At 71.3% G+C, this 57671-nt stretch carries 48 protein-coding genes and 1 tRNA gene (1 of these 49 running past the window's edge); 20 read left to right on the top strand and 29 right to left on the bottom strand.

The features are described 5' to 3' along the window. From thrC to AC1DUE_RS13685, 5 genes are all read right to left on the bottom strand, one after another. Positions 1-944: the 5' portion of a threonine synthase gene (gene thrC / locus AC1DUE_RS13705; protein ID WP_477039986.1), read on the bottom strand. The gene continues 127 nt to the left of window position 1, outside the view; only the first 944 of its 1071 coding nucleotides appear in the window; its start codon is at positions 942-944; its stop codon lies off the left edge, out of view. Then, a complete protein-coding gene (locus AC1DUE_RS13700; RefSeq protein WP_477039985.1) occupies positions 944-2251 on the bottom strand; it encodes a homoserine dehydrogenase in 1308 nt (435 codons plus the stop codon). Before AC1DUE_RS13700 ends, thrC begins: the two co-directional genes overlap by 1 nt. 111 nt (positions 2252-2362) lie before the next feature. Further along, the gene (lysA, locus tag AC1DUE_RS13695) at positions 2363-3706 is read right to left on the bottom strand and encodes a diaminopimelate decarboxylase (protein WP_477039984.1); all 1344 of its coding nucleotides are present in this window, start codon (positions 3704-3706) and stop codon (positions 2363-2365) included. Then, positions 3703-5382, bottom strand: coding sequence for an arginine--tRNA ligase (argS, locus tag AC1DUE_RS13690; protein WP_477039983.1), 1680 nt, complete (start codon positions 5380-5382; stop codon positions 3703-3705). The genes lysA and argS overlap by 4 nt, the downstream gene beginning before the upstream one ends. Positions 5383-5413: 31 nt before the next feature. Then, the gene (locus AC1DUE_RS13685) at positions 5414-6706 is read right to left on the bottom strand and encodes an MFS transporter (protein ID WP_477039982.1); all 1293 of its coding nucleotides are present in this window, start codon (positions 6704-6706) and stop codon (positions 5414-5416) included. A 93-nt stretch (positions 6707-6799) separates the two neighbouring features. Here AC1DUE_RS13685 and AC1DUE_RS13680 point away from each other — a divergent pair, with 93 nt between their 5' ends. From AC1DUE_RS13680 to AC1DUE_RS13670, 3 genes are all read left to right on the top strand, one after another. Continuing rightward, complete coding sequence (locus tag AC1DUE_RS13680) at positions 6800-7456, top strand: FadR/GntR family transcriptional regulator (RefSeq protein WP_477039981.1); 657 nt, start codon at positions 6800-6802, stop codon at positions 7454-7456. Positions 7457-7532: 76 nt separating this feature from the next. Then, a tRNA-Arg gene (locus tag AC1DUE_RS13675) sits at positions 7533-7608 on the top strand. Positions 7609-7723: 115 nt separating this feature from the next. After that, positions 7724-9682 carry a potassium transporter Kup gene (locus AC1DUE_RS13670; protein ID WP_477039980.1) on the top strand — a complete coding sequence of 653 codons (1959 nt, stop codon included), beginning with the start codon at positions 7724-7726 and terminating at the stop codon, positions 9680-9682. 18 nt (positions 9683-9700) lie between these two features. Here AC1DUE_RS13670 and AC1DUE_RS13665 read toward each other — a convergent pair whose 3' ends face one another. Genes AC1DUE_RS13665 through kdpA form a run of 5 tightly spaced genes read right to left on the bottom strand, consistent with a single transcriptional unit; the run spans position 9701 to position 17334 of the window. Then, on the bottom strand, positions 9701-10387 hold the full coding sequence (locus tag AC1DUE_RS13665) for a response regulator (protein ID WP_477039979.1): 687 nt from the start codon (positions 10385-10387) through the stop codon (positions 9701-9703). Beyond that, positions 10387-12921, bottom strand: coding sequence for a DUF4118 domain-containing protein (locus AC1DUE_RS13660; protein WP_477039978.1), 2535 nt, complete (start codon positions 12919-12921; stop codon positions 10387-10389). Before AC1DUE_RS13660 ends, AC1DUE_RS13665 begins: the two co-directional genes overlap by 1 nt. After that, positions 12918-13562 (bottom strand): potassium-transporting ATPase subunit KdpC, encoded by a 645-nt coding sequence (gene kdpC / locus AC1DUE_RS13655; protein ID WP_477039977.1) that lies wholly within the window; start codon positions 13560-13562, stop codon positions 12918-12920. The genes AC1DUE_RS13660 and kdpC overlap by 4 nt, the downstream gene beginning before the upstream one ends. Then, positions 13562-15673, bottom strand: coding sequence for a potassium-transporting ATPase subunit KdpB (gene kdpB, locus AC1DUE_RS13650; protein WP_477039976.1), 2112 nt, complete (start codon positions 15671-15673; stop codon positions 13562-13564). Before kdpB ends, kdpC begins: the two co-directional genes overlap by 1 nt. Further along, the gene (gene kdpA / locus AC1DUE_RS13645) at positions 15670-17334 is read right to left on the bottom strand and encodes a potassium-transporting ATPase subunit KdpA (RefSeq protein ID WP_477039975.1); all 1665 of its coding nucleotides are present in this window, start codon (positions 17332-17334) and stop codon (positions 15670-15672) included. The genes kdpB and kdpA overlap by 4 nt, the downstream gene beginning before the upstream one ends. A gap of 469 nt (positions 17335-17803) precedes the next feature. Between kdpA and AC1DUE_RS13640 the strand changes: the two genes are divergently transcribed. Further along, positions 17804-18586, top strand: a complete 783-nt coding sequence (locus AC1DUE_RS13640) for a DUF4118 domain-containing protein (RefSeq protein ID WP_477039974.1) — start codon at positions 17804-17806, stop codon at positions 18584-18586. Between the two features lie 36 nt (positions 18587-18622). Here AC1DUE_RS13640 and AC1DUE_RS13635 read toward each other — a convergent pair whose 3' ends face one another. The 4 genes from AC1DUE_RS13635 to AC1DUE_RS13620 all read right to left on the bottom strand — a co-directional run bounded on the left by AC1DUE_RS13635 (position 18623) and on the right by AC1DUE_RS13620 (position 21767). After that, the gene (locus AC1DUE_RS13635; RefSeq protein WP_477039973.1) at positions 18623-19399 is read right to left on the bottom strand and encodes an ABC transporter permease; all 777 of its coding nucleotides are present in this window, start codon (positions 19397-19399) and stop codon (positions 18623-18625) included. Further along, entirely contained in the window at positions 19396-20115 is a 720-nt protein-coding gene (locus tag AC1DUE_RS13630; RefSeq protein ID WP_477039972.1) for an ABC transporter ATP-binding protein, read from the bottom strand. Before AC1DUE_RS13630 ends, AC1DUE_RS13635 begins: the two co-directional genes overlap by 4 nt. Next, entirely contained in the window at positions 20112-20690 is a 579-nt protein-coding gene (locus AC1DUE_RS13625; protein WP_477039971.1) for a TetR/AcrR family transcriptional regulator, read from the bottom strand. Before AC1DUE_RS13625 ends, AC1DUE_RS13630 begins: the two co-directional genes overlap by 4 nt. A gap of 90 nt (positions 20691-20780) precedes the next feature. Then, the gene (locus AC1DUE_RS13620) at positions 20781-21767 is read right to left on the bottom strand and encodes an aldo/keto reductase (protein WP_477039970.1); all 987 of its coding nucleotides are present in this window, start codon (positions 21765-21767) and stop codon (positions 20781-20783) included. Positions 21768-21848: 81 nt separating this feature from the next. On the opposite strand from AC1DUE_RS13620, the gene pdxR reads away from it, so the two are divergent. Beyond that, positions 21849-23327, top strand: coding sequence for a MocR-like pyridoxine biosynthesis transcription factor PdxR (gene pdxR / locus AC1DUE_RS13615; protein ID WP_477039969.1), 1479 nt, complete (start codon positions 21849-21851; stop codon positions 23325-23327). 119 nt (positions 23328-23446) lie between these two features. On the opposite strand, the gene AC1DUE_RS13610 is transcribed toward pdxR, so the two are convergent. Beyond that, on the bottom strand, positions 23447-23950 hold the full coding sequence (locus AC1DUE_RS13610) for a DUF2231 domain-containing protein (protein WP_477039968.1): 504 nt from the start codon (positions 23948-23950) through the stop codon (positions 23447-23449). Positions 23951-24062: 112 nt separating this feature from the next. Between AC1DUE_RS13610 and AC1DUE_RS13605 the strand changes: the two genes are divergently transcribed. Genes AC1DUE_RS13605 through AC1DUE_RS13595 form a run of 3 tightly spaced genes read left to right on the top strand, consistent with a single transcriptional unit; the run spans position 24063 to position 26689 of the window. After that, the gene (locus AC1DUE_RS13605) at positions 24063-25430 is read left to right on the top strand and encodes a ferredoxin reductase family protein (RefSeq protein WP_477039967.1); all 1368 of its coding nucleotides are present in this window, start codon (positions 24063-24065) and stop codon (positions 25428-25430) included. Continuing rightward, complete coding sequence (locus AC1DUE_RS13600; protein WP_477039966.1) at positions 25430-25930, top strand: FMN-binding protein; 501 nt, start codon at positions 25430-25432, stop codon at positions 25928-25930. Before AC1DUE_RS13605 ends, AC1DUE_RS13600 begins: the two co-directional genes overlap by 1 nt. A 24-nt stretch (positions 25931-25954) precedes the next feature. Then, positions 25955-26689, top strand: coding sequence for an FAD:protein FMN transferase (locus tag AC1DUE_RS13595; RefSeq protein WP_477039965.1), 735 nt, complete (start codon positions 25955-25957; stop codon positions 26687-26689). On the opposite strand, the gene AC1DUE_RS13590 is transcribed toward AC1DUE_RS13595, so the two are convergent. The 4 genes from AC1DUE_RS13590 to AC1DUE_RS13575 all read right to left on the bottom strand — a co-directional run bounded on the left by AC1DUE_RS13590 (position 26646) and on the right by AC1DUE_RS13575 (position 30805). Next, positions 26646-27887, bottom strand: coding sequence for a sensor histidine kinase (locus AC1DUE_RS13590; RefSeq protein ID WP_477039964.1), 1242 nt, complete (start codon positions 27885-27887; stop codon positions 26646-26648). The genes AC1DUE_RS13595 and AC1DUE_RS13590 overlap by 44 nt on opposite strands. After that, positions 27884-28549 (bottom strand): response regulator transcription factor, encoded by a 666-nt coding sequence (locus tag AC1DUE_RS13585; protein WP_477039963.1) that lies wholly within the window; start codon positions 28547-28549, stop codon positions 27884-27886. Before AC1DUE_RS13585 ends, AC1DUE_RS13590 begins: the two co-directional genes overlap by 4 nt. A gap of 11 nt (positions 28550-28560) precedes the next feature. Beyond that, positions 28561-29286 carry a VIT1/CCC1 transporter family protein gene (locus AC1DUE_RS13580; protein WP_477039962.1) on the bottom strand — a complete coding sequence of 242 codons (726 nt, stop codon included), beginning with the start codon at positions 29284-29286 and terminating at the stop codon, positions 28561-28563. Between the two features lie 61 nt (positions 29287-29347). Further along, entirely contained in the window at positions 29348-30805 is a 1458-nt protein-coding gene (locus AC1DUE_RS13575; protein WP_477039961.1) for an MFS transporter, read from the bottom strand. Positions 30806-31179: 374 nt separating this feature from the next. Between AC1DUE_RS13575 and AC1DUE_RS13570 the strand changes: the two genes are divergently transcribed. From AC1DUE_RS13570 to AC1DUE_RS13555, 4 genes are all read left to right on the top strand, one after another. Beyond that, a complete protein-coding gene (locus AC1DUE_RS13570; RefSeq protein WP_477039960.1) occupies positions 31180-32682 on the top strand; it encodes an FAD-dependent oxidoreductase in 1503 nt (500 codons plus the stop codon). Positions 32683-32705: 23 nt separating this feature from the next. After that, positions 32706-34574, top strand: coding sequence for a glycoside hydrolase family 15 protein (locus tag AC1DUE_RS13565; protein WP_477039959.1), 1869 nt, complete (start codon positions 32706-32708; stop codon positions 34572-34574). Positions 34575-34690: 116 nt separating this feature from the next. Further along, the gene (locus AC1DUE_RS13560) at positions 34691-36868 is read left to right on the top strand and encodes a helix-turn-helix transcriptional regulator (protein WP_477039958.1); all 2178 of its coding nucleotides are present in this window, start codon (positions 34691-34693) and stop codon (positions 36866-36868) included. 159 nt (positions 36869-37027) lie between these two features. After that, complete coding sequence (locus AC1DUE_RS13555) at positions 37028-37957, top strand: bile acid:sodium symporter family protein (protein WP_477039957.1); 930 nt, start codon at positions 37028-37030, stop codon at positions 37955-37957. A 54-nt stretch (positions 37958-38011) separates the two neighbouring features. Here AC1DUE_RS13555 and AC1DUE_RS13550 read toward each other — a convergent pair whose 3' ends face one another. From AC1DUE_RS13550 to AC1DUE_RS13540, 3 genes are read right to left on the bottom strand one after another with little or no spacing between them, the layout of a single operon-like run. Continuing rightward, the gene (locus tag AC1DUE_RS13550; RefSeq protein WP_477039956.1) at positions 38012-39445 is read right to left on the bottom strand and encodes a glycoside hydrolase family 130 protein; all 1434 of its coding nucleotides are present in this window, start codon (positions 39443-39445) and stop codon (positions 38012-38014) included. After that, a complete protein-coding gene (locus tag AC1DUE_RS13545; protein WP_477039955.1) occupies positions 39442-40440 on the bottom strand; it encodes a glycosyltransferase in 999 nt (332 codons plus the stop codon). The genes AC1DUE_RS13550 and AC1DUE_RS13545 overlap by 4 nt, the downstream gene beginning before the upstream one ends. A gap of 14 nt (positions 40441-40454) precedes the next feature. After that, positions 40455-41585, bottom strand: a complete 1131-nt coding sequence (locus AC1DUE_RS13540) for a glycosyltransferase (RefSeq protein WP_477039954.1) — start codon at positions 41583-41585, stop codon at positions 40455-40457. A 202-nt stretch (positions 41586-41787) separates the two neighbouring features. Here AC1DUE_RS13540 and AC1DUE_RS13535 point away from each other — a divergent pair, with 202 nt between their 5' ends. The 4 genes from AC1DUE_RS13535 (at position 41788) to AC1DUE_RS13520 (ending at position 45708) form a co-directional block, all read left to right on the top strand. After that, entirely contained in the window at positions 41788-42792 is a 1005-nt protein-coding gene (locus AC1DUE_RS13535) for a glycosyltransferase family 4 protein (protein ID WP_477039953.1), read from the top strand. 239 nt (positions 42793-43031) lie between these two features. Then, a complete protein-coding gene (locus AC1DUE_RS13530) occupies positions 43032-43892 on the top strand; it encodes a CPBP family intramembrane glutamic endopeptidase (RefSeq protein ID WP_477039952.1) in 861 nt (286 codons plus the stop codon). Further along, complete coding sequence (locus AC1DUE_RS13525) at positions 43889-44686, top strand: lysostaphin resistance A-like protein (RefSeq protein ID WP_477039951.1); 798 nt, start codon at positions 43889-43891, stop codon at positions 44684-44686. Before AC1DUE_RS13530 ends, AC1DUE_RS13525 begins: the two co-directional genes overlap by 4 nt. A 155-nt stretch (positions 44687-44841) precedes the next feature. Continuing rightward, positions 44842-45708 (top strand): universal stress protein, encoded by an 867-nt coding sequence (locus AC1DUE_RS13520; protein WP_477039950.1) that lies wholly within the window; start codon positions 44842-44844, stop codon positions 45706-45708. Between the two features lie 80 nt (positions 45709-45788). On the opposite strand, the gene AC1DUE_RS13515 is transcribed toward AC1DUE_RS13520, so the two are convergent. The 5 genes from AC1DUE_RS13515 to AC1DUE_RS13495 all read right to left on the bottom strand — a co-directional run bounded on the left by AC1DUE_RS13515 (position 45789) and on the right by AC1DUE_RS13495 (position 49363). Further along, positions 45789-46553 carry an ABC transporter permease gene (locus tag AC1DUE_RS13515; protein WP_477039949.1) on the bottom strand — a complete coding sequence of 255 codons (765 nt, stop codon included), beginning with the start codon at positions 46551-46553 and terminating at the stop codon, positions 45789-45791. Further along, on the bottom strand, positions 46550-47341 hold the full coding sequence (locus tag AC1DUE_RS13510; RefSeq protein ID WP_477039948.1) for an ABC transporter ATP-binding protein: 792 nt from the start codon (positions 47339-47341) through the stop codon (positions 46550-46552). Before AC1DUE_RS13510 ends, AC1DUE_RS13515 begins: the two co-directional genes overlap by 4 nt. Before the next feature lie 34 nt (positions 47342-47375). Next, entirely contained in the window at positions 47376-48221 is an 846-nt protein-coding gene (locus AC1DUE_RS13505; protein WP_477039947.1) for a DUF4097 family beta strand repeat-containing protein, read from the bottom strand. Between the two features lie 80 nt (positions 48222-48301). Beyond that, a complete protein-coding gene (locus AC1DUE_RS13500) occupies positions 48302-48790 on the bottom strand; it encodes a histidine kinase (protein ID WP_477039946.1) in 489 nt (162 codons plus the stop codon). 69 nt (positions 48791-48859) lie between these two features. Next, positions 48860-49363, bottom strand: a complete 504-nt coding sequence (locus AC1DUE_RS13495) for a MarR family winged helix-turn-helix transcriptional regulator (protein ID WP_477039945.1) — start codon at positions 49361-49363, stop codon at positions 48860-48862. 90 nt (positions 49364-49453) lie between these two features. Between AC1DUE_RS13495 and AC1DUE_RS13490 the strand changes: the two genes are divergently transcribed. After that, complete coding sequence (locus AC1DUE_RS13490) at positions 49454-49819, top strand: DoxX family protein (protein ID WP_477039944.1); 366 nt, start codon at positions 49454-49456, stop codon at positions 49817-49819. Between the two features lie 4 nt (positions 49820-49823). On the opposite strand, the gene AC1DUE_RS13485 is transcribed toward AC1DUE_RS13490, so the two are convergent. Further along, positions 49824-50492, bottom strand: coding sequence for an AIM24 family protein (locus tag AC1DUE_RS13485; protein WP_477039943.1), 669 nt, complete (start codon positions 50490-50492; stop codon positions 49824-49826). A 26-nt stretch (positions 50493-50518) separates the two neighbouring features. Continuing rightward, a complete protein-coding gene (locus tag AC1DUE_RS13480) occupies positions 50519-51103 on the bottom strand; it encodes an isochorismatase family protein (protein ID WP_477039942.1) in 585 nt (194 codons plus the stop codon). 86 nt (positions 51104-51189) lie between these two features. Here AC1DUE_RS13480 and AC1DUE_RS13475 point away from each other — a divergent pair, with 86 nt between their 5' ends. The 3 genes from AC1DUE_RS13475 to adhE all read left to right on the top strand — a co-directional run bounded on the left by AC1DUE_RS13475 (position 51190) and on the right by adhE (position 57586). Further along, on the top strand, positions 51190-52908 hold the full coding sequence (locus AC1DUE_RS13475; RefSeq protein WP_477039941.1) for a cation:proton antiporter: 1719 nt from the start codon (positions 51190-51192) through the stop codon (positions 52906-52908). 769 nt (positions 52909-53677) lie between these two features. Next, entirely contained in the window at positions 53678-54622 is a 945-nt protein-coding gene (locus AC1DUE_RS13470; RefSeq protein WP_477039940.1) for an HNH endonuclease signature motif containing protein, read from the top strand. Positions 54623-54796: 174 nt separating this feature from the next. Next, positions 54797-57586: a bifunctional acetaldehyde-CoA/alcohol dehydrogenase gene (adhE, locus tag AC1DUE_RS13465; RefSeq protein WP_477039939.1), complete on the top strand. Its 2790-nt coding sequence runs from the start codon at positions 54797-54799 to the stop codon at positions 57584-57586. Positions 57587-57671 lie beyond the last annotated feature (85 nt).

The following is a 57671-nucleotide window of genomic DNA, read 5'->3' as shown; positions in this document are numbered from 1 at the left end:
ATGACGATCTGGGCGCCGGCCGGGACGCGGCCCTCGGCGGAGAGGGCCAGCAGCCCCGCGACGCCGGACGCGGAGGCCGGCTCGACGAAGATGCCGACCTCGGCCGACAGGATGCGGTGGGCGGCGAGGATCTGCTCGTCGGTGACGGCCTCGATGAGCCCGCCGGAGACGTCGCGCGCCTCCTCGGCCTGCTGCCAGGACGCGGGGTTGCCGATCCGGATGGCCGTGGCGATCGTCTCGGGCTGGTCGATCGGGTAGCCGCGGACGATCGGGGCGGCGCCGTCGGCCTGGAAGCCCCACATGATCGGCGTCCGCGTGGCCGGACCCGACTCCGCGTACTCGCGGTAGCCCTTCCAGTAGGCGGTGATGTTGCCGGCGTTGCCGACCGGCAGGACGTGGATGTCGGGGGCGTCGCCGAGGGCGTCGACGATCTCGAACGCCGCCGTCTTCTGGCCCTCGATCCGGTCGGGGTTCACCGAGTTCACCAGCTCGACGGGATACGCCTCGGCGAGCTTGCGCGCGGCGACCAGGCAGTCGTCGAAGTTGCCGTCGACCTGCAGGAGGGTCGCCCCGTGCGCGACGGCCTGGCTGAGCTTGCCCATCGCGATCTTGCCGTCCGGGACGAGCACGGCGCAGACCATGCCGGCGCGCGTGGCGTAGGCGGCCGCCGACGCGCTCGTGTTGCCGGTCGAGGCGCACACGACGGCCTTGGCGCCCCGGGCCGCGGCCGCGGACATCGCGGTCGTCATGCCGCGGTCCTTGAACGACCCGGTCGGGTTCATGCCCTCGACCTTGATGTGCACCTCGGCGCCGGTCGCCTGCGAGAGCGTGGGCGAGAAGACGAGCGGCGTGCCGCCCTCGCCGAGGCTGACGACGTGCGTCTGGACGTGCGCGGGCAGGCGTTCGGCGTACTCGGCGATCACGCCGCGCCACTGGTGGGCCATCAGGATCCTTCGACTCGGAGGACGGAGACGACGCGCTGGACGACGTCGAGACGCTCGATGGCCTCGAGCGTGGCGCGCTGGGCATGGTCGGGGGCCGCGTGCGTGGTGATGACGAGGTGCGCGACGTCGGTGTCCACCTCGTTGAGCGGGGACTGCCGCACCGTCTCGATCGAGACCTGGTGGTCGGCGAGGGCCGCCGCGACCTGGGCGAGGACGCCCGGGCGGTCCGACACGTCCAGACGCAGCTGGTAGCGCGTGCGGGCTTGGTCGGCGGGGAGCACCGGCAGCTCCGCGTACCACGACTCGACCGGCCCGCGGCCGCCGAGCACGCGGTGCCGGGCGACCGAGACGACGTCGCCGAGCACGGCCGACGCGGTCGGCTGCCCGCCGGCGCCGCGACCGTAGAACATGAGCTCACCGGCGGCCTCGGCCTCGACGAAGACCGCGTTGTACGCGCCGCGGACGCCCGCGAGCGGGTGCTGCGACGGGACCAGGGCCGGGTGCACGCGCACCTGGACGCCGCCGACTCCGCGCTCGGCGATCGCCAGCAGCTTGATGACGTACCCGGTCCGCTCGGCCCACAGGACGTCGTCGGCGGTGATGCTCGTGATCCCCTGCCGGTCGACGTCGTCCAGCGACACCCGCGTGTGGAACGCGAGCGACGCGAGGATCGCGGCCTTGGCGGCTGCGTCGAAACCCTCGACGTCCGCGGTCGGGTCGGCCTCGGCGTACCCCAGCGCCTGGGCCTGCTTGACGGCCTGCTCGAAGTCGAGGCCCTCGGAGGCCATCTTGTCGAGCACGTAGTTGGTGGTGCCGTTCACGATGCCGAGCACGCGCTTGACGGTGTCTCCGGCCAGCGACTCCCGCACCGGGCGAACGATCGGGATGGCGCCGGCGACGGCCGCCTCGAAGTAGAGGTCGACACCGGCCTCGTCGGCCGCGGCGTAGAGGGTCGGACCGTCCTGGGCGAGGAGCGCCTTGTTGGCGGTGACCACGGACGCGCCCGAGGCGATCGCCCGCAGCAGCAGGGAGCGGGCCGGCTCGATGCCACCCATGAGCTCGACGACGACGTCCGCCTTCTCGACGAGCCCCTCGGCGTCGGTGGTCAGCAGCGCGGTGTCGACGACCGCGTCGCGCTCGACCTCGAGGTTGCGGACCGCGACCCCGACCAGCTCGAGGCGGGTGCCGACCCGCGCTGCCAGGTCGTCCGCCTGCGTCGTCAGCAGCCGCACCACTTCCGTACCGACGACGCCGCAGCCCAGGACGGCGACGCGCAGGGGCTGGTGCGCGGGGACGGACGAGGACACGGGACGGCCTCCGGTCGATGGGTGGGCGACGGCGACCCCAGGATAGGGGCAGGCGTCAGCCCGGCCGGTCGGTGGCCAACGGGTGGAGAACCTGGCCCGGTGGCGGTCCGGTCAGCCCTGGTCGAGCGCGAGCAGGTCGTCCTCGGTCTCGCGACGGACGAGCACGCGGCTGGCGCCGCCCGACACCGCGATCACCGGCGGGCGCGGGACCTGGTTGTAGTTGGAGGCCATCGAGCGCCCGTAGGCCCCGGTCGCCGCGACCGCGAGCAGGTCGCCCGCACGGACGTCGCCGGGCAGCTGGACCTCGTGCACCACGATGTCGCCGGACTCGCAGTGCTTGCCGACGACGCGGGCGAGGACCGTCGGCTCCTGCGACGAGCGCCCGACGATCTCCGCGTGGTACTGGGCGCCGTAGAGGGCCGGGCGGATGTTGTCGCTCATGCCGCCGTCGATCGAGACGTAGGTACGGACGGAGCCGTCGTCGATGAGGACGGGCTTGACCGTGCCGACCGTGTAGAGGGTCAGGCCCGCGGGTCCGACGATCGCGCGACCGGGCTCGATGGAGAACCGCGGCAGCGGCGTGCCCGGGTCGTGCGCGCTCGCGGCGACCGAGGAGGCGATGTCCTTGGCGATGCGGTCGGGGTCGAGCGACACCTCCCCCGGCAGGTAGGCGATGCCGTAGCCGCCGCCGAGGTCGATCTCGTCGACGAGCACGCCGGTGCGCTCGGCGAGCTGCGCGCGCAGGGTGAGCACCGCCCGGGCCGCGACCTCGAAGCCGGACGGGTCGAGGATCTGCGAGCCGATGTGCGAGTGGACGCCGAGCAGCGTGAGCTCCGGGCGGGAGAGCACCTTGAGCAGCCCCTGCATCGCGGGGCTGTCCCCGGATGGCGCGTGGATCGACAGTCCGAACTTCTGGTCCTCGTGCGCGGTCGAGATGTACTCGTGGCCGCCCGCGTGCACGCCGGTGGTCACGCGGACCATCACGGGCGCCGGGTGCTCCACCGACGCCGCGTCGGCCACGCGGTCGATCTCCACGAGCGAGTCGACGATGAGCCGGCCGACGCCCGCGGACAGGGCGCGCGCGATCTCGTCGTCGGACTTGTTGTTGCCGTGCAGGCCGATGTCCGCGCCGGGGATGCCGGCGCGCAGGGCGATCGCGAGCTCGCCGCCCGTGGCGGTGTCGACGCGCAGACCCTCCTCGTGGACCCACCGCGCGACCGCGACGGAGAGGAACGCCTTGCCCGCGTAGTAGACGTCGACGCCCGCGCCGATCTCGGCGAACGCGGTCTCGAACGCACGCCGGTACCCGCGGGCACGCGCGCGCAGGTCGGCCTCGTCGACGACGTACGCCGGCGTCCCGAAGCCGTCGGCGAGCGCCTGGACGGACACCCCGCCGACCGACACGACGCCGGCGGCGGACCGGGAGAACCCGGTCGACCAGGGCTCGCCGGTCACATGCGCTCCGGGGCGGAAACCCCCAGCAGCGCGAGCCCGTTGGCCAGGACCTGACGCGTGGCGTCGTTGAGCCACAGGCGGGTGCGGTGCACGTCGCCGACGACCTCGTCGCCGAACGGCGCGACCCGGACCTGCCCGTACCAGGTGTGGTAGTCGCCGGCGAGGTCCTCCAGGTAGCGCGCGACCCGGTGCGGGGCCCGCAGCTCGGCCGCCTGGGCGACGATCCGCGGGAACTCGGCAAGGGAGCCGAGCAGCACCGAGTCGCTCTCGTGGTCGAGCAGGGAGGCGTCGAACCCGTCCTCGCGACGAACCCCGGTGGCCTCGGCGTTGCGGTCGACCGACGCCGAGCGCGCGTGCGCGTACTGGACGTAGAACACGGGGTTCTCGTTCTTGGCGCTCGCGAGCAGGTCGAGGTCCAGGTCGATGCTGGAGTCCGCCGACGAGCGCGCGAGGGCGTACCGGGCGGCGTCCACGCCGACGGCGTCGACCAGGTCGTCGATCGTCACGACGGTCCCGGCGCGCTTGCTCATCCGGACCGGCGCGCCGTCCTTGACCAGGTTCACCAGCTGCCCGATGAGGATCTCGAGGTTGACGCCCGGCTCGTCGCCGAACGCCGCGCAGACGGCCATCATGCGGCCGATGTACCCGTGGTGGTCGGCGCCGAGCATGATGACCACGCGGTCGAACCCGCGCTCCCGCTTGTCCAGGTAGTACGCGATGTCGCCCGCGATGTAGGCCGCCTCGCCGTTGGACCGGATGATCACGCGGTCCCGGTCGTCGCCGAAGGTCGTCGTGCGCAGCCAGACCGCACCGTCCGCCTCGAAGATGTGGCCCTGCTCGCGCAGCCGCGCCACGGCGCGGTCGACGGCACCGGACCTGTGCAGCGAGTCCTCGTGGAAGTAGACGTCGAAGTGCACACCGAAGTCCTCGAGCGACTTCTGGATCTCCGCGAACATCAGGTCGACGCCGCGGGCGCGGAACGCCTCGTTCGCCTCGGCGGTCGGCAGCGTGCGCGGGTCGGGCTCACCGGCCGCGAGCGCGTCCGCGACGACCTGCTCGGCGATCTCGCTGATGTACTCGCCGCCGTAGCCGTCCTCGGGGGCCGGCTCGCCCAGAGCGCGCGCCAGCAGCGACCGCGAGAAGCGGTCGATCTGCGCGCCGTGGTCGTTGAAGTAGTACTCGCGGGCGACGGTCGCGCCGGACGCCTGCAGGACGCGGGCGAGGCTGTCGCCGACGGCCGCCCAGCGCACACCGCCGATGTGCAGCGGACCGGTCGGGTTGGCCGAGACGAACTCGAGGTTCAGCGAGACGCCGGCCAGCGTCTCGTTCTGCCCGTACTCGGTGCCCTGCTCGACGATCGAGCGGGCGAGCTCACCGGCGGACGCGGCGTCGAGCCGGATGTTCAGGAAGCCGGGGCCGGCGACCTCGACGGACGCGACGCCCTCCGTGGACTCCAGCCGACGGGCGAGCTCCTCCGCGAACGCGCGCGGGTTGCTGCCGGCCTTCTTGGCCAGCTGCATCGCCACGTTGGTGGCCCAGTCGCCGTGCTCGCGCTGCCGCGGTCGCTCCAGGTGCACGGTCGCGGGAATCGCGGCCGGGTCGAGGGCGAACGTTCCGTCGTCGACGGCGTGCACGAGGGCGGCCCGGAGGGCCTCGGAGAGCTGAGCGGGAGTCACGGGAGCCAGGGTACCGACGCCCGGGAACGCCTTATGCCGCCGGCTCGTCGCCCAGCATCGTCGGGCGGCAGGCGAACCAGGCCGCGACGAGCAGCAGCACCAGCAGGCTGAGCAGCACGATGAACGGCGCGGTCCAGGAGTCGGTCGCCTCGTGCAGCAGCCCGATCCCGACCGGCCCGGCGATGGCCAGCGCGTAGCCGAGCCCCTGCACCATCCCCGACAGCGCGGACGCGATCGCGGGAGTCCGGGTCCGCAGCCCGATGAGCGCGAGCTGCACCGGGAAGGCGCCCGGGCCGATTCCGCACAGGATCATCCAGACCGCGGTCCCCTGAGCCGGCGAGAGCCACAGTCCGAGGTAGCCGACGATCCAGCAGCTGACGAACAGCACCACCAACGGGTAGGGGTTGCGCATCCGGGCCGTCAGGATCGGGGCGAACAGCGCGGCGGGCAGGCCCAGGATCGCGAAGACGGCGAGCCAGCGTCCGCCCACCTCGCTGCCCAGCCCGGCGTCCTCGAGGATCTGCGGCAGCCACGCGAACATCACGTAGGTGCCCGTCGTGTTGGCGAAGAACGTCAGCACCAGCGCCCAGCCGAGCCGCGAGCGCCAGACCAGCCTCGACTCGGCGGCGCCGGAGCGGACCAGGAGGGCTGGACGGTCTGCTCTCGGAGCTCGTCGCAAGATCTCCCGCAGGTGCGAGCGCGCGGCCATGGACCGGGTCACGACGACGAGCCACGGCACGATCGCCGCGACGCCCACCACGGCCCACATCCCCACCGAGAACCGCCAGCCCGCGGCGAGCGCGACCGGCAGCGCCACGAGCGGCGGCACCGCCGTGCTCACGGTCAGAGCGACGGAGTAGCTCGCGGTCACCGCGCCGATGCGGTCGGGGAAGTACCGCTTCACCAGCGGCGGCAGCAGCACGTTGGCCATGCCCATCCCGCCGAGCGCCAGCACGGACCAGCCGAGGAACACCGGCATGTTCGGCGCGACGGCCCGCAGCAGCTGGCCGACGACCGCGAACGCCATCGCGAGGATGATCGCCGGTTCGAGCCCGAGCTTGCGCCCGATCGGCGCGGCGAGGGCGCCGAAGAGCGCGAAGGACGCGACCGGGATGGTGCCCAGCAGGCCGACCTGCGTCGTCGAGACCGGGAACGTCTCGCGCAGCGAGCTGAAGATCGGGGACACCGCCGCGACGGCGAGCCGAAGGTTGAGACCGACCAGGACGATCGCCGCCAGGACGACGAGACGCCCGTGCCATGGTGCGACGGATCGCCCGGTCGCGGGCACGGACGACGACACCTCGAGCACTCCTGATCCGAGCACGCGGCGGTCAGCAGATCATCCCTTGCAGGTCTGGCGCGAGCCGGACCTGCCGGTGTTGACTGCACCGCATGCCTGGACACGGAGCCTAACCGGATGCCACGACGGACCGGACTGATCGACACCGCGGTCGACGAGCTCCGGATGCGGATCACCACGCAGGAATGGCCGGTCGGCGCGCGCATCCCGCCGGAGCCCGCGCTCGCCGACCTGCTCGGCGTGGGCCGCAACACCGTCCGCGAGGCCGTGCAGTCGCTCGTGCACGCCGGCCTGCTCGAACGCCGCCAGGGCTCGGGCACCTACGTGCTCTCGCGCTCCGAGCTGGCCGTGACCATGGGCCGCCAGATCGCCGACGCCCGCCAGCGCGACGTCGTCGAGGTCCGCCGCGCCCTCGAGGTGGAGGCCGCGCGGCTCGCGGCCCGTCGGCGCACGTCCGACGAGGCGACCGCCCTCTCGGACCGTCGTGACGAGCGCTCGGCGGCCTACAAGGCCGGCGACCTGGACGCGATGGTCGCCACCGACCTCGCCCTGCACCGCGAGATCGTGCGGGCAGGCGCCAACCCGGTGCTGACCGAGCTCTACGAGAACCTGCTGGCCGCGATCGGCGAGAACATCCGCTTCAACTTCGTCACGGACACCCACGGCCACGACTCGCACGACGCGCTCGTCGAGGCGATCGTCGCGGGCGACCACGAGCGGGCCGCCGACGAGACGACGCGGTACCTGTCGGCCCTGCTGGGCGAGACGCGCTGACCCCTGATTCGCGTTCGGACCGGCCGGGCGTCGGCTGGTAGTGTCGGGCACCGCATCGTCTACGGACGTGTGCCCGGCCCGCGTAGCTCAGTGGATAGAGCGTCTGCCTCCGGAGCAGAAGGTCGAAGGTTCGAGTCCTTTCGCGGGCACCATCTGAACTGCAGGAACGTCGTGACCGTGTCGCGGTGGCCGGCCCCGACGAGCGGTCGCCCAGCAGCGTGCCTGTCGACTGGCGATCTTGCTCCCGCGGCGTGCCACCATTCCGGAGTGACACGCAAGCAGGCATCCCTAGGCGGCGCGCGACAGCAGGCCGCCGACCACGCGGACGTCCGCGAGACCCGCCACACCCGGCACGGCACCCGGTCCTTGCTGGCGCTCGGAGCTTTGGGCGTGGTCTTCGGGGACATCGGCACGAGCCCGCTGTACGCGCTGCAGACGGTCTTCAGCATCGAGCACAACAGCGTCCTGCCGACGGCTGTCGACGTGTACGGCGTGATCTCGATGGTGTTCTGGTCCATCGCGGTCGTGGTGTCGGTGAACTACGTCGCGCTCGTCATGCGGGCCGACAACGACGGCGAGGGCGGCATCCTCGCGCTCGTCGCGCTGCTGCGCCAGAAGCTCGCGGACAGACGTCGGCTCGCGATCGCCACGATGCTCGGGATCTTCGGCGCGGCCTTGTTCTACGGCGACAGCGTGATCACCCCGGCGATCTCGGTCATGTCGTCCATCGAGGGGGTCGTGGTGGCCGACCCGTCGTTCGAGCGGCTCGTGCTGCCAGCGTCCGTGGCGGTCCTCACCGTGCTCTTCGTCGTCCAGCGATATGGCACCACGGTGGTCGGGCGGGCGTTCGGACCGGTCATGGCACTGTGGTTCGTCGTCCTGGCCGCGTTGGGCGTTCCGCACATCGCCGCGAACCCGGCGATCCTGCGGGCGCTGTCGCCCACCTACGCCGTCGCCTTCGTCGTCGAACACCCGGCGACGGCGTTCATCGCGATGGGTGCCGTCGTGCTGACTATCACCGGTGCCGAGGCGCTGTACGCCGACATGGGCCACTTCGGGCCGGCCCCGATCCGGCTGGGCTGGTACGCCGTCGTCTTTCCGGCGCTGACCCTGAACTACCTCGGGCAGGGCGCGATGATCCTGGACGATCCCGCGACGGTCGAGAACCCGTTCTTCCACCTCGCACCTACCTGGGCGACACTCCCCCTCGTGGCCCTGGCGACGCTCGCGACGGTCATCGCGTCGCAGGCCGTGATCTCGGGTGCCTTCTCGGTCTCGCGTCAGGCCGTGCGGCTCGGGTTGCTCCCCCGGCTCTCGGTGCGTCAGACGTCGCGGCACGAGGGCGGTCAGATCTATGTGCCGGCGGTCAACTGGATCCTGTTCTTCGGTGTGCTCGTCCTCATCGCGGTGTTCCGCAGCTCGAGCCGGCTGGCCACCGCCTACGGTCTGGCCGTCACCGGGACGCTGCTGCTCACCAGCCTGCTGTTCCTGCTGCTCGCGAAGCGCATCTGGCGCTGGGCGCCGTGGAAGGTCGCTGCGTACGGCGTCGTCATCGTCGGCCTGGAGCTCGTCTTCTTTGCGGCCAACCTCACCAAGATCGTCAGCGGCGGCTGGCTCCCACTTCTCATCGCCGCCATCGTCGTGACCCTCATGACCACGTGGCGGTCCGGCGCCGAGAGACTCTTCGCCCGGCGCGCCGAGCTCGAAGGGCCCCTCGACGACTTCGTCGCGATGGTCCGGGAGACGGGCGTCCCGCGCGTGCCCGGCCTGGCGGTCTTCCCCCATCCGAACAAGCTGACGACCCCGCTGGCACTGCGCTCGCACGTCGCGTTCAACCAGGTGCTGCACGAGCACGTCGTCATCGTGCAGATCATCAACGAGAACGTCCCGCACATCCGGCACGTCGACCGGGTCGTCGTCGACGACCTCGGCTACGCCGACGACGGCATCGTGCACGTCTGCGTACACGTCGGGTTCAACGACAGCCAGGACATCCCACGCGGCCTGGGGCTGGCCATCGGCGAGAGCCCCGAGCTCACGCTGGACGTCGACGAAGCCCACTACTACCTCTCGCTCCTCGCCGTGCACGCCGCCGCAGCTCCGCACCGCAAGAACTGGCGCGAGCGACTGTTCGTCTGGATGGCGAACAACGCCGCGAGCCGCACCGAGGTCTTCCACCTGCCACCGGATCGGACCGTGATCATGGGCGCCAACGTCGACCTGTAGCCCAGCGACGTCCGGCCATCACGTCTCGAAGATGTATCCCACCCCGGGCGTGGTGATGATGTGGCGGGGGTGCGCCGGGTCGTCCTCGAGCTTGCGGCGGAGCAGGGCGGAGTACACACGCAGGTAGTGGGTCTCGTCGGAATAGCCCGGCCCCCAGACCTCCTGGAGCAGCTGCACGCGACCCACGAGTCGCCCGCGGTTGCGGACCAGAACCTCGAGCATGGACCACTCGGTGGGACTCAGCCGCACTTCGGACCCGTCCCGGAGCACGCGCCGGCGGGCGAGGTCCACGGTCAAGGCTCCGGCCACGACGACGGCGTCGTCGGTCTCGGACGGGACGGACGCCCGTCGGACCGCTGCCCGGAGCCGAGCGAGCAGCTCGTTCATGGCGAACGGCTTGGTCACGTAGTCGTCTGCCCCGGCGTCGAGGGCGTCGACCTTGTCCTCCCCGTGCTGGCGGGCCGACAGGACCACGATCGGCATGTGGCTCCAGCCGCGGATCGCCGTGATGACGTCCAGCCCGCTCATGTCAGGGAGCCCGAGGTCGAGCAGCACCACGTCGGGAGCGTGCGACGCCGCGGCTGAGATCGCCGATGCTCCGTCTCCCGCGGTCGTGACCTCCCAGCCTCCAGCGCGCAGCGTGATCGACAGCGCGTGCGCCAGGCCGGGTTCGTCGTCGACCACGAGGATCTTGTTGCCCGCCATCAGGCTGCCGTCTCTGCGAGGGGAACGGTGACCAGCATCGTGAGTCCACCGCCCGGGGTGTCCTCGACGCTCAGCTCAGCTCCGACGGCGGTCGCGAGCCCGTCGGCGACCGCGAGCCCCAGACCCAGGCCGTTCCCGGTGGTGTCCCCCAGCCGCTGGAACGCGTCGAACATGTGCTCCTTGACGTCGTCGGGCACGCCAGGGCCGTCGTCGACAACCCGCACGACGACGCCGTTGCCGACGACGGCCGATCCCACCACCACGGGGCTGCCCGCTCTGGCGTGCCGGACCGCGTTGGACACGAGGTTGGCCACGACGCGCTCGAGGAGGCCCGGGTCGGTGTGCACGAGCGGGAGGTCGTCCGGCACGTCGAGGACGACGGCGCCCGGCGGGTAGCCCTCGATCGCGAAGGGCACGATCTCGTCGAGGCTCGTCGCCCGCAGCACGGGTCGGACGCTACCGGTCTGCAACCGGGACAGGTCGAGCAGGTTGTCGATGAGGCGCTCCAGCCGCGCGGTGGACTCCTCGAGTGTCCCCACGAGTTCCGCGCGGTCGGCGTCGTCGAGGTCCAGATCAGCCGACGTCAGCCCGTCGACCGACGCTCTGATGGTCGCCAGCGGCGTGCGCAGGTCGTGCGACACGGCGGCCAGCAGAGCGGTGCGGGTGGCGTCGGCCTCGCCGAGGATGCGCGCCTGCTCCGCCTGGGCCCGCAGTCGCTCCTGCTCCAGCACGAGCCCGACCTGAGAAGCGAACGCCTCGAGCACCCGGCGGTCGCTGGCCGGAAGTACGCGACCGGTCAGCGCGAGCACCCGGTCGTCGTCCACGGCCAGGACAACCTGGGCCGTCTCCGGATCGATGGCCGGATCGACGCCGTCCGTCGCCAGGACGTCCCAGCCGTTCCCGTTCCTCGAGAGCAGCGAGACCGCCTCCAGCGTGAAGGTCTCGCGCAGCCGTGCGACCAAGGCAGCCGCAGTGTCCTCGCCGGAGAGCACCGACCGGGAGATGGTGGCGAGGGCGGACGCCTCAGCCCGGGCGCGGAACGCCTCGGTCGTGCGCCGCGCAGCGAGGTCCACCACCGAGGCGACCCCGGCCGCCACGAGCACGAACACCCCCAGCGCGAGCGCGTTCTCGGGCTCGGCGATGGTCAGCCTCCCGGTGGGCATGGTGAAGAACCAGTTGAGCAGCAGGAAGCCGACGATCGCGCTGACGATGGCCGGCCAGAGTCCGCCGATGAGGGCAACCAGGACTGTGAGCGCCAAGAAGAGCATGAGCTCGGTGGGCAGGCTCACGAGCTCGCGCATCGTGCTCAGCAGAACAGTCAGCAGGACGGGGCCGAGCAGAGCGACCACCCAGCCGGCAGTCCGGCGCGGGCCGGACAACGCCGATCCCCGTCCCGTCCGGCGGGTGCCGGCGCGGGCGCGTTCGTGGGTCACCAGGTGGACGTCGACCATGCCGGCGAGCCGGGCGATCTCGGTGCCGTTGCTCTCTCGGACGGCTTCTCGCCAGCGGCTGCGCCGGGACACACCCACCACGATCATCGAGGCGTTCACACCGCGGGCGAAGTCCACGACAGCGCTCGGGACGTCCTCACCCACGACCGTGTGGAACGTGCCCCCGAGCGACTCGACGAGCCGGCGCTGCTCGGCGATCCGCGCTGGCGGTGCGCTCGGCAGGCCGTCGGTCGCGAGCACGTGCACGGCGAGGAGCTCAGAGCCGGCCGCCCGCTGGGCGATCCGTGCGCCGCGTCGCAGCAACGTGTCCCCCTCCGGTCCGCCGGTGACGGCCACGACCACGCGCTCGCGAGCGGGCCAGGGCGACTCGATCCGGTGCTCGCGCCGGTAGGTCGTGAGGGCGTCGTCGACTCGGTCGGCGAGCCACAGCAGTGCCAGCTCGCGCAGGGCGGTCAGGTTGCCGACCCGGAAGTACTGGCTGAGCGAGGCATCGATCTGCTCGGGCCGGTAGACGTTGCCGTGCGCGAGCCGACGGCGCAGGGCTTCCGGCGAGAGGTCGACCAGCTGGATCTGGTCCGCGTCGCGCACGACGTGGTCCGGCACCGTCTCGCGCTGCTTGACCCCCGTGATCGCCTCGACGTCGTCGTTCAGCGACTCCAGGTGCTGCACGTTCACGGTGGTGACCACATCGATACCCGCGTCGAGGACGTCGTGGACGTCCTGCCAGCGCTTGGCGTGACGGCTGCCCGGCACGTTGGTGTGTGCGAGCTCGTCGATCATCACCACCTGCGGCGCCCGTTCCAGGACGGCGTCCACGTCGAGCTCGGTGAACTCGGTGTCCCGGTAGGTCAGCGCTCGACGCGGCAGGACCTCCAGGCCCTCCAGCTGCGCCGCGGTGGCTGCTCGACCGTGGTCCTCCACGAGCCCGACCACGACGTCCGTGCCCCGCGCGAGACGACGATGGGCCTCGTCCAGCATGGCGTAGGTCTTGCCGACGCCGGGGGCTGCGCCGAGGTAGACGGTGAGCCGACCCCGACGAGGGCGGCCGGCGCCGGGGCCGCCGCCCKCGTCGGGCCGGATCATGCGCCCAGCTCCTGGAGGGCGAGGTTCAGGCGCAGGACGTTGACCCGCGGCTCGCCGAGGACGCCGAGATCACGACCGACCGTGGTGTCCTCGACCAGGGCCTGCACCTGGTCCTGCGAGAGTCCGCGCTCCTTCGCTACCCGCGCGACCTGCAGGGCCGCGTAGGCCGGGGAGATGTCGGGGTCGAGACCCGAGGCGGATGCCGTCACCGCGTCGACGGGCACGTCGGCCGGGTCGACGCCCTCCTCGGCTGCCACGGAGGAGCGGCGCTCCTGCACGGTCGAGAGCAGGTCTTCGTTCAGCGGACCGAGATTGGATCCCGCCGAGGCGAGGGTGTCGTACCCGTCACCGGCCGCGGAGGGCCGCGGGTGGAACCACTGCGGTCCGTCGAACACCTGCCCGATCAGCAGAGATCCGACGGCGTCCGTAGGGTCGGTCACCCGCTCGCCGGAGGAGCTGACGAGCGAGCCGTGGGACTGCCACCGGAGGGCGACCTGCGCGACGCCCATGACGGCGAGGGGATAGGCGAACCCGAGCACCACGGTGAGCACGAGGAGCACCCGAAGGCCGGCCCAGGTCTGCCGGACGAACGAGACGGTGTCGGAGCCCGTGGAGTAGTGCGGGCGGGGGGTGGTAGTCATCAGGACATCCCTAGGGCAGTGACGATCAGGTCGATGAGCTTGATCCCGACGAACGGCGCGATCACGCCGCCGACGCCGTACACCAGCAGGTTGCGTCGCAGCAGGGCCGACGCCGACGAGGGCCGGTAGCGGACCCCGCGCAGGGCGAGCGGCAGGAGAGCGACGATGATCAGCGCATTGAAGATGACGGCCGAAAGGATCGCCGTCTCCGGGCTGGTCAGGTGCATGACGTTGAGCACGTGCAGCTGCGGGAACGCGATGACGAACATGGCCGGCAGGATCGCGAAGTACTTGGCGACGTCGTTGGCCACGGAGAAGGTCGTCAGGGCCCCGCGCGTGATGAGCAGCTGCTTGCCGATCTCGACGATCTCGAGCAGCTTGGTCGGGTTCGAGTCGAGGTCGACCATGTTGCCGGCCTCCTTCGCCGCGGTCGTGCCGGTGTTCATCGCGACCCCGACGTCCGCTTGAGCCAAGGCCGGGGCGTCGTTCGTCCCGTCACCGCACATGGCGACGAGCCGCCCGCCCTCCTGCTCCTTGCGGATGAGCGCGAGCTTGTCCTCGGGAGTGGCTTCGGCAAGGACGTCGTCCACGCCGGCCTCGAGTCCGATGGCCTTGGCGGTGAGCGGGTTGTCGCCCGTGACCATGACCGTCCGGATTCCCATGGCCCGCAGCGCGTCGAACCGCTCGCGCATGCCCTCCTTGACCACGTCCTTGAGGTGGATGACCCCGAGGACCCGCGCCGGCGCGTCTCCGAGCTGCTCGGCGACGACCAGCGGCGTCCCGCCGGACGCGGAGATCGCGTCGACGGTCGCGGCCACGTCGGCACCCGCATGCCCGCCGGTCGTCCTCACCCAGTGCGTCACCGCCGCAGCGGCACCCTTGCGGACGACCCGGGCAGGACGATCGGCATGGGACGGAAGGTCCACCCCACTCATCCGTGTGCGCGCCGCGAACGGCACGAGCTCGGCCCCCACCAGGTCACCCTCAGGGCGTTCGCGCAGCCCGAACCGCTCCTTGACGAGCACGAGGACCGACCGGCCCTCCGGGGTCTCGTCGGCCATCGAGGACAGCTGCGCGGCGTCCGCGAGGTCCTGGGCTGGTATCCCCGCGGCGGGCAGCAGGTCCGCGGCCTGCCTGTTGCCGAGCGTGATCGTGCCGGTCTTGTCGAGCAGGAGCACGTCGACATCACCGGCTGCCTCGACCGCGCGGCCCGACATGGCGAGCACGTTGCGACGCACCAGGCGGTCCATGCCCGCGATCCCGATCGCCGAGAGCAGCGCGCCGATGGTCGTCGGGATCAGGCAGACCAGCAGTGCGACGAGCACGATCAGCTTCTGCTGGGCGCCCGAGTAGATGGCGAACGGCTGCAACGTCACGACGGCGAGCAGGAAGATGATGGTCAGCGTGGTGAGCAGCACGTTGAGGGCCACCTCGTTGGGCGTCTTCTGCCGCTCCGAACCCTCGACCAGCGCGATCATCCGGTCGACGAACGTGTGCCCCGCGGGCGCCGTGATCCGCACGACGATCCGGTCGGACAGGACGACGGTGCCGCCGGTCACGGCCGACCTGTCGCCGCCTGACTCGCGGATCACGGGCGCGGACTCGCCCGTGATGGCCGACTCGTCGACACTGGCAACGCCCTCGATCACGTCGCCGTCACCGGGGATGGTCTCCCCTGCCACGACCACGACCACGTCGCCCACCTTGAGCGTCGAGGACGCGACCTGTGTCGTTTCCGGGTTGGCGACGTCGGGCGCGCCGACCACCTTGCGGGCGGTCGTCTCACGCTGCGTCGCTCGAAGGCTGGCTGCCTGGGCCTTGCCGCGTCCTTCGGCCACGGACTCGGCCAGGGTCGCGAAGACCACCGTGAGCCATAGCCAGGCGGCGATCGACCAGGCGAAGATGCTCGGCTCGATCGAGGCCAGAACGGTGGTGAAGGCGGCGCCGACCTCGACCACGAACATCACGGGCGAGTCCCAGAGCCGGCGCGGATCGAGGCCACGCAGGGCGCCGGGTACCGCGGCGAGGAGCTGCCGCGGGGACAGCGCGGACGGTGCCGCGTCGACCGTGTGGGGCTTGACCGGGGGCTTCTCGAGAAGGGGTGTGCTCATGACAGGGACTCCACGACGGGACCGAGAGAAAGGACGGGGACAAACGTCAGGCCGACCACGACGAGGGTCACCGTGACCAGGAGGCCGACGAACAGCGGGGTGTGCGTCGGTAGCGTGCCGGCGCCCTCAGGAACCTTTCGCTGGCTGGCGAACCGGCCTGCCATGGCCAGGACGAGTGCGATCGGCACGAACCGTCCGACCAACATCGCGAGACCCAGCAGCGTGTTGTAGAACGTCGTGTTGACCGTCAGGCCGGCAAAGGCGGACCCGTTGTTGTTCCCTGCGGAGGCGAACGCGTAGACGATCTCGGACAACCCGTGCGGCCCCCCCTGCAGCTGACCGGCAAGACCGGACGGTGTGGAGATGGCGATCGCGGAACCGATAAGGACGACCGCAGGCATCGTGAGGATGTACAGGGCGACGAGCGTGATCTCCTGTCGACCGATCTTCTTCCCGAGGTACTCGGGTGTTCGCCCGACCATGAGCCCGGCGAGGAACACGGCGACGATGATCAGCACGACCATCCCGTACAGGCCACTGCCGACGCCGCCCGGCGACACCTCACCGAGAAGCATGTTGAGGAGCGCGACGCCACCACCCTGCGCGGTGAGCGAGTCATGCATCGAGTTGACGGCGCCGGTCGAGGTCATCGTCGTCGACGCAGCGAACAGGGCCGACGCGGCCTCGCCGAACCGGACCTCCTTGCCTTCCATCGCGCCACCGGCGGCCGCCGGCACCAGGCCCGGCCCGGCCATCTCGGCCCACGTCAGGAACCCGACCGCTGCGATCCACAAGGTCGACATCGCCGCGAGGATCGCCCAGCCCTGCCGGCGGTCGCCGACCATCCGCCCGAACGTACGGGGCAGGCTGAACGGGATGAGCAGCAGCAGCACGACCTCGAGCGCATTGGTCCACGGCGTCGGGTTCTCGAACGGGTGCGCCGAGTTGGCGTTGAAGAACCCACCACCGTTGGTGCCGAGCTCCTTGATGGCCTCCTGAGACGCGACCGGGCCCCCCAGCACCGACTGCGTGCCACCGGCCAGAGTCGTGATCTCGGTGTGCGCGTTGAGGTTCTGGATCGCACCGGCGGCCACCAGGACGATCGCTGCGACGAAGGCGAGCGGCAGCAGGACGCGGACGGTCACTCGGACGAGGTCGGCCCAGAAGTTGCCCACCCTGCCATCGGTTCCCGACCGCGCGAACCCGCGCGCCAGCGCTGCGACGACCGCCAGAGCGACGGCGGCGGACAGGAAGTTCTGCACGGCGAGGCCAGCCATCTGGAAGAGGTGACCTGCGGTCGCCTCGCCCGAATACCACTGCCAGTTCGTGTTCGTCACGAAGGAGACGGCCGTGTTCCATGCGCCCGCAGGATCGAGCGGCGACATTCCGATGTCGAGCGGGAGCTTGTCCTGCAGCCGGCCGAGCCCGAACAGCACGAGTACCGACGCCAGCGAGAACCCGAGCAGCGAGAGCAGGTACGTGCTCCATCGCTGCTCGGCGTCGGGGTCGACCCGCATGATCCGATAACCCGCGCGCTCGACGGCGAGATGCTTCGTCGACGTCAGCGTGTGGAAGATGTAGTCACCGAGCGGCCGGTGCGTTGCGGCCAGGACGACAACCACGATCCCGATCTGCCCGATCGCGGTCCACGTCGCGCTCATCGGACCTTGTCCGAACGGAGCAGCTGGACCACGAGGTAGACGAGCAGGGCGCCGGCGAGCACGAGGCCGGTGATGTCGAGCCCGCTCATGAGCGATCTGCCCGACGGGCGAGGAGCGCGACGGCGGCGAAGAACACCACGGTCAGCGCGAGGAAGGCCACATCGGCCATGTGTCTCACTGCACCTTCGACGGCGGGCGGGGGCGCCCKCGGGGCGCCACCCGACGACCCGCACCGGGGTCGCATCCGCAGGTCTACGCCTCTGCCGGCGGCGTTGGCCGTGGCCTTGACGGAACCTTGACGGCTACGTCCGACGTCTTGACGCGACGTTGTCGGCGCGCACGCCGCCGGGGGCGTCATGCTCGAGGAACACCCGGCACGGGCACTCGAGCTGGAGGTTCACGGCTCGATGGTCGCGCGGTCGACCCAGGCCGCCACGACGTGTCCCGAGCCCACGCGAGAGCAGGAGTCATGGTGGCCAGTCCGTCGTTCGTCCGGTTTCCTCGAGGAGTCCTGCTCGCGCTCGCGGTGCTGGCACCGCTGATCGTCGCGGCCGCCCTGCACGCGCTCGGGAGCCGGGTGACGACCACCACGGCGGCGCTCGCGATGGTTCTCCTGGTCGTCGCCGCTGCCGCTACCGGGCTCCGGTCGGCCGGCATCCTGGCCGCCCTGTCCGCCGGAGCGTGGTTCGACTTCTTCCTCACCGAGCCGTACGGCAGCTTCAAGGTCACGAACAGCGACGACATCCAGGCGACGGTCCTGCTGCTGGTTGTCGGGTTCGCGGTCAGCGAGCTCGCTCTGTGGGGCCGCCGCCAGGAGGCGCGGGCGAGTCGCCGCGCCGGCTACCTCGACGGCGTGTTCGGTACCGCCGACGTCGTCGCCCAGGTCGAGACGTCACCGGATGCTCTGATCGACCGCGTCCGGCGGCAGATCGTCGCGATCCTCGAGATCGACTCGTGCCGGTTCGAGCCCAGCGGGACGGAGAGCCGCTCGACGACCCGGCTGAATCACGACGGCTCGGTCACACAGCGCGGCGCCGAGGTCGACGTCGACCGCCATGGACTGCCGACCGAAGACGTCATTGCGCTCGACGTCAGCCACGGCGGTGTCGTTCAGGGCCGGTTCGCACTCACCGCGTCGACGCGGGTCGTCCGACCCACAGTCGAACAGCGCCGCGTCGTCGTCCTGCTCGCTGACCAGGTCGGCTCCGCCCTGGCCGCAGGTACGAAGCCAGGTCGTGCCCCAGGCAAGTGACCCGTCGGACGACGGAGCGTTGAGTCCCGCAGCCGGTCATTGCGCGAGCTGGAGCCGGTTCCACAGGGCGATGGTGAGGGCGGCGCATGCCGCACCGAAGGCCACCACGAGCGCCAGGGGGCCCCCGGACACCGCGCCGGGATCCATGGCCCACAGAGCCGGAGCAGCGAGCGGGACCCACGCCGTTGCGCCCGTGAACACGGAGATCTGTGCGACGACGATGGTCACGGCCGCGACGGCGACGCCGGGAAGGATGCCGCGGCCTAGCGTCGCCGCGACCGTGGCTGCGAGCGCAATGAGGGCAGAGAGCACACCGAGAACGACGATCCGGACGAGACCGACGACCACCTCCTCCCCGGGCACACCGAGCCCGAAGCCCAGCCCCACCAGGGCGAGGGTCCCGGCGAGGACCAGCGAGACGAGCGCGGCCCAGCCGAGGTGCACGACAAGCTTGGCCGCGGCGATCGCCGGGCGGCTCACGGGCAGCCCGAAGAGGGCCGGTGCCGTGCCATCGGCGAACTCGCGACCCACGAGCCACGCGGCTCCGAGCCCGAACGCGAACACCGACGCGGCGGCCGTGACCTGGGTGGAGGCGAGGACCAGGGCGTGCCAGTCGGCCTTGGCGATCTCTGGACCCAGCTTGGCCAGCAGCTGTGCACGCGCCTGCGGTGTACCTCCGCCGCGCGCCGCCGCGAGGATCGCGGCGACGATCGCTGGCACTCCGAGCGCGAGGAGCACCCCGGTCGCGCGCAAGGTCGACGACGCTGCCGCCTTGCGCGCCTCGACGACCATCGCAGTCGTGAAGCCGCTCACCGGGTCACCGCCGCGTGCACCTTGGAGAAGAATGCGCGCTCGATGTCGACGCCACCCGGGTCCAGCGACCCGATCATCCGGCCCTCAGCGATGACCGAGATCCGGTCGGCGATGCGAGCGACCTCGTCGAGGTGGTGGCTGGAGACGAGCACGCCTGCGCCGGCCGCGGCACGGCGGAGCAACGCCTCGCGAAGCGTGATGATCCCGGCCGGGTCAAGCGCCGTCGTGGGCTCGTCGAGCACCATCAGCCGGGGGCCGTGGGCGAGCGCCGCGGCGAGCCCGACCCGCTGCGCGTTGCCCGCCGACAGGCGACGCACCAGGACCCTCGAATACTTCGCGAGGTCGAGCTCGCCGAGCACGGCGTCGACCGTCCCGGCGACGTCGCGCGAGGCAACTCCGTGCAGGCGGGCCGCCAGCGCGAGGTTCGTCGACGCGTCGAGCTCGCCGTAGGCGAGCGGATGCTCGACGAAAGCCCCGACTGCTCTCCACACCTCGCGGTCCGCTTCGCCGACCTTCTTCCCGAGCACCTCGATGGCGCCTCGCTGGGGCCGGAGCATGCCGAGCACGAGCTTCATCAGCGTCGACTTGCCCGCTCCGTTGAGACCCACGAGTGCGTGCACCTCCCCGGCGCGGACCTCGAGGTCGACGTCGTGGACACCGGCACCGCCGCGATAGGCGTAGCCGACGCCGGCCATGAGCAGGAGGGTGTCGGTCATCGCCCGTGCTCCAGGAGGTCGAGAGCACGCAGGATGGCGCGCCCGAGCGTGACGCCTTCCCGTCGTGGCCAGTCGAGCAGCGCTGTCATCAGCGCGCCCATGACAGCGGCGGCACAGATGGCGGCGTCGTACGGCGATGTGCCACCGGCCACAAGCTGTTCGGCGATGGCCGCCTCCGTCGCAGCGGTTCCGGCTCGGACCGCCGGAAGCAGGCTCGGGGTCGCGCCGGCGAGCGCGATGCGCGCTTTGAGGGTGTCGTCGTCGTCCAGCGGCTGCCCCTCCCACGCGGCCCGGACGCCGCGTACTGCGCGGACGATCGGCGGCAGCTCGTGCGGCTGTGAGCTGATCGCGGCAGCGATCAGCGGGTCGTACGGGTCGTCGACGACCAGCTGACCCTTGCTACGGAAGTGCCGGTAGAAGGTCATCTCCGTCACGCCTGCGCGCTGTGCGACCTGAGCGACCGTCGTCTTTTCGTATCCCTGCTCCGCGAACAGCTCGAAGGCGCTGGCGAGCAGCCGAGCACGGGTGCGTTCAACCTTCGTACCGCCGCGGACCAGGCGCTCAGTCGCCTCCATGCCTGAAATGTTAGTCACTAACTTTTCAGATGTCGACAGCCACCCTTCTACCGGCGTTCGAGGGGTTGATCGGTGGGCACGCGGAGCTCGTCAGGCCTCGTCGAGGCGGGCGCGCAGCTCGTCGTCGAGCACGAGGTCGAGCGCGCCCAACGACTCGTCGAGCTGCGCGACGGAGTGGGCGCCGACGATCGGGATGACGGGCGTCGGCCCCCCGAGCAGCCACGCGAGCGCGACCTGGTTCGCCGTGGCGCCGGCGTCGCGCGCGACCTCGCGCAGCACCTCGAGCCGACGCCGGCTGCTCGGGTGGTCGGCGCCGCCGAACAGTGACTTGTCGGCGCGTGTGTACGCGCCCTGGTGCAGCGGCGAGTACACCGTCACGGCGAGCGGCGGGCGACCGTCGACCCCCGTGGACGCGGCATAGTCGAGCAGGTCTCCGGACACCCAGTTGAACCGGAACGGCGTCGGGCTCGGGTACACGTAGCTGCCCTGCTGCTGGACGAGCCCGTAAGGCTCGACACCTAGGCGAGCGGCGGTCTCGCGTGCCTCGACGACGCGCCACGTCGTGACGTTGGAGATGCCCGGCACGCCGATCATCCCGTCGGCCACGAGCTTGCCGAATGCTCCGACGGTCTCCTCCAGGGCGGTGTCGCGGTCGTCCACGTGTCCGTAGACGACGTCGATCCGATCGACGCCCAGGTGGCGCAGGCTCGTGCCGGCCTCGCGGCGGATGGTCTCGGCGCTCAGGCCCTGGTAGTTGGTCGGGGGTGTGCCCGAGAGGGGCAGCGCCGGGTCCTTCTTGGCGGCGCCGCACTTCGTCGCGATGCGGACACGGTCCCGCAGCCCGCGTGACGCCAACCAGGCGCCGATCACGTCCTCGCTCTCGTGCCCGTGGCCGCCCGCGTCCCAGGCGTTGTAGTTGTTCGCGGTGTCGAGAAACGTTCCGCCTGCATCCACGAACCGGTCGAGGACGTCGAAGGCCGTCTCACGCGGCGTGTGCGTGCCGAAGTGCATGGTGCCGAGGCACAGGACGCTGACGTCGGTGGAGGTGGGGCCGGAGCCGATGGTGCGCTGCTGCATGGTGTTCTCCTGGTGACGGCTGTCGTTCGGTGACAGATCCGACGCTAGGCGGGCAGCGGACCGGGAGTACGGTCCATTTCCATGGCAGATGACCAGACCAATCGGTGGATCGGCGACGTGCTCGTCACCATCGAGGGCGGCCAGCCGGTGCACGTCGCGCTCGAGCGGGCGCTGCGGGCGGCGGTCCGCGAGGGACGCCTCCGCCCGGGCGACCCGGTACCCCCGAGCAGATCACTGGCCCGCGACCTCGGCGTCTCACGCTGGGTGGTCACGGAGGCGTACGGGAGCCTCGCGGCCGAGGGCGTGCTGGACGCTCGCACGGGCGCGGGCACCCGTGTCGCGTCCACGTCGTGGCCCACCCCCACGCCAACCCGGGCTCCCGACCGCGCCGTCCATCCGCGGCCCGCGTTCGACCTCGGGCCGGGCGTGCCGGACCTGCGCCACTTCCCGCGCGCGGCCTGGGTCTCGGCGGTTCGCGCGGCCGTCGCGACCGCGACCCCTGGCGACCTCGTCGCGCCGGACCCCCGGGGTGTGCCCTCGCTGCGACAGGCGCTCGCCGATCGGCTGACCGTGACGCGTGCGGCGCTCGTCGATCCGGACACGGTCGTCGTGACGCACGGCGCAGCCGACGGCATGACGCGCCTGGCGAGATCCCTACGCGCCGCGGGCCATGAGTGCGTGCTCGTCGAGGACCCGAGCTGGCCGCGGCTGCGCGACGTCGCGGCGGCCGCCGGCCTGCACCCCGTGCCGGTGCCGGTCGACGAGGACGGGGTGGACACCGATGCACTCGTGGCGGCGGCCGAGCGCACCGGAGCTCGCGCCGCGCTGGTGACGCCCTCGCACCAGTTCCCTGTCGGCGCCGCGCKCGTCCCGGCGCGGCGCGAGGCGCTCGTCCGATGGGCCCGCTCGGTCGACGGACTGATCGTCGAGGACGACTATGACGCCGAGTTCCGCTACGACCGCCGCCCGGTGGCGGCTCTGCGCGCGCTCGCGCCCGACCGCGTCGCACTGGTGGGCTCGTGGAGCAAGACGCTCGCCCCAGGGCTCGGTGTCGGGTGGCTGGTCCCTCCTGAGGACGTCCCCGCCGCGCGCGTCGGGCTCGACGTCGACGCGAGCGCTCCGCCGTCTCTGCACCAGCTCGCCTGCGCGGCGCTGCTCACCGACGGGGGCTACGACCGGCACCTGCGTTCGGCACGCGCTCGGTACCGGCGCCGACGGGCGGCACTGCTCGCCGCGCTCGCGCAATGGCTGCCGGGCCTGCCCGTGACTGGTCTGGCGGCGGGCCTGCATGTCGTGCTCGGGCTGCCGCCTGGGGCGGACGAGGACCGCGTGACCCGGCTGGCTGCGCGACGCGATGTGCGCGTGGTGCCGGCAGGTCGCTATCGCGTCGGGACCGTGACCGTGACCCGCCCACCGGCGCTCGTTGTCGGGTACGGCAACCTGGTCGACGCACGGCTCGACGAGGCGGTGGCCCGCCTGGCCGCGGCCGTCGGCGAGGCGGCGTCGCACGGAGCCCGCGGGCTCGCCGGCTCGCGAGCTCCGAGCACCCACGGGTCATAGCCGGGCGGTCGCTGCGCGGAGCCCTCGCGTCTTCGCCGCCTGAGGATGGAGGCACCCGCGACGAGAATCCTCCACGGAGGCATGAGCCCGCCGGATCTCGCTGTCGAGGCGACGGTCCCTCAGCCGTCGTCGCCTTCGCCGGACTGCTGCGTGGAGACCCTGCCGTCCCAGGTGGCCTGCGCGCCGGAGTCTCCCGCGCGCACCACCGCGACGATCGTGCCCGCGGCGACGACGACCGCCAGGATCCCGCCGACGACCCCGAGCCAGCGGTCCCTCCCGTTGCGCGCGCCGTCGTGGGCGTCGATGTATCGGCCCCACAGCCAGACCGCGACCGACAGCGCCGAGAGCGCCAGCGCCCACGGGAGGATCTGGTCGCCCAACGCGGCGTGCTCCTCGACCAGGTCGGACTGGGGCACGTGACCTTCGAGCCACTCACCGTAGTGCGTGGTCAGCGGAACCAGGAACGTGGCGCCGAGGGTGAGCAGCGGCGTCAGCACACCGAGCTTGCGCCGCAGGGTCGGCCACCACGCGGTCACGGCGACGAGCAGCGCGGCGAGCGGCAGGAGGACCACCACCGCGTGGACCAGCAGGATGTGCGTGGGCAGACCGTTGACCTCGTTCACGCCGACCTCCGTCGTTGGGATGCGAGCCGGACGCTACGGACGGATTCTCAGAGGTTTCTTACAGGTAGGCGTTCCGAGAATCCTCTGAGAACGCGGCGGCAGACTCGTCGGCATGGCAACGACCACCGCCCACGACGCACGTCCGATGGTCGCCGCCCCCGTGGCACGGCGCACGGGGCGTGGTCCGTCGGGTGTGCTCACCGCGCTGTGGGCGGGCTTGCTCGCGGTGCTGATGTTCTGGTGGCTGGGGACGTCGCCGCAGGTCGGGGCGACGCCGGGCGGTGCGGTGATGAGCCTGGGCGAGCTGGCCGGTCTGCTCGGGTCGTTCCTCGTCTGTGCGCAGCTCCTGCTGATCGCACGGGTGCCCTGGTTCGAGCGGTCCGTCGGGCTCGACCGCCTCGTGTCGTGGCATCGGTCGCTCGGGACCACGGTCGTCCTGCTGATCGTCACCCATGTCGTGCTCATGATCCTCGGCGGTGCGTGGCTGGACCGGACGACGGTGTGGTCCGAGGTGCCGGGGGTGCTGGCGACCCAGCCCTACCTGTGGCCCGCCGTGATCGGCACGGCGCTGTTCCTTGCCGTCGGGCTCTCGAGCGCCCGCCTGGCCCGGCAGCGCCTGTCGTACGAGGTGTGGTTCACCGTCCACCTGACGAGCTACGTGGCGATCTTCCTGACGTTCTTCCACCAGGTCGCGGGCGGGACGCACTTCGTGTCGGACACGTTGGCCCGGCTCGCCTGGATCCTCCTGTACGCGGGGACCGCTGCGGCGATCGTCACGTGGCGCGTGGCCCTGCCGCTGCTGGACCACGGGAGACATCGCCTGCGGGTGACGGCCGTCGTGCCCGAGGGACGCGGCCTGGCGAGCGTCTGGCTCGAGGGCGCGGACCTGCAGCGGCTCGGTGCCCAGGGTGGCCAGTACTTCCTCGTGCGCTTCCTGGCACGCGGGCACCTCGGCACGGCCCACCCGTACTCGCTGTCCATGGTCCCGACGGACGAGAGCCTGCGCTTCACGGTCGGCGCGCTCGGCGATCACTCCTCGGCCGTCGCGCAGATCCGGCCCGGGACACGCGTGCTCGTCGAGGGACCGTTCGGCCGGTTCACCGCGGAGCGCGCGACCGCTACCAAGGTCCTTCTGGTCGCCGGCGGCGCCGGGATCGGACCCATCCGCGCGCTGGCCGAGGAGCTCTTGGCACGCGGCCACGAGATCGTGGTGATCCACCGTGCGCACACCGCAGACGGTCTGGCCCTCGCCGATGAGTTCACACCGTCGCCGTGGCTGCGCTACGTCCCGGTCCCCGGCCGGCGCGCACAGCTCCGGCACGACCCGTTGGCGCCCGCGTACCTGGCCCGGACCGTCCCGGACATCGCCGAGCGGGACGTGTTCGTCTGCGGACCCGACGCGATGATGTCCACGGTCGCTCGCTCGGCCCGCGCCCTCGGGGTGCCGGCCACGGCGATCCACCGAGAGGAGCTGGGCTGATGGCCTCCCGACCGTGGCGAGGGACGTTGATCTTCGTCGGCACCGCAGCGGCGATGGCCGCCGCGGGTGTCAGCCGGTTCGCCGGCGTCGTGCCGCAGCCGGCGACCCAGGCGCCTGCAGCCGGAGCGCAGAGCACCGGATCGGCGGTCCCTTCCGCGCCGAGCGGGTCGACGGCCGCCGGGCCCGACGCGACCGGCACGGACGGCGGCTCGACCACGACGTCCGACACCGTGACGATCGTCGGTGCCGTCGCGCAGAACCGCTACGGCTCGGTGCAGGTCGCGATGACCTTCACAGGCAGCCAGATCACCGATGTGCAGACGCTGCAGTCGCCGAGCCGCGAGCGCGAGAGCGCGCAGATCTCGGAACGCTCCGTCCCGCGCTTGGCCCAGGAGGTGATCGCCGCGCAGTCGGCGCACATCGACACGGTCTCGGGCGCCACGTACACGTCGCAGGGCTACCGCGAGTCCGTCCAGTCGGCGATCGACCAACGGGGCTGACGCGTGCGCCGGCTGGAGACGGTCATGGGCATCCCCGTGTCGGTGGACGTGCGCGACGGCGACCCGGCCACGACGCCCGCCCTCGTCGCGAGAGCGTTCACGGCGCTGCACGCGGCGGACCGACGGTTCAGCCGGTACGACCCGCGCAGCGAAGTCAGCCGCTTCGGGCGCGGCGAGCTGCTCCCGGCGGACCTGTCCGAGGACCTGAGAGAGGTCTTGGGCGTTGCCGGGCGGGCCTGGCGGGACTCGGGCGGGGCCTTCTCGGTCCGCCGCCCCGACGGGTCGGTGGACACCGACGGCGTGGTCAAGGGGTGGGCTGTCCAGCGGGCCACGGACATCCTGGCGGCCGGCGGGCTGACGCGCTTCTGCTGGAACGCGGGAGGCGACGTGGTGACCCGTGGCGAGCCGGAGGCCGGGCGCGGATGGCACGTGGCCGTGCGGGACCCGCTGGGCGGCGAGGCGTTCCTGGCCGTCCTGGAGCTGCGCGACGGTGCCGTCGCGACGTCCGGCACCTACGAGCGCGGGAATCACGTGTGGGACGGCCGGACGGGTACGCCCGCCACCGCCCTGCTGTCCGCGACGGTGGTCGCCCCGGACCTCACGACCGCCGACGTGCTGGCCACGAGCGTCCTGGCGCTCGGGCCCGACGGCGTCAGGTGGGCGTCCGGCGCCGGCGCGACCGCGGTGATCGCCGTGGCCGCCGACGGGCGGATCCTCACCGACCCGGCGGGCGCGGAGCTGCTGGCAGCTCGAGGGTGATCACCGCTCCGGCGGCCCCGCCGGGACGTGACTCCGCCCGCACCGAGCCTCCGTGCTGGGACGCGACCTCGGCGACGAGCGCCAGCCCGATCCCGTAGTGGCGCCGTCCGGGCTCGCCGTCCGTCTCGTTGCGGTGCGACGCGAACCGTCGGAACAGGTCGGCCGCGTCGGCGGACAGTCCCGGACCGTCGTCACGCACCGACACCGACACGCGGTCGGATGCGACCTCGACGCAGACCTCCACGCTCCCGGCCGCGTGGTCGAGCGCGTTGTCGACGAGCGCAGTCACAGCCCGTCGGACCGAGGGGGCCGACGCCAGCGCGACGGCGCGGGGCTCGCCGGACCGGGTGAGCGTGACGCCGCGGAGCTGCCCGGACGCGCGCGCCGCCTCGACGACGTCGTCGGCCACACCGGCGACGTCGACCGGGACCGGGTCGACCGACCGGGCGTCTGCCGCCAGCAGCATGTCGTCCAGGACCGCCGTGAGCGCGGCGGTGTCGGCCAGGAGCCCGTCGACGTCGTGCTGCACGCGGTCCGGCGGCGACGTCCCCCAGTCGGCCGTCATGTGCCGGTCCAGCAGCTGGGCCCGCGTCGACAGCAGCGTGAGCGGTGTCCGCAGCTCGTGGCTGGCGTCGGCGACGAAGCGCCGCTGCAGGCTCAGCGCGCCCACCATCGGCCTGACCGCTCGACGGGCGAGCCACGCCCCACCCAGCCCGGCCAGTGCCACCCCCACGCCGCCTGCGACCAGCAGCGCAGCGACGAGCCGCTCACGCTCCTCGTGGCCGGCGCGGGGGTCGATCGCCGCCTGCACGACCCGGTCCCCGGAGCGCCCGGTCACGACCGTCACCTCCCCGGCACCGGTGGAGACGGTCGTGCGCACGTCGTTCCCGGCCTCGGCCACGTCGCGCAGGGCATCGACGTCGGGGAGGCCGGTCGGCAGGTCGGCCGAGGACTCCTGCTCGCCGTGGTGGACGACCGTGACCCACATGCCGGCGGGGGCGTCGTGGACGTCGTCGATGGAGTGCACGGCCGCACGCGCCTGGGACAGGGACGCGGCGTGCTGCGACCGGCTCACGATGACCAGGACGGTGGCGGACACCGCGCCGAGCACCACGAGGGCCAGCCCGGCGATCTGCAGGCCCAGCCGCCACGACGTACGTCGGACGACGAGTCGCTCGTGGGCCGTCAGGTCGGTCATGCGTCACCCAGGCGGTAGCCGGAGCCCCGGACAGTCGACACGGTCGTGCGGCCAAGCTTGCGACGCAGGTAGTACACGTAGGTGTCGACCACCCCTTCGTCCTCCGCGTCCGGGAACACCCGGTCCAGAAGGTCAGGCCTGCTGAACACGTGGCGGGGCCGCCGCGCCAGGACCTCGAGCAGGGCGCTCTCGCGCTCGGTCAGGCCCACGGACCGTCCGCCGCCGAGCGTGACCTCCCGGGAGCCGAGGTCGAGCGAGCCGCCCGGCACAGGGATCGTCGTCGCCTCGTCGTGATGCCGTCGACGCAGGGCCCGCAGCCGGGCGGCGAGCTCGTCGAGGTCGAACGGCTTGCTCATGTAGTCCTCGGCCCCCGCGTCCAGGCCGGCGACCCGGTCGGCCGGGTTCCCCAGCGCGGACAGCACCAGGGCGGGCGTCAAGACACCCCGCGAGCGCAGCCGGGCCAGGAGGTCGAGGCCCTCGATCGCGGGCAGGCCACGGTCGAGCACCATGACGTCGTAGCTGCGGGTCAGTCCCAGGTGCAGGCCGCGCTGCCCGTCCGGTGCGACGTCGACGTCGTACCCCTCGCCGGACAGGATCTGCTCGAGCATCTCGGCCAGCTGGCGGTCGTCCTCGACCAGGAGCAGCGGCACCCCGGTCCCCATGTCTCGCTCGCCTACAGACCGGAGACGCCGAGCAGCCGGCCGACGGCGTAGGTCACGGTCATGGCCACGGCTCCGCCGACGACCAGACGCACCACGGCCGGCAGCCGTCGGGCACCGCCAAGATGCGCGCTGATCCCGCCGGTGACGGCCAGCGCCACCAGGACCGCTGCGAACGTCACCGCGACCCGGACCGACGCCGGGGCGAGCGACACCGCCAGCAACGGCAGGAGCGCCCCTGCCGTGAAGGAGACGCCCGACGAGATCGCCGCGTGCACCGGGTTCGTCAGAGCCCCGGGGTCGAGACCGAGCTCGACGTCCAGGTGCGCTGCCAGCGGGTCGCGGGCGGTCAGCTCCTCGGCGACCGCGCGGGCCGTGCCACGCGAGAGGCCCTTGGACTCGTACATCCCGACGAGCTCGTCCAGCTCGCCCTCGGGGTCGCTCTCCACCTCGCGCCGCTCCTGCTCGATCAAGGCGCGCTCCGCGTCCCGCTGGCTGCTGACGGACACGTACTCGCCGAGCGCCATCGACACCGCACCCGCCACCAGTCCGGCGATGCCCGCCACGAGGATCGGCCCGATCTGCGTCGTCGCCCCGGCGACCCCGACGACCAGGCCCGCCGTCGAGATGATCCCGTCGTTGGCGCCGAGCACCCCGGCGCGCAGCCAGTTCAGCCGCGCAGCGTCGCGGCCCCGACCGTCGTCGACCAGCCGGGCCGTCGTTCCCCCGAACGCTGCCATGACATCGACGCTAGGCCGCTCGACGACGGGGCGCCACGAAGGTTTGGCTGGCCTCGCCGGCTCAGGCCGCGGGTTCGTCCACCGCCGTGATCGGCTTGGTGATGTCCTCCAGGGACTTTCCTTCCGCGTTGATCCCGAAGGCGATCTCGACGATGCCACCGATCACCATGATCAGGCCACCGATCACGTACCCGACGACCAAGCCGGTCCGATCCTGCCCGTCGCCGATCAGCCACCCGAAGAAGAACGGTCCGATGGCGCCGAAGATCTGGGCGATCGCGAAGAACACGGCGATGGCCTCGGCGCGGATCTCGATGGGCCAGGTCTCGCTCACGGTCAGGTAGGCCGAGCTGGCACCTGCCGAGGCGAAGAAGAAGATGATGACCCACACGAGGGTCTGCGTCGTGGCGTCCAGGATGTCGGCTCCGAACATCCACGCACTGATGGCCAGGAGCACGCCCGATATCAGGTAGGTGCCGGAGATCATCTTCTTGCGGCCGACGGTATCGAACAGGGGGCCGAGCAGCAGCGGCCCGAGCAGGTTGCCTATGGAGAACGCGAGCCCGTAGATGGGCACCTTCGTGGCGGAGACCCCGTAGAACTCTGTCAGCACCAGGGCGTAGGTGAAGAAGATCGCGTTGTAGAGGAAGGACTGCGTGATCATCAAGGTGGCGCCCAGGACGGCGCGTTTGGGGTACTCCCGGAACACGAGTCGCAGGAAGACGAGATAGCCGTACTTCTGATCAGGCACGAGCGAGATCGCCTTGCTGTCGTCCAGAGGCTCGAGCACCTGGCCGTGCTGGCGTGCGTTGTCCTCGATCTTGGCGAGCTCCTGCTCGGCCTCGTCGACGCGTCCGTGGCTCATCAGCCAGCGAGGACTCTCCGGCAGCGTTCTTCCGACGATGATCACGACCAGCGCCAGGACCGGGCCCATGAGGAAGGCCAGGCGCCAACCGACGTTGATCGGGAACGCGTTGAGGAAGATGAGCGAGACGAAGGACCCGATGATGGCGCCGGCCCAGTAGGTCCCGTTGATCCAGATGTCGACACGCCCGCGGTACTTCGACGGCATCATCTCGTCGATCGCGGAGTTGATCGCCGCGTACTGACCGCCGATGCCCATGCCGGCGATGAACCTGGTCGCGTAGAAGGCGACGAGCCACCCGGTGTGGTGACCGGTGATGAACGCAGCCAGACCGGTACCCAGCAGGTAGAGGAGCAGCGTGACGATGAGCAGCCGCTTGCGTCCGAGCTTGTCGGAGAGGCGGCCGAAGACCAGCGCGCCGAGCATCTCGCCGATCAGGTACACCGACGCGATGAGCCCGATCTCCTCGGAGGTCATGCCCAGCGTCTCCGGGCTGGTCAGCACGCCGGTCACGGAGCTCGAGATCGTGATCTGGAGCCCGTCCAGGATCCATGCCGCGCCGAGGCCGGCCACCATCCGGGTGTGGAACGGGGTCCAGCTGAGTCGATCGAGCCGCGCCGGGATCGTCGACCGGATGACCGCGCTGGTGCTCATCGGGTCACCTCCTCGGTCGAAGCGGCGCGCGTCCAGGTCTGAGCGTCCACGGCGACAACTCCCTCGTGCGCCCTCAGCTGGACGCGTCCCTACGTCCTCGACGGTGAGGTGCAGGTCGAGTCCAGCACCGTCGAGCGGCCGCCGTCGTCATCCCGTCGGCATGATGGTCGGTCACGCTCGACGCCCGTAGTGTCGAGTTGGCGTCGGGGCGACATCCGGACGATCAGACCGGGGCACGCCGGCGCCACCACGACCCCCCGGAACGGGCGTGCAGATCGGCGGGACGCCAGCGACGTCGGTGGCGCACAGCGGACCCGGCACGGCTCGGTCCGCGCCTCTCGATGAAGGAGCGCCGACGTGAACATGTGGGTGCGATGACCGACCACTACGACGTCGTCGTCATCGGGTCGGGCGCGGGCGGCGCGACCCTGACGCACCGCCTCGCACCGTCGGGCAAGAGAGTCCTCCTCCTGGAGCGGGGCGGCTGGTCGCCACGCGAGTCCTCGAGCGGGGACGCGACCGAGGTGCTCGTCGGGGACCGGTACGCCTCACCGGACACCTGGTACGACTCGGACCTCACCGCGTTCCAGCCGCACGTGCACTACGCCGTCGGTGGTGCGACGAAGGTCTACGGCGCCGCTCTCGACCGGCTGCGGCAGAAGGACTTCCGAGAACTTCGCCACCACGGCGGCGTCTCCCCCGCCTGGCCGGTCACCTACGACGAGCTCGAGCCGTACTACGACCAGGCGGAGGACCTCTACCAGGTGCACGGCACACGCGGCGAGGACCCGACGGAACCCCGCTCGCGCCGCCCGTACCCCTTCCCCCCGGTCCTGCCCGAACCCCGGATCCAGGAGCTTTCCCGCGACCTGACTGCCCTCGGCCTGCACCCCTATCACGCTCCGTGCGGGATCGTGGTGGACGAGTCGAGCGCGGCGTCCAGCGCGTGCGTCCGGGCCGCCGCCTGCGACCGGTCCGCCAGCCTGCTGCACGCACGGGCGGACGCAGAGGTCATCGCGGTGCGGCCCGCGCTCCGGCATCCCAACGTCACCCTGGTGACCAACGCCCAGGTGCGGCGGCTCGGGACCGACGACTCCGGACGCACCGTGACCTCGGTGGTGGCGGAGGTCGACGGCGTCGACCAGCGGTTCTCGGGCGATGTCGTCGTCGTGTCGGCGGGCGCCGTCAACTCGGCGAAGCTGTTGCTGGCCAGCGCCAACGACCGGCACCCCCGAGGGCTGGCGAACGGCTCCGACCAGGTGGGACGGCGTGTCATGTTCCAGAACCGCCGCACGTACATGGCGACCTCGCGCGAGCGCCCCGACACCCGCTTCGAGACGACGCTCGGCATCAACGACTTCTACTTCGGCGACGAGACCTTCAGGTTCCCGATGGGCAACGTGCAGCTGGGCGGCACGTCGTCACTCCCGGTCGACGGGGCCGCCGAGCACGCGGTCGGCTTCTGGCTGTGCACGGAGGACCTGCCCGACCCCGCCAACCGCGTGACGCTCGGGATCCGCGGCAACGTCGTGCTGGCCTACACCCCGAACAACCGGCGCCCGCTCGACGAGCTGTACCGGCGGCTGCAGGGCGTCCTGGGCAACCTCGGCGTGCCCGGGCATGCTCTGGTGCGACGCGACTCGTCCAGGAGCGCCGACACCGCCGTCGCTGACTTCGCGCACCAGGCGGGGACGGTCCGTTTCGGCGACGACCCCGCGACGTCGGTGCTCGACCGGGACTGCCGCGCGCACGAGGTGGACAACCTCTACGTCGTCGACACCAGCTTCTTCCCCAGCATCGGCGCGGTGAACCCGGCCCTGACAGCCATGGCCAACGCCTTGCGGGTGGGCGACCACCTGCTGGACCGGCTCGGCTGAGACAACCACTCAAGGAGGAACCCATGGACGCGAACAGCCCCGCCTCACCCTTCCCGCCGATCGCCGAGTACGCCTTCCTGTCGAACTGTCACACCGGCGCGCTGGTGGCACCGGACGGGTCGGTGGACTGGCTGTGCGCCCCGCGGTTCGACAGCCCGAGCATCTTCGGGAGCCTGCTCGACCGCGGCGCCGGCTACTTCCGGTTCGCGCCTTACGGGATCAACGTGCCGACGTCCCGGGCCTACGACCCCGGCACCAACGTGCTGGTCACCACGTGGCACACGCCGTCGGGCTGGCTCGAGATCCGCGACGCGCTGACGATGGTGCGGCGGGAGGGAGCGGACGACACGACCCCGCACACCCGCCCTCCCGCCGACGACGACGCGGAGCACGTCCTGGTACGGACCGCGACGTGCCTCGAGGGCACGGTGCGGGTCGAGCTGGTGTGCGACCCTGCCTTCGACTACGGCCGGCACCGCGCACCGTGGTCTCTTGGCGCGCCGGGTGCGCACACGGCGGACATCAGCGGTGCTGGGGTGTCCCTGCGGTTGACCACGGACCTCGCGCTCGGCGTCGAGGGGGACGCGCTCCGGGCCCGGCACGAGCTCTCCGCGGGCGAGACCGTGTTCTGCGCGCTGTCCTGGGGCGCCGCGCTGGAAGGCCCCACGACCGCCGACGACGCGACGGCGCGGATCGCGGCGACCCGCGACTTCTGGCGGCGCTGGCTCAGCCGCGCGCTGCTGCCCGATCACCGCCTGCGGCCCTACGTCGAGCGGTCGGCTCTGGTGATCAAGGGACTCACCTACATGCCGACGGGCGCGACGGTCGCGGCCCTCACGACCTCGCTGCCGGAGACCCCCGGCGGAGAGCGCAACTGGGACTACCGGTACACGTGGATGCGCGACTCGACGTTCACGCTCCAGGCCCTGCACTACCTGCGGCTCGACTGGGAGGCCGACGAGTTCATGCAGTTCGTCGCCGACGTCGAAGCGAACGAGGACGGTGGGCTGCAGATCATGTACGGGATCGACGGTCGTCGCGACCTCACCGAGACCACCCGGGACGAGCTGACCGGGTACCAGGGCGCGCGGCCGGTCCGGCTCGGCAACGGCGCGTTCGACCAGCGGCAGAACGACGTGTTCGGCTCCGTGCTCGACTCGATCCTCCTGCACACGCGCCGCAGCGAGCGGCTGCCCGCGCGCCTGTGGCCCATCGTCAAGGCGCAGGCCGAGTGCGCGGCGGCGGTCTGGCAGCAGCCCGACCAGGGCATCTGGGAGGCCCGGGGCAAGCCCCAGCACTACGTGTCGTCGAAGATCATGTGCTGGGTGGCCATGGACCGCGCGGCCCAGCTCGCCGGGATCCGTGGCGAACCCGACCTGGAGTCGAGCTGGCGCGCCACGGCCGACGAGATCAAGGCGGACATCCTCGAGCACGGTGTCAGCGACCGCGGGGTCCTCCGGCAGCACTACGAGACGGATGCTCTCGATGCGTCCACGCTGCTGGCGGCGCACTTCGGCCTGCTCCCCGGCACGGACGAGCGGTTGCACGCGAGCGTCCTGGCCATCGCCGACGAGCTGTCCGAGAACGGTTTCGTCCTGCGCTACAAGACCGACGAGACCGACGACGGGATGTCCGGCAAGGAGGGCACGTTCATCATCTGCTCGTTCTGGCTCGTGTCCGCACTCATGGTCGTGGGCGAGAACCAGCGGGCGCTGGACCTCATGGAACGCCTGCTGCGGATCGCGTCGCCGTTCGGCCTCTATGCCGAGGAGTTCGAGGTGGACGCCGCGCGACACCTCGGGAACATCCCGCAGGCGTTCTCGCACCTCGCACTGATCGAGGCCGCAGCACGCATCATCCTCGCCGAGAGGGTTCACGAGATGTCCCTCTGAGACACCTGACCGACGTCACGCTCACACGTCGGTGTACCCGGGACGGCACGGCCCGGGGGCTTGCGGTGCCCGTGCGACCGAGCGGTAGTGTGCCTGACGTGGGGGAACGTCCCGTTTTGCCCGGTTGGTCCACGGTCCGAAGCTCGTCGGCGGCCCTGCGGACGCCGTCCACGGTCGCGCTTCTGACGCCGCGCACCGGACTCGTCCTGCTGCCGCGCCAGGACCTTCTCGACAGGCTGAGCACGACGTGGTTCCGGGTGGTCGCCCTCGTCGCAGGTCCCGGGTACGGCAAGTCGACGGTCCTGCGCCAATGGGCGGAACGACTGGCAGGGCTGGCCGCGTGGCACATCTGCGTCGACGAGGACAACGACCCGGCCCACCTCCTGTCAGCGCTCGGCGAGGCGGCCGGGCTGGGATCGGGCATCGTGACGGTCGCCTCACTCGTCGCGGCTGCGCGCTCCAGCCCCCCGCGAGTCTTCGTGCTCGATGATCTTCAGAAGGTCACGCAGGCGGGAGGCCTCAACGTCCTGACCGACGTCATCGACCGGCTGCCGGACGGCTGGCGCGTGGCGTTCGCCTCCCGGAACCGACCTCGGCTCCCGATCGCCCGGCTCCGTGCGGCCGGCGACCTTCTGGAGCTCGACGAGGAACAGCTCTCGATGCGGGTCGACGAGCAGACGCAGGTCCTCGAGTCCTTGGGCGTCAGGCTGTCGGCCGAGGCCTCCGACGCGCTGCACGACCGCACCGAGGGTTGGCCTGCCGGCGTGGCCCTGGCCGCGATGGCGACCCTCGAGGGCGGGGAGGCCGCGGCGTCGACGTTCTCCGGCGACGACCGCTTCGTCCGGGAGTACCTGCGCGCCGAGGTGATGTCCGGCCTCGGTCCCCGCGAGACGTCGCTCCTGATCCGCTGCGCGATCCTCGACGAGCTCTCGGGCCCGATGTGCGACGCCGTGCTTCGCGTTCGGTCGTCCGGCGCCACGCTCGACCACCTGGCGACGGACCGGGTGATCCGGCCGGTCGGACGGGACGGCGACCGATACGAGTGCCATCCTCTGCTCCACGACCTGCTGCGCGCAGAGCTGCATCGCAAGGAGCCGATGCTCGTCCCGGTGCTGCATCAACGGGCAGCGGGCTGGCTGGCGGACAACGGCATGCCAGAACGGGCCATCGAGCACGCGCACCGAGGCGGGGACGTGGCGGGCCTGGCGCGCATGGTGCTCGAGTGCGCCCAGACGACCTGGGCGAGCGGTCGCATCGACACCGTGCACCGATGGATGTCGTGGCTCGAAGAGGCGAACGACTTTCCCGCGTTTCCCGCGGTCGCCGCACACGCCGCCCTCATCTTCGCGCTGGTCGGGGAGCCCGCACGGGCTGACCGCTGGTCGGCGATGGCGAGCGAGGCGGCCGGCGACGGAACGCTCTCGGACGGGAGCACGGTCGCGGCGACGCTCGCCTACCTGCGGGCGATCGAGGCCCGACAGGGCGCTGAGCAGATGCGGCTCGATGCTCGTCAGGCATGGGACGGGATGTCTGCCGCGAGCCCGTTCCGCGTGACCATGCTGCACACGCAGGGACTCGCCGCCCTGCTCGCCGGCGAGCTGGACAGCGCCGACGACCTGTTCGTCGAGGCCCTGGAGGCCGGCGAGGCCGCGGGGATCGATCCGCTGGTGGCCATGGTGCTCTGCGAGCGCGCGACGGTCGCCGTCGAGCGGGGCGAGTGGAGGTCCGCTGTGCCGGCCGTCCGGCGTGCGGCCGAGATCGTCGCCGACGGTGGCTACGGGTCGTACTGGACGAGCGCGCTCGTCCATGCCTGGTCGGCGCGAACGGCCGTGCACCAGGGTCGGCGCACAGAGGCGGCCCGGCACGCACGCAACGCGCTCGACCTGCGCCCGCTGCTCACCCACGCCCTGCCCGTGGTCTCGACGCAGGCCCTCCTGACCACGGCGCAGGCGTCCTTGGCCCTGGGCGATCTCCAGTCAGCCTCCGCGACCGTCCAGCAGGCGACCGAGATCATGCGGCGGCGCCCGGGACTCGGGAACCTGCCGGAGAGAGTCGAGGCGATCGGCATGCTCGTGCACGAGGCCAGCTCCGAGGGGCGCGTGGACAAGCTCACCCCGGCCGAGGTTCGACTCATGCCCTACCTCGCGACCCAGCTCACGTTCCCGATGATCGGCGAGCGTCTGGGGATCACCGGGAACACGGTCAAGACCCAGGCGATCTCGAGCTATCGCAAGCTCGGCGTCTCGTCGCGGATGGAGGCCGTGGCTCTCTGGGAGCGTCTCGACGGGGCGTAGCCCACGCGGGGTGCGGCATCACCCGCCGGGGATGACGCGCACCTGATCGGCCCGCTGCCACATTGGCAGAGTCGGTCGGCGCTGCTCGACCCGGTCGCGGCCACCGGCGACCATGCCCCGCTCGACCTGATCGGCCGCTCACGAAGAGGACGGGACACGATGGCACAATCCAGCGAGAGCATCCTGATCAACGGGTTCGGCGTCCTCTTCGTGATCCTGAACTCGTTCGGGCTCGGTCTGCGGCTGTCGATCGGCAAGCTCCTGGCCCAAGCCGTTGCGCACTGGAAGATCGCGGTGTGGGCGTTGGTGATCAACTTCGTCGTCATCCCCGCCTTGTTCATCGGGTACCTGCTGACGGTGGCGTCGTCCATCCCCGACGAGATCAAGGCGGGGTTCTGCATCGCCGCCCTGTGCGCGGGAATGCCCTTCGCCCCCGTCCTCGCGAAGCTGGCCAGGGCAGACGTCGGCATCGCCACCACCCTCCTGGTGGTCCTGACGGCCGCGACCATCGTCGCCCTGCCGCTGGGTCTGCCTCTCGCGATCGATGCCGTCGACGTGCAGCTCAGCACCTCGTCGTGGGACATCGCGTGGCCGCTCCTGCTCTTCCTGCTGCTCCCCCTGGTGCTCGGGTGCGGCTTCCGGCTGTGGTGGCCCGACCTGACGCCGCAGCTGGCGCGATGGGCCGTCCGGGTGGCCATCCTGTGCCTGCTCTTCAACCTCAACTTCACGCTCGTCGCCTACTGGAGCCAGTTCGTGCAGACCTGGGGCACCGAGAGCTACATCGCGGCCTTCGCCGGCCCGTTCATCGGCCTCGGGTGCGGCTACCTGCTCGTGTCCGTCCTGCGCGTCAAGGACGTGAGGATCAGGCACGCGACCGAGACGACCACGGCGGTGCGCAACATCGCGCCGATGCTCCTGATGATGATCTTCCCGTTCGGGGCCGACCCCCTGATCACCGTGTCGATCACGATCCTCAACACGGTCGGCCTCGTGATCGTGCTGCTCTTCGTGCTGATGTGGAGACGTGCTGCTGAACCGTCCGAGGCTCACGCTCCAGGCCCACCCACGCAAGCTCTACCCAGGACCTGAAAACGCTGCGTCGACGCGCTTCCGGCCCGCCGCCCGACTGCTCGACGGCGTTCCTCACCGGCCCGCGGTGATGGCCGAGAGCAGCCCTGGCAGGTCGACGAGCACGACCCGGATCGCTGCGTCGCTGCACCCGTACGGCAGGACGAGCGTCCGACCGTGCAGCAACGCCCCGCACGAGTACACGACGTTGGGCACGTACCCGTCGCGCTCGTCGGGCGACGGGGTCAGCAACGGCTCCGCGAGGCTGCCCAGGACGCGACGCGGGTCGTCGAGGTCGAGAAGCATCGCGCCGATGCTGTACTGCCGCATCGGTCCGACGCCGTGGGTGAGGACGAGCCATCCGGCGGGGGTCTCGATCGGTGACCCGCAGTTGCCCGCCTGGACGATCTCCCACGCCCGGTCGGGCGCGCTCAAGGTGCCGAGGTCGTCCCAGTGCCGCAGGTCGGAGGACCCGGCGAGCGAGTTGCTCTCGCGGTCCCACCGGGAGAGAGCCAGGTACTGACCGCCGACCCTGCGCGGGAAGAGCGCCATGCCCTTGTTCTTCGCGCCGGGACCGCTGAGCCGGCTCATCCGGAACGAGCGGAAGTCGTCGGTGGCGACGAGGTGCGGCGCGACGGTCTCCCCGTCGAACGCCGTGTAGGTGCCGAGATAGCTGCGCCGACCGCCGGAGTACTCGACCTCGACGAGCCTCAGGTCTTCGATGCCGTGGCGCTCGGCGGGGCTGCTCGGGAGCAGCACGCGGGAGCTGATCGCACTCTCCGCGGCAAACGCGACGTCATACGTGCACGCTGCCAACCATCCCAGCCGCGGGCTTGCCTCAACCGCCGAGGCCGGGAAGGTGGCGGGCAGCGAGCGCAGGAGCGCGTCGGCGTCGTCGCTGTCGCCCGCGAGCTCCTCGTTCTGCCGTCGCAGGTCGTCGCGGGAGTGCACGCTCTCGTGGCGCCGCGGCACGGTGGTCGTCGGGCCGACGACGTCGAAGGTGATGTCGTCGGCAGCGTCGATGACACCGGTCCGCAGCTCGACGCAGGAGATGTGCCCCTCACCCACCCCTCGGACGCTCATCACGAACCGGGTGCTCCCCGGTGGCAGCCCGGTCTGGTCGGGGTGCGCGACCATCGACGGGTTGAACAGGGCGGCCGACTCGATCGCGTACTCCTGGCTCATGCACGCACCTATGAGCCTTCGCCGCTCCACGGACAGGCCGCCCGGGTCGCCGAGGTGGCGTGCGACGAGGTCGAACCGCTCGTCGAGGAGGGCGACGAGGTCGTGGTGGCGCCGGCCGAAGGAGGCGATGACCCCGGCGAGGGCGCGCTCCACCTCGGCGTCCGGCAGCGCCAGCACGCGCCCGAGGACGGCAGACATGCGGGAGATGCCCGCCCCGTGGATCTCCTCGCCCGGCAGGAACGGGGTACTGACCACTCGCGCCGCGTCCGGACGCAGCACGTGCGGCGTGCGCCGAACCAGCGGCGGGGCGTCGACGAGCGTCACGCCACGGCCTGGACGAGCGCCAGGCGCCCGAGCTGGAGGGTGGACAGGGCGGCGAGCGTCGACTCGGCACCCTGGTTCTGGTTGACCCCGCGCACGTGCAGGCCGTCGTAGCCGCCGCCGGTGCGGTCGTCGTAGAGCGCCATCCCCGTGTCGTTGTCGCCCAGGAACCAGCCGACGCACCGGTCGAGGTAGGTCAGCCAGACCTCGTGCCGCGTCGCGCGGAAGGCACGCCAGCACGCCTCGGCGAGTGCCGCGACCTCGATGGGTTGCTGGTCGAAGCCGGGCCGGTGCTCGCCGGGCGTCCGGCCACCCACCGGGGTCATCGAGAGGTGGCCCTCGTGGGTCTCCTGCGCGACGAGCCAGTGCAGGAGGTCGATCCCCGCCTGCAGGACCTCGTCGTCGCCGAGCGCGGCACCGATGGCGACGAGCGCCTCCGGCAGAACCGCGTTGGCGTACGTCAGGCGCGCGTCCGGCCACGGCCACGCGGGGTCGGTCGGGCAGGCGAGGACCGTGCGTGCGTCCGCGAGCAGTCCATGGGCGGCACGGTTGTCGGGCTGGACCTCGAGCACCTCGGCCGCGCCGAGCGTCGCGTAGGCCATGGCATGCCACCAGGGGGAACGGCGTTCGAGGCTCACGGCGGCCGCGTCCAGCGAGGCCCGACGCACACGGGGGTCGCCTGTGGCGGCCGCCGCCGTGCCGAGGGCCCAGAGGGCACGGCCCCAGTGGTCCTCGACCGTCGCGGTGTCGGTCCAGCGACCGGCCACGTCGCGTCGGTTGTGGAACCGGCCGAGGCCGTCCTGAGCGAAGAGGGTGAACCGCAGGTAGGTGTCGGTCAGCGCATCGACCTGCGGGGTTGCCCCGTGCTGCCGCGACGTCACGACGAGCCCCCGCGCCACGTCGTCGAGGCAGTAGCCGTGCTCGGGCCGCGGCTCGGTGAGCAGCGCGTGCTCGAACAGCCCGATCGGAGTGCTGAGGTGTGCGAGGTGGTCGAACACCGGGGCGGGGTACATCAGGCCGCGGACAGGGTGCGCGCGCGGACGAGGCCGGCGGCGAGGTCGACGTACTGCTCGGCCACGGCGGACCAGAGCAGGCTGGGCGCGACGGCACGCGAGGCGGCGGCCATCGATCCGGCGAGGCCGGGCTCGGTGAGCACGCGCCGCAGTGCCGCTGCGATCGCGGCGGGGTCGCGGCGTGGGACAAGGAGTCCCGCGCCACCGGACAGAAGCTCGACCGCGTGCGGGAATGCCGTCGACACGACGGGCTTCCCGGCGACGACGGCCTCCGTGAGAACACCGGACGTCACCTGGTCCGGGGAGTCGTAGGGCAGGAGCACGACGTCGGCCGAGCGCACGATGCGCTGCAGCGTGGGGACGTCGAGATAGCGGGCGTCGAACTGCACCATCGGCCCGAGGCGCAGGTGGTCGACGAGCCGCTCGAGCCCTCGCCGGTACGCCTCGCCGTTGCGCTCGAGGACCTTCGGGTGGGTCTCGCCGACGATCCGGTACGTCGGGAGGGGACGCAGGTCTGCGAGGTCGGCCAGCGCCTCGAGGGCCCACTCGATGCCCTTGCCCTCGCCGAGCAGCCCCCAGGTCAGCACCGTGGGGGTTGTGCGCACGGGCGTGACCGTGTCGTCGATCCTGCGGTCGTCCCGGGCGCCGTGGGCGATCACGGTGACGGACGCCGGGTCCACGCTCCAGCCCGTGATGAGCCGCTGCCGACCCGCCTCGGTCATGGTCACCGTCACCGTCGACGCCGCGACCACCTTCGCGAGAACCTCGTGCTGATGGGGCGTCGGGTGGGCGAGGACGGTGTGCAGGACCGTGATGACGGGGACGCGCACCCGGGCGAGGACGTCGAGGACGTCTGCTCCGTCGCGACCACCGAAGATCCCGTACTCGTGCTGGACCAGCGCGACGGCACAGGCGTTGAGCGCCGCCGCCGCGGCCCTCGCCTCGTCCGGCGAGCCCGTGACCAGCTGGTGGGTGACGAGCGGGAGCGGGGGTTGCAGGCTGTCGACGACCCGGATCACCGAGACGTCGGCACCGGCTTCGATGAGGTGGGTGGCGAGCGCCGACGAGAAGGTCGCGAGGCCACACTGCGTGGGGGGAAACGTACTGAGGATGCCGAACCTGGTGGCCATGAAGGCCCTTCGCACTGGTGGTGCTTGCAGCGGAGTGCGCTACCGACCTCGGGCGGGGCCTGATCGACATCCCCGGGCGTCCTGGCCCGCCGGTCGCTGCGCAGCCGGGCCTGGCACCGCATGGCTAGGCTACCAGTCGCGGTCGGTCCCCTCCGGGGACCCGTGGCCGGTCCAGCCGTGGAGGCACCCCGTCAAGATCGCCGTGCTCGCCTCGATCGCACACCGCACGCCACCGCGCTCGTACGGGCCGTGGGAGCAGGTCGCCTCGACCCTCGCCGAGGGCCTGGTCGAGCGGGGCCACGACGTCACCCTCTTCGCCACGGCCGACTCGCAGACCCGTGCACGACTGCACGCCGAGGCGCCGACGGGCTACGAGGAGGACCCGACGATCGACGTCAAGGTGTTCGAGTCCTTGCACATCGCGGCGGTGTTCGAGCGCGCTGCGCAGTTCGATGTGATCTCCAACCAGTTCGACTTCCTGCCGCTCACCTACAGCCGTCTCACTCCGACGCCCGTGGTGACGACCGTCCACGGCTTCTCCTCGGAACGCATCGTGCGCGTGTATCGCGCCTACGACGACATCGCGCACTACGTCTCCATCAGCGACTCCGACCGCCATCGGGACCTCACCTATGCCGCGACGATCCACCACGGTCTCGACCTCACGCAGTTCGCCGCCGGCACGGGCGGCGGCGGGTACCTGCTGTTCCTCGGTCGCATCCATCCCGACAAGGGCACGCACCGAGCGATCCAGGTCGCGCAGCGATCCGGGCTGCCGCTGGTCATTGCCGGCGTCGTGCACGACGAGCCGTACTTCCGGTCTCTCGTCGAGCCGCACGTCGATGGCTCGCGGGTGCGCTTCGTCGGCTCGGTCGGGCCCGTCGAGCGGGACCGGTTGCTGGGTGGCGCGGTCGCGTTGCTGCACCTCATCGACTTCGAGGAGCCGTTCGGGCTCTCGGTCGTCGAGGCGCTCGCCGCGGGCACGCCCGTCATCGCCACCCCGCGGGGCTCGATGCGGGAGCTGATCCGCGACGGTCGCAACGGATTCCTCGTCCGCGACGACCAGGACGCTGTCACCGCAGTCGGTCGCCTGTCCGCGATCGATCGGACGGTGTGCCGGCAGGACGCCGAGACCCGGTTCAGTGCCCGGCGCATGGTCGACGACTACGAGCTGCTCTTCGAACGTGTCGCCGCTGCGGAGCGATGACGCGTTGCCGGGCACCGCGGAGCCGGGTTCTGCATCACCGCCCCTGTGCGCGGGCATCCTCGACACGATCACTTGCGCCGTCTCGGGGAGCCGGTAGCGTCGCGGGCACGGCCTGGCGGAGCTGCACAACGTCGTCATCGTCCGATGCGCGGTGACGTCAGGTCCTCGCTCACGACGACTTGGGGCCCTGATGCGCACTCCCTCCGCAACGACCTCCTTCCCCCGGCGGGGTGCCCGCCATGTCTGAGGTCGAGGCGGGGATATCGACCGAGTCCGGGTTGCGGGGCTTCCTCAACCGCGGGGGTTTCTGGCGGTTCCTGCTGGTCCTCGTGGTCTACCTGGTCGTGTACCAGCTCGCGGGCCGTCTCGGGGGCGCGATCGGCGGTCACTACACGGACGACGACCTGCTGAGCAGCGTCGGCGCGATCTTCTTCCAGGTCACCTTCGGGCTGGTCGTCGGGGCGGTCGTCCTGCTCGCGTTCTCGGCGTACATGGGCTGGACGCGGGAGCTGTTCGCCCGACAGCCGATCTACCGGTCGTGGTGGATGTGGATCGCGCCGGTCGTCGTGCTGGTCCCGATCGTGCTCCGCCTGCTCGGGATCGACTGGGGCGCGCACACCGTCGCCGTGGTTGTCTTCATGCTTGCGACCGGGCTGCTGATCGGCTTCGTCGAGGAGCTCACCTACCGTGGGCTCGGCGTGAAGATGCTGCGCGACGGCGGTCACGGTGAGTGGGCGGTGGCCGCGCTGTCGTCGCTGCTCTTCGGGCTCTCGCACCTCGTCAACCTCGTCGGCGGTCAGTCATTCACGACCGTCGGACCCACGGTCCTGTACACGCTCGCCTTCGGCGTCCTGATGTACCTGTCCATGCGGGCGACGGGCTTCCTCGCCGTCGCGATGGTCCTGCACGGCCTGACGGACCCGACGACGATCCTGGCCACCGGTGCGCTCGACGAGCTGAAGACGGGCTCCGCCGAGAACGGCTTCCTGTCCGGCGCGGCGTTCGCGACGTTCCCGCTCATCGCCACCGGCCTGATCCTGCTGATCTTCATCCGTGGTCGCGTCGCGGACCGCCGCGCACCGGAACCACTGCCGGCATGACGGGAGTGCGTCCGGCGGCGCGGATCACCCCGTCGGTGCCGGTCGCCGCCGTGGTGTTCGTCGTCTACGTGATGCTCGTCGTCGGGCTCATGCGGGTCTCGGGCGTCGAGTACGAGCACTTCTTCGACACGGCTCGCACGACCCTGCGTTCGGCGGTCCTGCCGCTGGCCGTCGGTGCCGTCTGGCTGATCGCGTTCCTGCTCTGGTCGCGCTGGGACTTCGTGTTCCGCGACGCCCGCCGGCTCTCGTCGGGCGCCATGGTGTGGGCCCTGCCGATCGTGATGGCCGTGTCCCTCGTCCTGGGCCTCGTCGGCGTGGCCTGGGACCAGTTCGAGGTGAGCCACGTGCTCGCGGTGCTGCTGGCGAGCGTGCTGGTCGGGTTCACCGAGGAGACGCTGTTCCGCGGGGTCGTGCTGCGCGCGTTGCGACAGGGCACCCGGTCCGAGGCCGCCGCCCTGGGCTGGACCACGCTCTGGTTCGGGGCGTTCCACCTGACGAACCTGCTGCTCGGCGAGCCGGGTGCGGTCGTGCAGATGTTCTTCGCCGGGCTCGCCGGGCTGGGCTTCTACCTCGTCCGACGAGGCACCGGCGTGCTCGTCGCCGCCATGGTGCTGCACGGGTCGTGGGACTTCTCGGCCTTCCTCGTCGGCGTGCATCCCGGCGACGGGTTCGCCTCGAGCCTCGGCTCGTTCCTCATCCCCGTGGTCTACGTGCTCGCCGCGGTGACCCTGGTCGTCCTGCTCGTCCGCTACCGCCACGACCCCGCACGCGACGCGCTCACACCCCTGCAGTGAGTGCCTGGAGTCCCGTCACGCCGAGCAGCCGGCCGACGGCGTAGGTCCGACCCGGGCACGCGAGAGCTCGGGACCTCGGACCCTGTTCGCGCGCCCGAGGGCGGACGAGTGTGGACATGTCGAAGGTATTCGCGCAGCACCAACGGAGGTGCGAGATGAACCGCACGATCGTCGTGGGCTATGACGGCTCCGACCGCGCCGACCAGGCGCTGAGATGGGCGGCCGAGGAAGCCGGACGGCTCCGCGCCCCGCTCCACATCCTGCACGTGGCCCGTTCCGTCGTCGACGCCTACGTGGTCGCCGACCCGCACCTGGACCTGACCAGCCAGCTCGGCAACCAGGTCCTCGCCGGAGGCGTGGAGCGCGCGTACGCGGTGGATCCCGACCTCGTCGTCACCACGCAGCTCGAGGTCCAGGAGAGCGTCGCCGCCATGCTCGTCGAGGCGAGCACGCACGCCGCCCTGGTGGTCGTCGGCTCTCGAGGCCGCGGGGGGTTCGCGGGTCTGCTCCTGGGATCGGTCAGCGTCGCCGTCGCCGCCCACGCGCACTGCCCCGTGGTCGTCGTGCGCCAGGCCGCCCGGGAACCGTCGGGCACATCACGCCCTGTCGTGGTCGGAGTGGACGGCTCCCCCACCAGCGTCCGTGCGATCGACCTCGCGTTCGACCAGGCGTCGCGGCTCGGGGTCCCGCTGGTCGCGATCCATGCGTGGGAGCTGCCTCCGATGGCCGGGCCGGTGCCGGGGTGGACGCCGGACGAGGTCGAGGAGCTCCAGGTTGCCGAGAAGGCGCTGCTCTCCGAGAGCCTGGCCGGCCACGCCGAGCGGTATCCCGAGGTCGAGGTGCAGCCGATGGTGCGTCGCGGCGGCTCCGCGCAGGTCGTCCTGGCCGCCGCCCAGGATGCCGGGCTGCTCGTCGTCGGATCGCGGGGACGCGGGGGCTTCCGTGGCCTCCTGCTGGGATCGGTGAGCCAGGCGGTGCTGCACCACTCGACGTGCCCGGTCGTCGTCGTCCATCCCAGGTAGGAGCATGCGCGGAACTCGGTGGACGGCAGATCCTCGACCGGCCACAGAGCCGTGGCCGGTCGAGGATCGGAGCGGGCGAGTCAGCTGATCTTGCGGCGGTAGACCCGCATCGCGAAGAAGTACGCGACCAGCAGGATGCCGACGCACCAGGCCAGCGCGACCCAGATGTCGCTGTCCACCGGGTTGCCCGCGAACAGGTCCTGGAGGGCGTTGACGATCGACGTGACCGGCTGGTTCTCGGCGAAGGCGCGCACCGGGGCCGGCATGGTGTCCGTGGGGACGAACGCCGAGCTGATGAACGGCAGGAAGATCAGCGGGTAGGAGAATCCCGCGGCGCCGTCGACGGACTTGGCCGAGAGGCCGGCGATGACGGCGACCCAGGTGAGGGCCAGCGTGAACAGGGCCAGGATCCCGGCGACCGCGAGCCATGCCCCCACCCCTGCCGAGGTTCGGAATCCCATCAGCAGGCCGACCAGCACGATGATCACGACGGTGATCGCGTTGGACGCCAGCGACGTCAGCACGTGCGCCCACAGGACCGACGACCGGTTGATCGGCATGGAGTGGAACCGCTCGAAGATGCCGCTCTGCAGGTCGGTGAACAGCCGCACGGCCGTGTAGGCGATGCCCGAGGCGATCGCGATCAGCAGGATGCCCGGCAGCAGGTAGTTGACGTAGTTGTCGGTGCCGGTGTCGATGGCCCCACCGAACACGTAGACGAAGAGCACCATGATCGCGATCGGCGTGACGGCCGTCGTGATGATCGTGTCCACGCTGCGTGTGATGTGCCGCAGCGAGCGACCGGTCAGGTCGGCGGTGTCGCCGAAGAAGTGGGTCGTGGTCATGACTGGACCTCCGTGTTCTGGGACGGGGCGGCCTTGGTGCCGACGAGGGCGAGGAAGATCTCCTCGAGGGTGGGCTGCTTCTCGACGTACTCGACCGTCGCCGGGGGCAGGAGCGCCTTGAGCTCGGCCAGGGTGCCGTTCGCGATGATCCGGCCCTCGTGCAGGATCGCGATGCGGTCCGCGAGCTGCTCGGCCTCGTCGAGGTACTGCGTGGTGAGCAGGACGGTCGTGCCGCTCGTGGCGAGCTCCGAGATGACCTTCCAGACGTCGATGCGCGCCTCGGGGTCCAGCCCTGTGGTCGGCTCGTCGAGGAACAGGACCTTCGGCTTCCCGACGAGGCTCATCGCGATGTCGAGACGACGGCGCATGCCGCCCGAGTAGGTGGCCACCCGGCGCGCGGCCGCGTCCGTGAGGTTGAAGCGGGCGAGCAGGTCGTCGGCCACCTGACCGGGGTTCTTCAGGTGCCGCAGCTTCGCGACGAGCACCAGGTTCTCCCGGCCGGACAGGATCTCGTCGACCGCCGCGAACTGCCCGGTCAGGCTGATCGACTCCCGGACGGCAAGCGGGTCGGTCGCCACGTCGAAGCCGTTGACGCTGGCCGCGCCGGCGTCCGAGCGGAGCAGCGTGGACAGGATCTTGACCATGGTGGTCTTGCCGGCTCCGTTCGAGCCGAGCAGGGCGAAGATGCTGCCGGGTGCCACCTCGAAGTCGACGCCTCGCAGCACCTGCAGGTCGCCGTAGGACTTCTCGATGCTGGTCACCTGGATGGCAGGTGCGGTGGTGGTCATGGTGTGTGTCGTCCCTTCTGGTGGTCGCCCGGTGTCACAGGGCGCGCTGGATGTTGATGCCGCCGGCCTGGGTGCGGGCGCGGACGGCGACGGACTGCTCGTTGTGCTCGGGGGCGCGGTTGTCGTCCAGGTGGTTGCGGACGTGGCCGCTCTTGGACGAGAGGTCGAGCCAGGCGGGCACGCCGGCCCGCACGCCGATGTCGACCTGGCCGAAGCCGCTCTCGACCGCGATGGAGCCGCTGGACACCTCGTGCAGCCGGATGCTGCCGTAGGAGGTCTTCGTGGTCACGGAGCCGAGGGCTCTGGTGATCTCGAGGTCGCCGTACGCGAGCTTCGCGTCGACGTCGCCGCCCGACTCACCGACCTGGATGCTGCCGTGCGAGGCCTTGAGGATCGCGTCGCCGGCGATGGTTCCGACGCGGATCTGACCGTGGTCGGCCGTGATCTCGACGCCGCCTCCGGCTGATCCGACGGTGACGTTGCCGTGCCCGGCGCGCAGCCACAGGTCGCCGGAGGTCTCGACGTCGACGGATCCCATCGAGGCCTTGATCCGGGTGGCACCCAGGGAACCGGTCGTGCGGACGGCACCCAGCGACACCTCAGCGGTGAACCGGGACCCCGTCGGCAGCTCGATCCGCAGGTCGACCGACTCGGTCGGGCCGATCCAGCTGACGCGCGGTCGCGGTCCCTTGACGGTGACACGCTGGCCGTCGAAGTCGACCTTGGTCTCCTCGGCGCCGCGGCGGTCGACGGCCTTGGCCGGGTTGGTGGGCGAGACCGTCACGACGGTGTCGGTGCGGTCGCTCGCGACGACCACGACCTCACCGACCTGCAGGTTGATCGCGAGGTCGATCGGGCTGGGGGTGGTGTAGGTGGGCATGCTCGCGCCTCCTGGTTTCGGGTGTGTTCGGCCGGCCCCGCGGGTGCGCGGGGCTTCTGCAAGCGGTACGGGGCCGGGCTCTAGCGCGCCCAGCCGGCGAAGTTGTCGCCGGTGCGCAGCGTGCGCTGCGCGGATCGTCGTTGCCTGGGCTGGAGCGCGGCGGCGACCGCGCGGACCAGCCAGGTGTTGACGGACAGGCCGTCCGCCGATGCCGCCTCGTCGACCTTCGCCTTGAGGGCGTCGGGCAGGCGGAGCGTGGTGCGCGACGTGCTCACGTCATCGAGGTCGACGTGCGCGGCCGGCTCCTCGTCGGTGTCGCTGTCGCCGCCTGGCTGGGCGACGACGAACTCGACCTCCCTGCCACGCAGCCGAAGCTCGACGGAGCCAGGCGCGAGGTCGCGGGTGATCTCCCCCGCGGCGGCCGACAGGACGTCGAGCAGCACGAGCCGCGCCGCGGCGTCCAGCCCGGCGACGAGCCGCTCGGCGACGACGCGGGTCTCCTCCGTGCCGTTCTCGGCGGACTCGACGAGCTGCCGCTGCAGGTCGTTGACGTGCTGTCCCAGGTCCATGTGCACCATCGTGACACCACTGTGGTGTCACGTCAAGCCATTGTGGTGTCAGTTCGCCGAAGAGTGGTGTCAGCCCTGGCGCCAGGGGCCCTCGGGCAGGTGGTCGGTGCCCGGCCGGACCGCGTCCATGACGCGGCGACCGATCTCCGTCAGCTGTCGGACCTGAGCGTCGGTGAGGTTGTCGAACACGAGGCGCTGCACCTCCTCGGCATGCCCGGGCGCCGCAGCGACGACCTTGTCCCAGCCGGCGGGCGTCAGGATCGCCAGCGTGCTCCGGCCGTCGTTCGGGTCGGGCTCGCGCCGCACCCAGCCACTCTTCTCCAGGCGCGCGACGATGCGCGACAGGTGGGAGAGGTTCACGTTGGCGAAGGCGGCGACATTGCTCATCCGCGCCTGTCGCCCGGACGCCATCGACAGTGCCGCCAGGACGCCGTACTCGACATGCGTGAGGCCCGCGTCGCGTCGCAGCTGACTGTCGAGCGCCGCCGGCAGGAAGACCGTGACGCTGGCGAGAGCGAGCCACGCGGCGGACTGCTCGTCGGAGAGCCAGCGCGGTTCCGTGTGATCCACCATGCCCCGCACATTACTTGACATGGAAAGTGACGGTGGCGGATCATCACGTGCCGCGGAAAGTAACGCGGCACCGCTACCAAGGAGTTGCACGTGACCGTCGCGTACTGGATCCTCGCTGGGCTGCTCGCCCTCCTCTACCTCTTCTCGGGCGGGAGCAAGGTCCTGCGCAGCCGCGAGCAGCTGCAGCCGATGATGAACTGGGTCGACGACATGCCGATGCCGGCGGTCCGCGCGATCGGGGTCGCCGAGCTCCTCGGCGCCGTCGGCCTGATCCTCCCGCCGCTGCTCGGCATCGCCCCGGCGCTCGCGTTCGCCGCCGCGATCGGGCTCCTCGTCCTGCAGGTCGTCGCGACCCTGTTCCACCTCTCGCGCGGCGAGAAGGACAACATCGGCCTGAACATCGGGCTCGTCGTCGTGACGGCCGCGCTCGTGTGGCTGGCGACGATCTGGCTCTGACGCCCTACTTCGACGGGCGGATGTGCCCCTCGGACGCTTGCACGACGACGACACCCTCGCCCGACAGCCCGAGCTGGTAGGCCTCTCCCGAGCCGCGACCGATCATGGCCGACGCCTTGGCGGTCTTGCGGATCGACGACGTCAGCGTGCTCGACCACAGCACCGCGGCCTGCATGTCGACGAACGTCGGCTGGTCGACCTGCAGCACGACGGGCGTGCCGTACGTGGTGACCGCGAGCGCGCCCGTGCCCGTGAATGTCGTGTTGAACAGGCCGCCGGAGAGCGCAGACGCACCCTCGACCCGGTTGATGTCCCAGGTCAGCGAGGCCTCGAACGCGAGGACGTTCTCGCCGTTGACGGTGACCGACTCGCCCTCGAGGTGCACGAGGAAGATCTCGTCGGCCTCCTGCGCCAGGAACACGTCTCCGCTGCCCGAGACCTTCATGAGCGACATGCCCTCGCCCGTGAACGTCTTCTTGAGCATGCGGCCCATGCCGCCGCTGCCCTGGTGCGCGAAGTCGACTTCGCCCTGGTAGGCGACCATCGAGCCCTGCTTGGCCAGGAAGTGCCCCTCCGTGCCGGAGAGCTGGACCTTGAGCATCCGCTCGTTCTGCAGGGCGAACGCCCCGGGCTCGGTGCTGCGCTCGGCGTAGGTGCTCAGGGTTGTCCGCATCCGTCGATCATGGCCGCTCGACGGCTCTACGACGAGTTCGCCAGCCCGATCCCCGCGACGGCGAGCTCGGTGAGGGCCGCGACCGCGGTGGGTGCGGCGACGGCCGCCGTGAGGTCCGTGAGCACGGTGACCTCGAAGCCCGCGGCCGACGCGTCCAGGGCGGTGGCACGGATGCAGTGGTCGGTCGCGAGGCCGACGACGTCGACGTGCCCGACACCTCGGGCCGACAGCGCCGTCGCCAGGTCCACGCCGTCCTCGTCGACGATCCGTCCCGTGAAGCCGGAGTAGTCCTGCCGGGACTCCCCCTTGACCACATGGACCGTGCGCGCGGGCAGGCGGAGCCGCGGGTGGTAGTCGGCGCCCGGCGTGCCGGCGACGCAGTGCACCGGCCACGTCGTGACGTAGTCGGGTCCGAGGTCGACGGCGAAGTGGCCGTCGTTGGTGTCGGGCAGCGGGGCGTGCCAGTCGCGCGTCGCGACGACCACGTCGTACTCGTGGTCCTCGAGGAACTCGGTGATCCGCGCGGCGACGGCGGCGCCACCCGCGACGGCGAGCGACCCGCCCTCGCAGAAGTCGTTCTGGACGTCGACGACGATCAGTGCCGTACCCATGTGGTCTCCCTGCCCTTCCCTCTCCCCGAGCGTAGGACGACCGAGCGCTTGTAGGGTCGCCAGTGACCCGTCGGGAGGAGTCCGGGGTGGAGCACGTCCAGGTGTTTGCGCTGGTCATCGTGGCCGTCGCCGTGACGGCCCTGTGCCGCCGGCGCGGGTGGCCCGCTCCCCTGGTGCTCGTCGGCACGGCGATCGTCGTCTCCCTGATCCCCGGTGTGCCGCGGTACGAGATCCGGCCCGAGCTGCTCCTCGAGTTCGTCCTGCCGCCGCTGCTCTACTCGGCGGCCCTGTCGAGCTCGTACCGGGACTTCCGGACGTCGCGGAACTCGATCATCCGCCTCGGCGTCGGCCTCGTTCTGGTCACGGCGCTCGTCGCCGCCCTCGCCTACTGGGCGCTCGACGAGTCGGCGATCCCCTTCCTCGCGGCCCTCGCGCTCGGAGCCGTCGTCGCGCCACCGGACGCTGTCGCCGCGGCCGCCGTCGGCCGGAAGCTCGGCCTGCCCCGCAGGGTGATGACCCTGCTGTCGGGCGAGAGCCTGATCAACGACGCCACGTCGCTGACCCTCTACAAGGTCGCTCTGCTCGGCGTGGCGACCGGCACCTGGGCGATCGGCGAGGGGCTCGCGATCTTCGGGTTGGCGGTCGTCGTCGGCGTGGCCGTGGGGCTGGTGCTGGGCCTCGTCGTCCACTTCGTCCGGATGCGTCTCGACGACCCTGTGGTCGCCTCGGTGATCGGGCTGCTCACGCCGTTCGCCGCCTACTGGGGCGCCGAGCAGCTGGAGGGGTCCGGCGTGCTCGCCGTCGTGACGGCCGGGCTCTACCTCGGGCACACCTCGCCGCAGGCCGGCTACGCCACGCGACTGTTCGAGGAGCCGATCTGGTCGACCGCCGACCTGCTGCTCGAGTCGTTCACGTTCGCGCTCATCGGCCTCCAGCTGCCGTGGGTGATCCGCGACGTGATCGCGTCCGACCAGGGCCTGCGGCACGCGCTCGTCCTGTCGGTCGGCGTGCTGGTGACCGTCATCCTCGTGCGCCCGGTCTACATCTTCGCGACCTCCCGGTTCGACCATCTGCGCCTGCGCGGGTCCCATCGGCCCGCGTTCGACTCGCTGTCCGCGCGCGAGTCGGCGGTGGTGTCGTGGGCCGGGATGCGCGGCGTCGTGACGCTCGCGGCCGCCGCGGCGATCCCGCTGACCTCGAACGGCGCGCCCTTCCCCGAGCGCGCGACCCTGCAGCTCGTCGCCTACTCGGTGGCCATCGGGACGCTGCTCGTCCAGGGGCTGACCCTGCCGTGGGTCATCCGCCGGCTCAAGGTCGGGTCTGCCGACGAGACCGCCAGCGACGCCGCGCAGGAGGCCTCGCTGCGCCTGGCGACCGCCGACGCCGTGCAGGGCGTGCTCGAGAAGCAACGCACCGACTGGACCAAGGCGCTCGGGCCCGAGCGTGCCGACGAGCTCATCGAGAAGCTGTCCTCAGCCTGGCGCGCCCGCGCGACGGCGGCCGCCGTCATGCTCGACCCCGCGTCGGCGGACGACATCGTGCCCGACGAGGGCCTGCGGCCCGACGAGGTCTCCGGGGTCACGAGCGCCATCCGCACCGTCAGCCCGTCCGACGTGCCGACGCCGTCCGAGGGGAAGCGGACCCAGAAGCTGCAGCGGGAGATCGTGTCCGCGCAGCGCGAGGTGCTCATGGAATGGCGCGACTCCGGGCAGCTCGACGAGGTCGTGATGCGGCGCGTGATGCGGGAGCTGGACCTCGAGGACGAGAGCCTGTCGTCGTCGTGGCTCTCGCGGGTGCGGACGTGAGGTTGTCCACAGGCTGGTTGGGTCGGCGGGGCTGTGGACGGCTCGGCGTTGGTGTTTGTGCAGGTCAGGTGCGGTTTTGGTCTTGACGGGTGCCTGTTGCTGACGTAGCATCGAACACATGTTCGAGCCGTCGGTGGGTGTGGTCGAGGTGGCGTCGCAGGTCCGCGACGCTGCCACCACCTCGCGTCCGACACCCGAACCTGCGCGACCTGGACCGCCGCAGACCGTGCGTCGGCGTTGGCCTGCGTGCGGGCCGCCGAAGCCGCCCTGGCCCAGGCACGAGCGCACCTGCTGGTCGCGGCCCGCTCCACCGGGGAGCTGGAACGCCCCGGGGACCGGTCCTTCGAGAACGCCCTGGCCCGCACCACCCGCGCCGGCTCCCTCGAGGCCACCCGGCAGGTCCGACAAGCCGACGCCCTGGTGTCCATGCCCTCGGTCGCCGCGGGCGTGCGCGACGGGCTCGTGCCCCTCGGGCACCTGGACACCCGGCCCGGGTCGCCGCCACCGCCGCACCCGAGGTCGCCGCCCAGCTGCGCACCCCCGCGACACAGGACCGGGTCGTGCAGATGGCCCGCTCGTTGTCCGCACCCGACTTCGCGAAATCCCTGGCCCAGCGGTCGCGTCCCAGGACCCCGCCGCCCTGCAGGACGCGTTCGAGGCGCAACGACGCGAACGCTTCCTGACCCTCTCCGTCCAACCCCACGGCGCATTCCTCAAAGGCCGCCTCGACGTCCTGACCGCCCAGACCCTGCGCACCGCCCTGGACCTGATGGGACAACACCCCGACCAGCACCGCACCCCCGGCCAAGCCTCCGCCGACGCCCTGGCCCTGCTCGCCGAACACGCCTGCGCCGGTTCGGGTCCGACACCGACACCCAGCCGCGCGGCCCTCGGCGACGGCGACGCCGGGAGCGCCCTGAGCGGCGACGAACCCGCCACCCGCGGGTCCGGAACCGTGTCCCGTCCGCACCTGTCCCTGCTCGTGCCCGCCGAGACCTTCGTCGAACTCATCCACCACCAACGGGCACTCGACACAGCCACCGTGCGCGACGAACCTCTCGCCCCGCTCGCACGCGGCTCCGACCTGCCGACAAACCGCCACGACTCCACGTCCCGGGTCGCGCCGGTGATCACGCCACCCTGGTCCACCGTCGCCCCCTGGAAGCCGGTGCCACCCGCGACGTTGGAGGACGGCACCCCGGTGCCCATGTCCGAGCTCGCCCGAGCCCTGTGCGACGCCGACATCACCCGCATCGTCATGTCCGCCGAAGGCCTACCCCGGGACGTCGGCCGAGCCAAACGCCTGTTCACCACCGCCATGCGCCGCGCAGCCATCGCCCGCGACCAGCACTGCATCTGGAACGGCTGCACCACACCAGCCTCACGCTGCGAGATGCACCACCTGCGCTGGTGGGACAAGCACCACGGAGCCACCTCCCTGACCAACGCCGGGCTCCTCTGCGGACACCACCACCGACTCATCCACCAGCTCGACCTCACAGTCCAACGCCTCGCCAAACCACCCGGCTGGACAGCCCGACAACACACCACCAGCCGCGACGCCGCCCACGACGACCACGACGACCACGACGACCACTGCACAGCGATCGACCCGACCACACCCGGCATCGGCCGCCAACCCATGCGCTACACCTTCCGCGACCCCACCGGCCATGTCGTCAGCGCACCCGATGGGTGGCCAGGCGGGGTGTGAGGGTGCGTCCACGCTGGCCTGCCTGCGGCGGCACGGGGATCGAAGGCAGGCACCCCCATGCCGCTCGGCACCAACTCGTCCCACGACTAGGGACCTTTGCCTTTATCGCGGGCACGGCCCCGCTCCGTAGCGTCGAAGTCATCAGCCACCCCGGCATCGACAAGGAGCTTCACCGTGACCGTCACGGACCGCGCCACCCGCAAGAGCACCACGACGCAAGCGCCCCCCGCGGCGCCTGCACCCGACGCGCCCGGACCTGACGCCACGCCCGCTGACGCACCCGCGCCGGCAACCGATGCCAGGACGCTCGAGTCGGCGGTCGCCGACGAGATCGACGAGCTGGTGACGCGGGCGACCGTGGCGCTCGCCGAGTACGCGCACTTCACGCAGGAGGACGTGGACCGGCTGGTGAAGAAGGGCTCCGTCGCGGCGCTCGACCAGCACGGCGCCCTCGCGCGGAAGGCGGTCACCGAGACCGGCCGCGGCGTGTTCGAGGACAAGGCCGTCAAGAACATCTTCGCCTGCGAGCACGTGACCAACTCGATCGCCGGCCTGAAGTCGGTGGGCGTCATCTCGCACGACGAGCTGACCGGCATCACGGAGATCGCCGAGCCCGTCGGCGTGGTCTGCGGCGTCACCCCGGTGACCAACCCGACATCGACCACGATCTTCAAGGCGCTGATCGCGCTGAAGACTCGCAACCCGATCATCTTCGCGTTCCACCCGAGCGCGCAGAGCTCGTCGGTGGCGGCCGCCCGCGTCGTGCGGGACGCAGCGGTCGCCGCCGGCGCCCCCGAGGACTGCATCCAGTGGGTCGAGAACCCGTCGATCGCGGCGACCACCGCGCTGATGCAGCACCCCGGCGTCGCGCTCATCCTGGCCACCGGCGGCAACGCGATGGTCCGGGCCGCCTACTCGTGCGGCAAGCCCGCGCTCGGCGTCGGAGCGGGCAACGTCCCGGCATACGTCGAGAAGTCCGCCAAGCTGAAGCGGGCGATGAACGACATCGTCCTGTCCAAGGCGTTCGACAACGGCATGGTCTGCGCGTCCGAGCAGGCAGTGATCCTGGACGACGAGATCTACGACGCCGCGATGAGCGAGCTCCAGATCCTGCACGCCTACCTGGCGACGCCCGCCGAGAAGACGATGCTCGAGCAGCTGATCTTCGGAGTCACCGCCGAGGGCGTCAACTGCGCCGGAGCCAAGCTCAACGCCGCGGTGGTGGGCCAGTCCCCGCGGTGGATCGCCGAGCAGGCCGGCTTCACGGTGCCCGACGACACGTCGATCATCCTGGCCGAGGTCGCCTCGGTCGGACCGCAGGAGCCGCTGACCCGCGAGAAGCTCGCGCCGGTCCTGGCGGTGCTGCGCGCGACGAGCACCGAGCACGGCATCACGCTCGCCGAGCAGATGGTCGAGTTCGACGGTCTGGGCCACTCGGCTGCGATCCACACCCGCGACGACGCCCTCGCCGAGGAGTTCGGCAAGCGGGTCGAGGCGGTCCGGATCATCGTCAACGCCCCGAGCTCGCTGGGCGGCATCGGCGACATCTACAACGCGTTCATCCCGTCGCTCACGCTCGGCTGCGGCTCGTACGGGCACAACTCGGTGTCCAACAACGTCTCGGCGGTGAACCTCTTGAACATCAAGCGCGTGGGTCGTCGCAACAACAACCTGCAGTGGTTCAAGGTGCCGGCCAAGACGTACTTCGAGCCGAACTCGATCCGGTACCTCGCGGACATGCCCGACGTCGAGCGCGTCACCATCGTCACCGACGCGACCATGACGACCCTGGGCTTCGTCGACAAGATCATCGACGTCCTGAACCGGCGCCCTCGCAAGGTCGCGCTGCAGATCATCGACCAGGTCGAGCCGGAGCCGTCGGTCAAGACGGTCCAGGCCGGCGCGGCGCAGATGCGTCACTTCCGTCCCGACACGATCATCGCGCTGGGCGGCGGCTCGCCCATGGACGCCGCGAAGGTGATGTGGCTGCTGTACGAGCACCCGGAGATCGAGTTCTCCGACCTGAAGCAGAAGTTCTTCGACGTCCGCAAGCGCGCGTTCAAGTTCCCGACGCTCGGTGCGCTCGCCCAGCTCGTCTGCATCCCGACGACGTCGGGCACCGGTGCCGAGGTGACGCCGTTCGCGGTGATCTCGGACCCGGACGCGGGCAAGAAGTACCCGCTGGCCGACTACGCGCTGACCCCGTCGGTCGCGATCATCGACCCGGTGCTGACCTCGCGGATGCCGAAGTCGCTGGCGGCGGACTCCGGCTTCGACGCCCTGACGCACGCGACCGAGGCCTATGTGAGCGTCTACGCCAACGACTTCACGGACGGCTTGGCCCTGCACGCGATCCGCCTGATCTTCGAGAACCTCGCGGTCTCGGTGAACGGCGACCCGCTCGCACCGGCCACGCAGGACGCCCGGGAGAAGATGCACAACGCCGGGACGATCGCGGGCATGAGCTTCGGCAACGCGTTCCTGGGGATCGTGCACGCGATGGCCCACGTGGTCGGCTCCACGCACCACCTGGTGCACGGCCGGACCAACGCCACGCTGCTGCCGCACGTCATCCGCTACAACGGCACCGTCCCGACCAAGCTGACCAGCTGGCCGAAGTACGAGCACTACGTGGCTCCCGAGCGGTTCCAGCAGATCGCCGCGATGCTCGGGCTGCCCGCAGCCACGCCGGCGCAGGGCGTCGAGTCGTACGCGCAGGCCGTGGAGCTGCTCCGCACGGCGGTCGGGATCCCGGGCTCGTTCCAGAGCCAGGGTGTCGACGAGACGTCGTTCCTCGACCAGCTCGACGACGTCGCCATGGGTGCCTACGAGGACCAGTGCGCACCGGCCAACCCGCGCATGCCGATGATCGAGGACATGAAGGACCTCATGGTCGCGGCCTACTACGGAACCTCGGTCCAGGACGCGCGTGAACGTCGTTCGCAGGACGCGGCCCGGGTCTGAGGTACCACAGGACGACCTGGACCTCGCGAGATCGCGCCCACGGGGTCCAGGTCAGCAAGCAGCCGTGGCGGGCGGGTTTCCGGGG

The sequence above is a fragment of the Cellulomonas sp. P4_A2 genome (assembly GCF_056402515.1).
The sequence above is the reverse complement of the archived record's forward strand: the minus strand, read 5'-3'. Positions and strand labels throughout refer to the sequence as shown.

Coding starts and splice junctions, on each gene's coding strand:
- AC1DUE_RS13570 (WP_477039960.1), top strand. CDS start 31,180: ATGACCGACCACTACGACGTCGTCGTCATCGGGTCGGGCGCGGGCGGC.
- AC1DUE_RS13520 (WP_477039950.1), top strand. CDS start 44,842: ATGAACCGCACGATCGTCGTGGGCTATGACGGCTCCGACCGCGCCGAC.
- AC1DUE_RS13565 (WP_477039959.1), top strand. CDS start 32,706: ATGGACGCGAACAGCCCCGCCTCACCCTTCCCGCCGATCGCCGAGTAC.
- AC1DUE_RS13500 (WP_477039946.1), bottom strand. CDS start 48,790: ATGGACCTGGGACAGCACGTCAACGACCTGCAGCGGCAGCTCGTCGAG.
- AC1DUE_RS13585 (WP_477039963.1), bottom strand. CDS start 28,549: ATGGGGACCGGGGTGCCGCTGCTCCTGGTCGAGGACGACCGCCAGCTG.
- AC1DUE_RS13485 (WP_477039943.1), bottom strand. CDS start 50,492: ATGCGGACAACCCTGAGCACCTACGCCGAGCGCAGCACCGAGCCCGGG.
- AC1DUE_RS13555 (WP_477039957.1), top strand. CDS start 37,028: ATGGCACAATCCAGCGAGAGCATCCTGATCAACGGGTTCGGCGTCCTC.
- AC1DUE_RS13680 (WP_477039981.1), top strand. CDS start 6,800: ATGCCACGACGGACCGGACTGATCGACACCGCGGTCGACGAGCTCCGG.
- AC1DUE_RS13595 (WP_477039965.1), top strand. CDS start 25,955: ATGGGCATCCCCGTGTCGGTGGACGTGCGCGACGGCGACCCGGCCACG.
- AC1DUE_RS13580 (WP_477039962.1), bottom strand. CDS start 29,286: ATGGCAGCGTTCGGGGGAACGACGGCCCGGCTGGTCGACGACGGTCGG.
- AC1DUE_RS13540 (WP_477039954.1), bottom strand. CDS start 41,585: ATGGCCACCAGGTTCGGCATCCTCAGTACGTTTCCCCCCACGCAGTGT.
- AC1DUE_RS13625 (WP_477039971.1), bottom strand. CDS start 20,690: ATGGAGGCGACTGAGCGCCTGGTCCGCGGCGGTACGAAGGTTGAACGC.
- AC1DUE_RS13620 (WP_477039970.1), bottom strand. CDS start 21,767: ATGCAGCAGCGCACCATCGGCTCCGGCCCCACCTCCACCGACGTCAGC.
- AC1DUE_RS13515 (WP_477039949.1), bottom strand. CDS start 46,553: ATGACCACGACCCACTTCTTCGGCGACACCGCCGACCTGACCGGTCGC.
- AC1DUE_RS13495 (WP_477039945.1), bottom strand. CDS start 49,363: ATGGTGGATCACACGGAACCGCGCTGGCTCTCCGACGAGCAGTCCGCC.
- AC1DUE_RS13665 (WP_477039979.1), bottom strand. CDS start 10,387: ATGGCGGGCAACAAGATCCTCGTGGTCGACGACGAACCCGGCCTGGCG.
- AC1DUE_RS13575 (WP_477039961.1), bottom strand. CDS start 30,805: ATGAGCACCAGCGCGGTCATCCGGTCGACGATCCCGGCGCGGCTCGAT.
- AC1DUE_RS13525 (WP_477039951.1), top strand. CDS start 43,889: ATGACGGGAGTGCGTCCGGCGGCGCGGATCACCCCGTCGGTGCCGGTC.
- AC1DUE_RS13470 (WP_477039940.1), top strand. CDS start 53,678: ATGGGACAACACCCCGACCAGCACCGCACCCCCGGCCAAGCCTCCGCC.
- AC1DUE_RS13640 (WP_477039974.1), top strand. CDS start 17,804: ATGGTGGCCAGTCCGTCGTTCGTCCGGTTTCCTCGAGGAGTCCTGCTC.
- kdpA (WP_477039975.1), bottom strand. CDS start 17,334: ATGAGCGCGACGTGGACCGCGATCGGGCAGATCGGGATCGTGGTTGTC.
- AC1DUE_RS13510 (WP_477039948.1), bottom strand. CDS start 47,341: ATGACCACCACCGCACCTGCCATCCAGGTGACCAGCATCGAGAAGTCC.
- AC1DUE_RS13605 (WP_477039967.1), top strand. CDS start 24,063: ATGGCAACGACCACCGCCCACGACGCACGTCCGATGGTCGCCGCCCCC.
- kdpC (WP_477039977.1), bottom strand. CDS start 13,562: ATGACTACCACCCCCCGCCCGCACTACTCCACGGGCTCCGACACCGTC.
- kdpB (WP_477039976.1), bottom strand. CDS start 15,673: ATGAGCACACCCCTTCTCGAGAAGCCCCCGGTCAAGCCCCACACGGTC.
- AC1DUE_RS13600 (WP_477039966.1), top strand. CDS start 25,430: ATGGCCTCCCGACCGTGGCGAGGGACGTTGATCTTCGTCGGCACCGCA.
- AC1DUE_RS13630 (WP_477039972.1), bottom strand. CDS start 20,115: ATGACCGACACCCTCCTGCTCATGGCCGGCGTCGGCTACGCCTATCGC.
- AC1DUE_RS13530 (WP_477039952.1), top strand. CDS start 43,032: ATGTCTGAGGTCGAGGCGGGGATATCGACCGAGTCCGGGTTGCGGGGC.
- AC1DUE_RS13480 (WP_477039942.1), bottom strand. CDS start 51,103: ATGGGTACGGCACTGATCGTCGTCGACGTCCAGAACGACTTCTGCGAG.
- AC1DUE_RS13505 (WP_477039947.1), bottom strand. CDS start 48,221: ATGCCCACCTACACCACCCCCAGCCCGATCGACCTCGCGATCAACCTG.
- AC1DUE_RS13590 (WP_477039964.1), bottom strand. CDS start 27,887: ATGACCGACCTGACGGCCCACGAGCGACTCGTCGTCCGACGTACGTCG.